This is a genomic window from Oceanicaulis sp. UBA2681, assembly GCF_002354675.1.
Classification (GTDB): Bacteria; Pseudomonadota; Alphaproteobacteria; order Caulobacterales; family Maricaulaceae; genus Oceanicaulis; species Oceanicaulis alexandrii.
In genome coordinates, this window is the sequence record NZ_DEMB01000003.1 from 240957 (window position 1) to 289757 (window position 48801).

The window sequence follows — 48801 nt, forward strand, 5'->3', positions numbered from 1 at the left end:
GTGCTGTCGCTGGGCGCGGTGTTCTCGATCTTCGCCGGTTTCTACTACTGGTATGAGAAGATCTTTGGCATCAAGTTCAACGAGACGCTGGCGAACATCCAGTTCTTCTTCTTCTTCGTGGGCGCCAATCTGATCTTCTTCCCGCAGCACTTCCTGGGTCTGCAGGGCATGCCGCGCCGGTATGTGGATTATGCAGACGGCTATGCGATGTGGAACATGGTCTCGTCCATGGGCTATGTCGTGATGCTGGTCGGCATGGCCGCGTTCTTCCTGGTGCTGATCGAGTCGATCATGCGCCGCCGCCCGGCCGAGGCCAATCCGTGGGGCGAAGGCGCAACCACGCTGGAGTGGACCCTGTCCTCTCCGCCGCCCTTCCACCAGTTCAACGAACTGCCGCGCATCAAGTAGCGGTTGGTTGAACGATTTGACGGAACCGGAAACGAACACCGTGACCGACCTCTCCGCTGATCTTCGCAAGGGCGGCGCTGCTGACGCAGCGCCGCCCAGCGATCCTTCGGACGCCGCAAAGCTGGCGTCCTGGCGAGACTATGTCTCGCTGATGAAGCCGCGCGTCATGACCCTGGTGGTGTTCACCGGTCTGGCGGGGTTCGCGGCTGCGCCTGTGAGCGTGAATTTCCTGACCGCCGCCATCGCCATGCTGTGCATCGCCGTCGGTGCTGGCGCGGCTGGCGCGTTCAACATGGCCTATGACGCGGATATCGACGCGATCATGAAGCGCACCCGGCGCCGTCCGGTGCCGACAGGCCGCGTGCCCGCCAGCGAAGCCTACGTCTTCTCGGGCGTCATGGCGCTGGCGTCGGTCTTGCTGATGGCGCTGGCTACCAATTATGTCGCCGCGGGGCTTCTGGCGTTCTCGATCTTCTTCTACACGGTGATCTACACCATGTGGCTGAAGCGCTCGACGCCGCAAAATATCGTCATCGGCGGCGCCGCGGGCGCCTTTCCGCCGATGATCGGCTGGGCCGCCGCCACCGGCGATGTCAGCCTGAACGCCGTCCTGCTATTCCTGATCATCTTCCTGTGGACGCCGCCGCATTCCTGGGCGCTGGCGCTTTACAAATCGGGCGATTATTCCGCCGCCGGCGTGCCGATGATGCCGGTCGCCAAGGGCGCGAAGTCCACCCGGATCCAGATTCTGATCTACACCGCGCTTTATCTGGCGGCGACCGCTGGACCGATCGTCACGGGGCTGGGCGGCTGGATCTATGCGGGTGCTGTGGGCCTGGGCGGCGCGCTGTTCGCGCTGCTGGCGGTTCGAGTATTCCTGTCGCGCGCGGGCGACGCCAATGCGGCCGAGGACGAGCTGTATGCGGTGCGCGCCGGCGACAAGGCTGCGCGCGATCTGTTCGCTTATTCCATCGCCCACCTGACCTTGCTGTTCGCCGCCTTGCTCGTCGAGCATGGCGCGGGCGGCTACAAGCCGGTTCTGGCCCTCCTGGGAGGCGCGTGATGAGCGACCCTGAAACGACGCTGCAATCGCCTCAACCCGCCGCCAAGGCGGAGTCGGATGCGGAGACGGTGGTTCTGACCGAAGAGCAACAGGCGGCGCGCAAGAATCGCAATCGCGCCATCGCTCTGGGCCTGTTCGCGTTTGTCGGACTGATCTTCGTGACCACGATGGTCCGTCTGGCGACCAATTATAATATGGGAGGCTGACCGCTGATGTTTTCCAAGCTCGACAAGAACACCAAGGTTTTCGCCCTGTGCGGCGGGATCATTCTGGGCATGGTCGGCATGGCGTACGCGGCGGTGCCGATTTATGACCTGTTCTGCCGGGTGACCGGCTATGGCGGCACGACCCAGGTCGTTCAATACGATCCGGGCCAGGTGCTGGATCGCGAAGTGACGGTGCGCTTTGACGCCTCGCGCTCGCGGGACTTCCCCTGGGAGTTCGAGCCGCTGCAAAACGAAATGACGGTGCGCGCCGGCGAGACGGCCTTGGCGTTTTACCGCGCGACAAACACCTCTGATCGCCCCGTGACGGGCATCGCCAGCTACAATGTGACCCCGTTCAAGATGGGGCCGTATTTTTCCAAGCTGGAGTGCTTCTGCTTCACCGAGCAAACGCTCGATCCGGGGCAATCCATGGATATGCCGGTGATCTTCTTCGTAGATCCCCTTATGGACGAAGATGACCGGTTGGACGATATCCGCACGATGACGCTCTCCTATACGTTCTGGGAAAGCGGCGACGAGCGGGTCTATGAAACTGCAGAGGCGTCCGGACCGGACGCTGAAGCCCAGTAGCGCGCAAGCGTGTGATGAATTGAATACCGGGACGGGCGCCCTTATAGAAGCGCTTGGAAATTGACCCGGAACTTACTGGCGGGAGACTCTCATGGCCGGCGCAGCCGTTAAACACGATTATCACCTCGTTGATCCCAGCCCATGGCCGTTCGTCGCCTCTCTTGGCGCGTTCGTGCTGACGTTTGGCGCGGTCGTCTTCATGAAGGGTCTGTCGACCAACGAAGAGTCGATCTTCTACTTCTTCCTCCAGCAGGGCTCTCCGGTCCTGATGATGCTGGGCTTCGCGATCATCATTTATGTGATGTTCGGCTGGTGGGGCGACATCATCAAGGAAGGCCAGAAAGGCGACCACACCCCGGTCGTGGATCTGGGCCTGCGCTATGGCATGCTCTTGTTCATCGTCTCCGAGGTGATGTTCTTTGCGGCCTGGTTCTGGATGTTCTTCGACATGGCGCTGTTCCATGGCGATCGGGCAGGCGCAGGCTGGACCGGTGAAGTCCTGGGCATTGACTATTCAGGTTGGGAAGCCGGCGTGCCGGGCATCCAGACCTTTGATCCCTTCCACCTGCCGCTGATCAACACGCTGGTTCTGCTATTGTCAGGCACCACGGTGACCTGGGCGCACCACGCGCTTCAGCATGGTGACCGCAAGGGCGCCACGCTGGGCACCCTGCTTACCGTGGTCCTCGGGGTCTGCTTCACGGCGCTTCAGGCGTATGAGTACTCCCACGCCGCCTTCGGCATTTCCGGCAGCCTGTATGGCGCGACCTTCTACATGGCCACCGGCTTCCATGGCGCGCACGTGATCATCGGCACCATCTTCCTGGCGGTTTGCCTGATCCGTCTGTTGATGGGCCACTGGACCAAAGAGAAGCATTTCGGCTTTGAAGCGGCGGCCTGGTACTGGCACTTCGTGGACGTGGTCTGGCTGTTCCTGTTCGCCTTCGTCTATGTGGCCTTCGCCGGTCTCGGCACCGTGCACGGGGTTGGCCATTAATGACTGAAACGAGCCCCTTCCTCGCCGGCCTGCTCGGGCGCTGCCCGCGCTGTGGCAAAGGGGCTCTGTTTCAGAGCTATCTCAAGGTCGCGGACGCCTGCGGCGTCTGCGGCCTTGATTTCTCCAGCGAAGACTCAGGGGACGGCCCCGCCGTTTTCGTGATGTCCATCGTTGGTTTCATCGTCGTGCCCGCCGCCCTGGCGATGGAGCTGGCGATTTCACCGCCCGTCTGGGTGCACATGCTGGTCTGGCTGCCGCTGGCGACCCTTCTGACCTTGCTGATCCTGCCGCCCTTCAAGGCGACCCTGTTCGCCCTGCAGTGGAAGCATAACGCCCACGAGGCCCAGCTTGATCTCGACCCGGTCGAGACTGAGCGTGTGGGCGAGGGGACGGATCCTTCCCGTACCGATACCGACGCGGCGTAATGTCATGGCGAGGTTTCGCCCCTATCCCGTCCTGACCCTTCTGATGCTGCCGGCGCTGGCCTTGTTGATATGGCTGGGCAGCTGGCAACTGGATCGGCGCGCCTGGAAAGTGGAGCTGCTGGCCCAGTATGCGGCGACGGCTGACGCCCCCCCCATCACGGTGTCTGAAGGCCTGTGTCAGGGCCTGGCCGAGACAGGCCGCCGGGCGATTGAGCCTGATGTGGACGCAGCGGCGAGGATCGTTCGCGTGTCCGGACGCAATGCGCAAGGCGCGCCCGGCTGGCGGCTGTTCACCGCCGTACGCGTCTGTGACGGGCAAGAGCGGGTTCTGGTTGAGACCGGGTTTGAAGGCTTGCAAACCGCCACTCGCGCGGATGACGGCGCGCCCGCAGTCTTGGCTCAAGCTGACGCGTTGCGCTTTGAAACGCCTCTGGGAACGGGGGTTTTCACCCCGCCCTCAGATGTCGAGGCGAACATGTTCTACGCCTTTGATCCCGTCGGCATGAGCCGTGTGCTCGAGGTTGAGGCTGAGACGCTGAATACACAGTACTGGCTGGCGAAAAGCACGGGAGAGCCACCTGCTTATCTGACCCAGACTCCGCCTGAACGGCACCTGGCGTATGCAATTACCTGGTTCGCCATGACGCTGGCTTTGCTGGCTGTTTACTTCGCGTATCATATACAGGCTGGCCGCCTGACATGGCGCGGTGAGTAAACGGACGGCGAAGGACACCCCAGATGGCGCTCTGGCGAGAAGACATGCAAGAGACGGTTCTGTGGTCCGAAGGGCTCAGGCTGCGCCATCCCCAACTCGACGATTACGAGGCCTGGGCCAAGCTGCGCTCGGCCAGCCGGGCGCATACCGAACCGTTTGAGCCCGCCTGGGCGGAAGACGAGCTGTCCAAATCCGCGTTCAAACGCCGTCTGCGCCGTTACCAGACCGATATCGAGAACGGGACCGGTTATCCGTTTTTCATCTTCCGGGCATCGGACGATGTGCTGGTCGGCGCCTGCAATCTCAATAATGTCCGCCGCGGCGTGCTGCAGGCGGCCGATATCGGCTATTGGATCGGCTCGCCCTATGTGCGCAAGGGCTATGCCCGCGCCGCTGTCCGACGCGTGCTGGGTCATGCCTTCAACACCTTGCGCCTGCATCGTGTCGAGGCGGCGACCCGGCTGGATAACGACGCATCACGCTTGTTGCTGATCTCGGTCGGGTTCACGCCTGAAGGCGTGTCGCGGGGATATTTGAAGATCTACGGGGAATGGCGAGACCATCTGAAATTCGCCATCCTGAAGTCGGATCCGATCCGATGACGGACCCCGCCGCGCTTCGGTCCTATCAAGATGCTGTCGCGGCGGCCGGGGCATTGTCCGTTGAGATCGGACTTCTGAACGACACTTTGCATCTGGGGGGGCAAACCCCGTCACTCGGGCTGAGTGAGTTGAGCGTCGAGGGCGGTTTCAGCCAGTTTCGCAACAGACTGGCCCCGCCGGACCAGCCGCGTCTGGACGTTCTTCGGCGCGCCGGGGCCTGTGATCTGCGACTGCGAGTGCTCGGAGATGACCATCAGGTGCGCTATGTGCGGCTGATCGGGCAGGGCGATGCGATGACCTGGCGCGGGCTTATGCTGCCCGCGGGCGGCTCTGCGGGCGTGCGCGCCGACATGGATATGGAGACTGCCCTGGCTGAGGCGCTGCAGGCCGGCGAGGTCTGCGCCTATTACCAGCCCGTGGTCGAGCTTGAAACGCGCGCTTTGGCGGGATTTGAAGCGCTGGCCCGGTGGGATCGTCCGGGAGTGGGCGTCTTGGGCGCTGAAGAGTTCATGCCACTGGCCCAGTCCCATGGATATATCGAGGCTGTGGGCGACAATGTGCGCGCCATGGCGGCGTTGGATCTGTCGGCCTGGCGCGCCGCGTTTCAAGGCCATCTGGACCTGTTCGTCACCGCTAACGCCACAGCGACCGAAGTCAGCGCCCCTGGGTTTGCAGAGCGTCTGCTGGAAGCGGTGAACGCGGCGGGCCTGCCGGCGGGCGGCTTCAAGCTGGAAGTCAATGAAACCGATGTGATGATGGACCCGGACGCGGCCGAACGCACGCTCAATGCGGTGCGTGATCAGGGCGTGCCGATCGTGCTGGATGATTTCGGGACCGGGTACTCCTCGTTGGCGCGTCTCGACCGGTTCGCCTTTGATGTGGTCAAACTTGATCAGTATTTCATTCGCGCCGCCCTGACGGACGGCTCCGCCCGGTCCATCATTTCATCCGTGGTCCGGATCGCCGAGAGCTATGGCATGCAAGTGGTCGCGGAGGGCGTGGAAACCGACGCGGCGCACGCCCTGTGTCTCGATCTCGGCTGTGATTATGGCCAGGGATTTTTGTATGCGCAGGCGCTCGCGCCACAGGATGCAGCCCGCGTTGTCACGGATGGGTTGAAAGGCCGGTTTCAGTGTGCCCGGACAACGGGCGTCTGAGCGGTTCAGGCGTCAGACAGTATCCGCTCGTCTGCGGCTAGAAATACCACAGCGCCTTGACGGAACCTGACGTCAACGCGAGCGGAAACAGAATAACCGCCATGCCCAGAACGCCAAAAACAAAGGCCTTCGCAACGGTGTTGCGGACCCGGGTGAGGCGAATCGATCGCTTGCGGTGTCTTTGCAGGGACATGCGATCACCAGACACGTCAGAGGGGAATTCCGTATTCATTGAACGGAATTCCGGCGCCAAGTCAACGGTGAATGTGGTCATTCGAAAATATTAGGCGTTGCCGCTGGCGGCCGTCAGAAATTCCGGCGTCACGCCCAGCTTGTTGAGCGCGCGCGCCCATTTGTCTTCGGGCTGGTCGTCGAAGATCAGGCTGTGATCGGCGTCCGCGACGAGCCAGGCGTTCAGGCTGATTTCGTCTTCCAGCTGACCCGCCGCCCAGCCTGCATACCCCAGCGCCATCAGCGCCCGGGCGGGCGCCGCGTCAGAGGCCAGCGCATTGAGGATTTCCTGCGTGGCGGTCAGCCCCAGATCCTCGCCGACCTGCTCGGTCGCCGGTCCGCACGCCACATCCAGCGTGTGCAGAACGAAACCGCGATCGCGATCCACCGGTCCGCCTTCCAGCACCGGCGCGTCCGCCGCCTGCGCGCCGCCCGCCACATCCAGCTGGTCCAGCAGGTCAGGCAATCGAAAGCCTGTCATCGGGCGATTGAGGATAATGCCCATGGCGGTCTCGGAATCGTGCGCGCACATATAGATCACCGTGCGGTCAAACCTGGGATCGCCGATCAAGGGGCTGGCGATCAACAGCTTTCCGCCCAGATATCCAGATTGGGTATGAGGTTGGGGCGCATCCATGCCCACAGCTTTTCCCCAAGCGCGGCGATTGTCCAGCCCTGCCCGCGTGCGCGCCGTCTTGTCGCGGGGCAGGGGGCGTCTTAAGTCTGGTGCCAGTCAACCGTCCCATCTGGAGCCTCCCCATGACCCTCAAAGCCGGCGACACCCTGCCTGACGTCACCTTCATGACCATGACCGCAGACGGCCCCCAGCCGATGAGCACTGATGACGTGTTCGCCGGCAAGCGCGTAGCGCTGTTCGCTGTGCCGGGCGCCTACACCCCGACCTGTTCAGCCAAGCACCTGCCGGGCTTCATCGAGAAAGCGTCCGAGCTTCAGGCCAAGGGCGTGGACCGGATCGCCTGCACCTCGGTCAATGACGTGTTCGTCATGGGCGCCTGGGGCAAGGACCAGGGCGCGGGCGCTGCTGTCCTCATGCTCGCGGACGGCAATGGCGATTTCGCCTCGGCGCTCGGCCTTGAAATGGACGGCTCGGCGTTCGGGATGGGAAAACGGTCCCAACGCTATGCGCTGGTGGTCAACGACAAGGTGATTGAGCACTTCTTCCTGGACGAGCCGGGCAATTTTGAAGTGTCCTCCGCCGAGCATGTGCTCAAGGCGCTTTAAGAGCCAGAGCGCCTGACCTGACACAGACCCCGGGCCGGCGCTTCGCCGGGCCGGGGTTTTCGGTTTTAAAGCGTTGAGATCGCGTCGCGCGCCAGCTGATCGGCGCGTTCGTTCTCGGGATGGCCGGCATGGCCCTTCACCCATTCCCAGGTGACGTCATGCTTTGACGCGATCGCATCGAGCCGCTTCCAGAGGTCGTCATTCTTGACCGGTTTCTTTGCGGCGGTTTTCCAGCCGTTCCGCTTCCAGCCGTGAATCCACTTGGTCACGCCGTCACGCACATAGGTGCTGTCTGTGACCAGCCGCACTTTGGAGGGCGCTTTCTTCAGCGCCTCCAGAGACGCGATCGCCGCCATCAGCTCCATGCGGTTATTGGTGGTGTCCGCTTCAGCGCCGGACAGCTCTTTTTCATGGCCATTCCAGTGCAGGATCGCCCCCCAACCGCCGGGGCCGGGATTGCCCGAACAGGCGCCGTCCGTGTGGATGTGAATAATGTTGTCGGCCAAGTCGGACTCTCAAAAAGCTAGCTGGGCGTGACGGGCCATTTGCGGCCCAGATCCTCAAGCCCGGCTTGAATGAGTTCGCTCAGAACGTCCAGATCAACATCCGCCAGCTTGGACACATACAAACAGCTCTTGCCGGTCTTGTGCTTGCCCAGACGGCTCAGGATGTCTGAATAATCGGCATAGCCGGGCATGATGTAGATGGAGAGGTTCGCTTTGCGCGGGCTGAAGCCGGTGGCGAGGAAATCGCCCTCCCGTCCGCTGTCATAGCGATAATGGTAGGCTCCATAGCCGATCATGCCGGGTCCCCACATTCTGGGCGACCAGCCCGTGACGCGCTGGAACAGGGCGTTGAGCGCCTGGCCGTCCTCACGGCGGCGTTCAGGTTCGACGGCGCTCAGGAATGCGTCGACGTCGACGGGGGTGGGTTGGGTCTTGTTCCGGGCCATACGCGCCTCCTGACGGAGAGCCTACGCCACTTCCTTGGGCAGTTTGAAGACCACGTTTTCCTCAGCCACCCGGACCTCACGAATGTGCAGGGTGTAGCGGCGCGCCAGGGCGGACAGCAGGCCCTCCACAAGTTCTTCGGGCGCGCTAGCGCCGGCGGAGACGCCCAGACGTTCCACGCCCTCCAGCCAGGACCAGTCGATCTCTTCAGCTTTCTGAACCAGATGCGCAGCCTTGGCGCCCGCGCGTTCGGCCACTTCCACCAGCCGTACGGAGTTGGACGAGTTGGGTGCGCCGACGACCAGCACCAGGTCCGCGCCTTCGCCGATGGCCTTTACCGCCGCCTGACGATTGGTGGTGGCGTAGCAGATGTCTTCCTTGTGCGGCGCGGCGATATTCGGAAAGCGCTTTTGCAAGGCGGCCACGATGTCGGCGGTGTCGTCGACGGACAAGGTGGTCTGGGTGACGAAGGCGATATTGTCAGGGTCTTTCGGCTCGAAGGTTTGAGCGTCTTCCACCGTTTCGATCAGATGCATCACGCCGTCGGGCAGCTGACCCATGGTGCCGATCACCTCGGGATGGCCGGCATGACCGATCAGCAGGATTTCCTGTCCGGATTTGTGATGACGCTGCGCTTCCACATGCACTTTGCTGACCAGCGGGCAGGTGGCGTCCACATAAAGCATCTCGCGGCGAGCGGCCTCGGCGGGGACGCGTTGCGGCACGCCATGAGCTGAAAACACCACCGGGCGATCGTCAGGACATTCGTCGAGTTCCTTGACGAACACCGCGCCCATGGCCTCCAGCCGATTGACCACATGTTTGTTGTGAACGATCTCATGACGCACGAAAACCGGCGCGCCATAGCGCTCGAGCGCTTTCTCCACAATCTGAATCGCACGATCCACACCGGCGCAAAACCCGCGCGGAGAGGCCAGCTGGACGGTCAAGACGGGTTTGTCGGTCATGGATTTCCTCTGCGGGGAAAGGCGGCGGGGCGTTGCCCTGTCCGCGCGCGCGTCGTACAGACTGCTCTAGCAGACACCGTGCGCCCCGCGAAGGGGGGCATGCCGTCCTCTGAGATGGTTCGCCATCCGAACGCCTTGAGGTTATTCATGCGCCTGTCCGTTCTGAGCCTGTCCGTCGCTGCTCTGGTCCTGTCCGGGTGCTCCACCCTGCGTGACACCATTTCGGAGCCGGATCCCAATCCGGGGCCCTGCCCGAACGCGCTGGCGCTGTATGACGCCCACCGGCTGGTGGAAATCAATGGCGAGACCGCTGTCTTTGAAAATGTGGGGTTCACCGGCGAGATTCTCAATGTCGCCAGCAATTGCCGTTACACCGATCGCAACGCGGATCCCATCGAGATGGAGATGGGCGTGCGCCTGGGATTTGGCCGCGGACCGGCGGCGCAGGGCATGACCAAGACCTATGAGATGTTCGTGGCGGTCACCCGGACGGACCGGGTTGTGATTGAGCGCCAGACCTTCCCCATCACCGTGACGTTCGAGCCCGGTGAAGATCGTGTGGAAGTGATCGAGGAGTTCAACTCCATTTCCCTGCCGCGCGTGTCACCGACCACTTCGGGCTCCAACTATGAAATTCTGGTGGGCTTTGAGCTGACCGATGAACAGCTGGAATTCAATCGCAGCGGTCTGCGCTTCCGTGTCCGGGCCGGGCAAGACGATTAAAATATTCGAGACGTTATGACTTCGATTGTCGAACAACTGACCAGCGCTGTCGGCGCTGCGTTCGAGGCCGTGGGCCTTTCCGCCGATCTGGGGACGGTGTTTGAATCCGACCGTCCCGATCTTGCGCCCTATCAGTGCAATGGCGCCATGGCGGCGGCCAAACAGGCCAAGAAAGCCCCGCGCGCCGTCGCCGAAGACGTGAAGGCTGAGCTCGACGCGCAGCACCCGGAGCTGGAGATCGAGATCGCCGGGCCCGGCTTTCTCAACATCACCCCGGCCAGCACGCTCTACGCGATCCGCGCCCATGGCCTGGCGGACGACGCCCGTGTGGGCGGCCGTCAGAGCGCGGCCCCCAAGCGGGTGATGATTGATTTCGGCGGACCGAACGTGGCCAAGCCCATGCATGTGGGCCATTTGCGGTCATCGGTGATCGGCGACAGCCTGCAGCGCCTGATGCGCTTTCGCGGTCATGACGTCACCTCCGACATCCACCTGGGTGATTGGGGCCTTCAGATGGGCCATCTGGTCACCGAGCTGCAGGATGAGCAGCCGGACCTTGTCTATTACGACGCTGATTTCACGGGCCCGTATCCGGAAGAACCCCCGGTGACCATCGACGATCTGGCGCGGCTTTATCCGCAGGCCTCCGCCAAGGCCAAGGATGACCCCGAGCGCAATGCGCGCTCGCGCAAGGCGACCGCTGAACTGCAGGCCGGGCGACCGGGCTATCGCGCGCTGCTGCGCCATTTCATCAATGTGTCGATTGCGGCGCTGAAAGATGATTTCGGCGCGCTGGGCGTTCATTTCGACCTGTGGAAGGGCGAAAGCGACGTCAATGATCTGATTCCGGGGCTGGTCGAGGACTTCAAGGCGCGCGGCGTGGCCGAGCAGAGCGACGGCGCCTGGATCGTGCGCGTCGCCCGTGAGGACGACAAGAAAGAACTGGCGCCGCTGATCCTGGTCTCAAGCCAGGGCTCGGCGCTGTACGCCACTACCGACCTTGCGACCATTCTGGATCGCAAACAGCAGCAAAACCCCGAGCTGACCCTTTATGTGGTTGATCTGGGCCAGTCTGATCACTTCGAACAAGTCTTCCGCGCCGCCTATAAGGCCGGTCTCGCGGAAGAAGGCGCGCTGGAGCACGTGAAGTTCGGCACGGTGAACGGGACCGACGGCAAACGTCTGCGCACCCGCGCTGGCGGCACCTTCCGTCTGGCCGATCTGATCAGTGAAGCCCGCGAGCGGGCGCGGGCGCGCCTGAACGAGGCGGGGCTGGGCGCACAGCTGACTGAAGACGAGTTTGAAGATGTGGCGCGCGCCGTGGGCAACGCCGCGATCAAGTTCTCCGATCTGCAGAATGTGCGCACCACCAACTACATCTTTGATCTGGACCGCTTTGTCAGCTTTGAAGGCAAGACCGGGCCGTATCTGCAATATCAGGCCGTGCGCATCAAATCGCTGCTGAAGAAGGCCGGCGAGCAGGGGATCAAACCCGGCGCGGTGACGATATCGGACAAGGCTGAGGCGGCGCTGATCCGTCGTCTGGACGCGTTTGAAAGCGCACTTGGCCGCGCCGAGCGGGACCGGGCCCCGAACGTGTTGTGCGAACACGCCTATGGGCTCGCGCAAGCGTTTTCGGGCTTTTACGCCGCCTGTCCGATCCTGCCGGAAAAGGACGAGGCCATTCGCGCCTCGCGCCTGACCCTGGCCGGGACCACGCTCACACAGCTCGAGATCGTGCTCGGCCTGATTGGAATTGACGTGCCCGAGCGGATGTAAAAAGCGCGTCAGGCGGGCGGGCACCGTACGGCCGGCTGCGTGGGTTCCGTCAGCCGTCCGCCAGCCTCCACCAGAGCTGCGGACAGATGCTCAAAGCGCGCCGGGTCAAATGACGGATCGTTCAATAACAGGGTGCGCAACCTCGACGGCGGCGTGCCGGGGGCGTCAAGCTCAAGCAAGCGGCCATAGGCGGCGTCATCATCGCCAAGGGCTCGGTAGGCGTACCAGGCGACTATGAAAGAGCGGGGATGGTTCGTCATCTCCGCGGCGATCGGGACAGCCTCCTCACGATTTCCATCCGCGCAGAACTGATTGAGCCGTATGCTCATCTGGGCGATCCGTCCAACCTGGCTGGCTTCAATTCGAGCCGCGACCTCACGTGCTTCATCAACCGCGTCGATGAAAAGGAACGCCCAATGGGCCTCCACCAAAGCAACTCCGAAGAACGGGTGGTCGGTCAGGGTTTCGCGCGAAAGGGTCGCGGCAAATTCGAAATCCCGCGATTTTCGGGCATGCTGAATCAGCAGGCTTCGGTTTGTCGCATCCTCACGCGGGATAATCTCTGCAAGCCGTCGTATGACCTGTTGCGCCTCTTCATGACGGCCCAGCATTACAAGGGTGTTGCTGTGCTGGAAGTTGGCGTCAATATCGTACGGGCGTGCTGTCAGATAGGTCGCGAGCGCCTCACGCGCAGCATCCAGTTCAAACAGTTCAAAGTCTCGCAATGCACGATAGGACGCCGCTTCAATCGGGTCGCGAGCGGCGGCGATGGCGGCATCCATGCGCGCCGCATATTCCTGTCTGTACGCCTCTCCGCTCAGGGCGTCTGCGCGCATCACCAGGGACGGCGTATTGGAATATTTGAACACGAGCGCAGACGCTGCATGGGCCTGAGCGAAGTCCGGATCGATTGAACGCGCCCTGTCGAGTAAGGGCTGCGCCCGGCTCCAGGACTCAGAGCGTCCGGTCTGCCAGAACTGCGCCATCAGGGCTTGCCCGCGCATATACGCTTCATAGGCCGCGATTGACTCCGTCCCTACTGAAGCCATGCGCACGAGCGTATCCGGATCAAGCGCGGTATCGAGTGTGTTCGCCACGGCTGTCGCAATGTCAGTCTGAAGGCTGAGCAGATGATTGAAGTCGCGGTCATAACTCTGTGACCAGACCTGCGCCCCGTCACTCGCGCTAACAAGCGAGACCGTGACACGGACCTGATCGCCTGAAATGCGCACTGTGCCTTCCAGGATGTTCGCCACGCCGAGATGATGGGCGATGTCTTGAAGGTCTTGGCTGTCCTGGGACGCGGTAAACGTCGCACGCCGAGAAGCAACACGCAGGTCCGATACTCGGGTCAGGGCGCTGGTCAGTTCTTCTGACAAGGCGTTTGCGAACCAGGCTGTGTCGTCTTCCGCGCTCAGATTTTCAAAATCGAGCACGGCCACCGAGCGGTTTATCGCGGATGTGGCCGATGTCCGCTCGCCTAGAAAGACACTGGCCGCCAATACGATCACAAGTCCAAGCCCGGCAATCCCTGCGATGAGCCAAGAGGGAGGGAGCCGGCGAAAAGGTGAGTCAGCCAAGGGCGTTGCGGTCTGGGTTGCGATTGCTGCACGCGATTCACGTTGCTCTGGCATTGAGAGGTCTGCGCCGGTTGTGGGCGATGGTTCGGGCAGTGACCTTTTCGCCTGCACATCTGCGATGAAACGATAGCCCCGACCATGTTCGGTTTTGACCCATAAGGGGCGTCTGGCGCTATCGTTGAGGGCTCTTCTCAGATCGCGCACAGCCGTTGTCAGCACCGCATCGGAGACAGCGCGACCTTCCCATACAAGTTCGATCAACCTGTCTTTGGCCAGAAGCTGCATGGGGTGCCGCATAAGCGTGTGCAACAGGGTGAAACTGCGCCCGCCGAGTTCAATCGGCTTGCCATCCAGCAGAACCCTGGACCCGACCGGATCAAGGGACAGCCGTCCGCCTGCCAGAAGCAGCGGCGCAGCGTTCGCCTCTGCGTCAGTTGCATCCTTATGTGTCGTGTCGGTCAACGCCGCGCCCCCTGAAGTCAGCATGTTCGGCGATTGTAGTCAGAGTGCAGGGCGATGCACGGTTTTTGCTCCTCAGAATTAGAAAAAAATCTCAATTAAAATAGCACCTTATAATTTTTCAGGACTGGCGCATATCACGCTCAGGATTTGTGGCGTGGCTCAGACCAGTCTCGCTCTCGTCATCTGGACAGGCCGCGCTCTCGCCGGCTCAACAAACGCAGGAGAGTACCGAATGATCTCTGTCAGAACCCTTGTCGCCGCCGCTGTCACGGCTGTTGTGATCTGCGCCCCCTCAAACGCCCAGACATTCAACTTTGAGTATGATCGCTGGATGCTGTCATCACCGGAAGGACGCGAAATGGTCCTGGACCGGCTCGCAAACCAGGTCGAGCGCTATTGCAATGTCCATGACGCTCGCGGGCTGCTGGATGTGCGGATCGCCCGCGATTGCCAGGCGCGCACCACGGCGCAAGCGCTTCAGCAAATGAATGATCCGCGCGTTGTCGCCCTGCATCAGGAGCGGGTGCGCCGTCAGAACGTCATCGAGCGGACCTAGATCCGGGTGCGGTTCCAGCGCGTCCGGTTCTCCCCGCGCGCGCTGTGTGGGCTGCGCCTTCTCCTCTTCAAAGACCCACCCTTAGGTCAGAGAAGGCGCGGCCCACTTTCGGCTTTTGCAGGGCCTGTCCGATCCCGCCCGGACCGAAGCAAGGTCAAGCCAGACATGAATTGCGGCCCGTCTTCTGGCGGGCCGTTTCATGCGCAGCTGCGGGAACAAAAGCTTATGCTGCAGCGCCCAATCGCGATTGACTCATATCCGTCAAACGCTAGGTTTGCGCGTCGGTGCAGACCCGCCGTGAGGCGCGCTGCAGCGGGGATACATGAGGTCACTTGCGGGAGAGACCGGCCGAAGACGCCGGCGCCGAAGGCGCAACCGCCCCGGAAACGCTCAGGCTAACGGACCGCAAGCCTAAGACCTAACGCTGGAAAGCGGGCGCTGACGTTCAGACGCCCCACCGAAGGAGCAATGCGCGCGCCTGTTTTTGAAGGCGCGACGCGGGAATCTCTCAGGTCATCAAGACAGCGGGGGCGATTCGGAGCCGGCATGAGCCGCGCGACGCACGCAACCCGCATGCTTGAGGCCAGACATGACCGACACGCTCAACCGCACGCCGCTTTATGATCTTCACGTCGAACTGGGCGCCAAAATGGTCCCGTTCGCCGGCTATGAGATGCCCGTCCAGTATGACGGCGTCATGGCCGAGCATAATCATACGCGCGAGGCTGCGGGCCTGTTTGACGTCTCCCATATGGGTCAGGCGCGGCTGATCGGCGATGAAAGCGCGCTTGAGAAGCTGATTACGGCGGACCTTGCGGCGCTGCCGCAGGGCGAACAGAAATACACGCTGCTCCTGAACCCTGAAGGCGGGGTCAAGGACGACCTGATGGTCTCCCGCCCCGATGATGAAGGGCTGTTCCTGGTGGTGAACGCCGCCTGCAAGCGCTCTGACTTTGATTACATCATCGAGGCGACCAAAGGCGTCGCCGAGCTGGTCGAGCTTGATGGCCGCGCGCTTCTGGCGCTGCAGGGCCCGCAGGCGGGCGCCGTGATGGCCGACCTTTGCCCGGACGCGGCGAAGATGGTGTTCATGCAGGCGGGCTGGTTTGAAATCGACGGCCTGCGCCTGATGATTTCGCGCTCGGGCTATACCGGCGAGGACGGGTTTGAAATCTCCGTCGCCAACGAACACGCCAGCGATTTCGCCCGCAAGCTTCTGAGTGATGAGCGGGTCAAGCCGATCGGTCTGGGCGCGCGCGATTCCCTGCGTCTGGAAGCCGGTCTGTGCCTGTACGGCCATGACATGGATGAGACGACTTCGCCCATCGAGGCCGGTCTGATCTGGGCGGTGGCCAAATCGCGTCGCGAGCGCGCCGATTTCCCCGGCGCTGCGCGCATCCTGAAAGACATCGCCGAAAAGCCCGCGAAAAAGCGCGTGGGTCTGGCGCTGAAAGACCGCGCCCCGGCGCGTGAAGGCACCGAGATCGCCGTGAATGGCGAGATTGTCGGCGTCGTCACTTCGGGCGGATTTGGTCCGACTGTCGGCGCTCCCATCGCGATGGGCTTTGTGCGCACCGATCTGTCGGCGCCCGGCACGCAGGTTGATTTGATGGTGCGCGGCAAGGCGCGCCCGGCTGAAGTGGTGAAAACGCCCTTCGCGCCGCATCGTTTTTATCGCGGTTGATCCCGCACGATTTCGCTCTGGAGGAGACGTCTGATGAGCACCCGATTTACCAAAGACCATGAATGGATCCGTGTTGACGGCGAAGAGGGCGTTGTGGGCATCACCGCCTACGCCGCCGAACAGCTGGGCGATGTGGTGTTTGTCGAGCTGCCCGAAGTGGGCAAGACCGTCTCGGCGGGCGATGAGCTGGCCGTTGTGGAAAGCGTGAAAGCCGCGTCTGAAGTCTATGCGCCGGTGTCGGGCGAGATCATCGCCGTCAACGAGCTGCTGGAAGGCGAGCCCGCCAAGGTCAACGAAGCGCCGGACGGCGAAGGCTGGTTCGTGAAGATCAAGCTGTCTGACAAGAGCCAGCTCGACGCCATGATGGATGACGCGGCCTACGCCGAACACATCAGTTAAGCCTCGACGCCGGACGGCGTCGATCTACATGCAGCGACTAGACCGGCGGCTCGACTTCAGAGCCGTCCGACCTGCTTTATGAAGGAAGGTGGATCGCCATGCGCTATCTCCCGCTGACCGACGCTGACCGGGCCGAGATGCTCGATACGATCGGTGTGGATTCTGTCGACGCCCTGTTTGAGGACGTGCCCCAGAAGGTGCGCCTGGACGGGCCGGTGGACCTGCCGCTCCACAAGAGCGAGATGGAGGTCGAGCGCCTTCTGACGAAGATGTCGCGCAAGAACGTCGCCGCGTCTGAAGCGCCGTTCTTTGTGGGGGCGGGCGCATACAAGCACCATATTCCCGCCAGCGTGGATCATTTGATCCAGCGCTCGGAATACCTCACCAGCTATACGCCCTATCAGCCGGAAATCAGCCAGGGCACGCTGCAGACCCTGTTTGAGTTCCAGACCCAGGTCGCGCTCCTGACCGGCATGGAAGTGGCGAACGCCTCAATGTATGACGGCTCGACCGCCTGCGGTGAAGCCGTGCTGATGGCGTGCCGGATCACCAAGCGCTCCAAGGCGATCCTCAGCGGCAATCTGCATCCTCACTACGCCGCCGCGACCCATACGCTGGCCAAATACATGGATATCGAAATCCGCGATGATGCGGCCAAGCCCGGCGGGCTGGACGATATCGCCGCCGATATCCCCGATGATGTGGCGTGCGTCGTGGTGCAGAACCCGGACGTGTTCGGCCAGGTCCATGATCTGGAACCCATCGCCAAGGCCGCCCACGAGAAAGGCGCGCTGCTGATCGCGGTGTTCACCGAGGCTGTGTCGCTGGGCCTGATGAAAACGCCCGGCGCCATGGGCGCGGACATCGTGGTCGGCGAAGGCCAGTCCATCGGCGTCGGCCTGCAGTTCGGCGGCCCGCATGTGGGCCTGTTCGCTTGCCGCGGCGATCGCAATTTCATCCGCAACCTGCCCGGCCGTCTGGCGGGGGAGACTGTGGATGCGGACGGACGCCGGGGCTTTGTGCTGACGCTGTCCACGCGCGAACAGCATATCCGCCGCGACAAGGCGACCTCCAACATCTGCACGAACTCCGGCCTGATGACGCTGGCCTGGACGATCCACATGTCGCTGCTGGGCGATACCGGACTACGCACCATGGCTCAGCTGAGCCATGAGAAAGCGTGCGAGCTGGCCGACCGTCTGAGCGCGATTTCAGGCGTGGAGCTGGTCACCGACGCCTTCTTCAACGAGTTCACCCTGCGTCTGCCGAAAAAAGCGGCGGACGTGGTGGAGGCGCTGGCGGACAAAGGCGTTCTGGGCGGGGTTCCCGCCAGCCGGCTGTATCCGGGCGAAGGCTATGACGATCTGCTGATCGTTGCGGCCACTGAAACCAACACCGAAAGCGATCTCGACGCATTCGAAGCGGCTCTGAAAGAGGTGCTGTAATCATGGCGATGAATACTCAAGGCCGTCCGTCCCGTCCGCTGCACACGCCTGATCCGGGCGCATACGAGGACACGTTCTCAGGCTCCAAAGGGCTTGATCAGGCGGAACCGCTGATTTTTGAGCGGCAGACCTATGACAAGACCGGCGTCGATTTCGAGGCCCCCAAGGGCAAGCCGTCACGTCTGGGCGCGCTGGAGCGCAAGGGCGATCTGGGGCTTCCGGGTCTTAGCGAGCCTGAAGCCATGCGCCATTATGTGCGCCTGAGCCGGAAGAATTACGCCATTGATATCGGGCTCTACCCGCTGGGCTCGTGCACGATGAAGCACAATCCGCGTTTGAACGAGAAGCTGGCGCGCCTGCCGGGCTTCTCCGACATTCACCCGCTGCAGCCGCAATCCACGGTTCAGGGCGCGTTCGAGCTGATCGGCGAGCTGGCCCATTGGCTGATGACGCTGACCAACATGCCCACCGTCGCCATGAGCCCGAAAGCGGGCGCCCATGGCGAGCTGTGCGGCATGATGGCGATCCGCGCGGCGCTCGACGCCCGCGGCGAGAGCCATCGCCGGCGCGTGCTGGTGCCTGAGAGCGCGCACGGCACCAACCCGGCCACCGCCGTCCAGTGCGGTTTCCATTGCGACGAGATCCCCGCTGGCCCTGATGGCCGCGTGGATATGGAGGCGTTCAAGGCCAAGCTTGGGGATGACGTGGCGGCGATCATGCTGACCAACCCCAACACCTGCGGCCTGTTTGAGCGCGACATCCGCGAGATCGCCGACCTGATGCACGAGGCGGGCGGGTATTTCTATTGCGACGGCGCCAACTTCAACGCCATTTCCGGCCGGGTGCGCCCGGGCGATCTGGGCGTCGACGCCATGCACTTCAACTTGCACAAGACCTATTCCACGCCCCATGGCGGCGGCGGTCCCGGCTCCGGCCCGACCGTGCTGTCCGAAGCGCTGGCGAAATTCGCGCCGCTGCCCTTCGTCATCAAGGATGGCGACAGCTGGCGCATGGTCGAGGACGAAGCGGACGCCAAGGCCCAGGGCGCTGAGCCGTTCGGCCGCATGGTCGCTTTCCATGGTCAGATGGGCATGTTCACCCGCGCGATGAGCTATATGCTCAGCCATGGCGCGGATGGCCTGAAAATGGCCAGCGAGGATGCCGTGCTGAACGCCAACTATGTGTTGGCGCGCCTGAAAGACGTCATGACGCCGTCCTTTGACGGGCTGTGCATGCACGAAGCGCTGTTTGACGACCGCTTCCTGAAAGACACCGGCGTCACAACGCTCGACTTTGCGAAAGCCATGATCGATGAGGGCTATCACCCCATGACCATGTACTTCCCGCTGGTCGTGCATGGGGCCATGCTGATTGAACCGACCGAGTCTGAATCCAAGGCCAGCGTGGACCGGTTCTGCGACACGCTGGAAGCATTGGCTCACGCTGCGAAAGCGGGTGAAACCGAGCGCTTCACTGCCGCGCCGCGGTTTGCGCCAGCCAAACGTCTGGATGAGACCCGGGCCGCCCGTCAGCCGGTCCTGCGCTGGACGCCGCCCTCTGACGAGGTGCAGGCAGCGGAGTAAGACCGAACTCGATATGAGGGCATTGCGCCACACTGCCCTGAAATCGACATTTCCAGCTGCAAGAATGTGAGAGTCGCCATCCGGTACGGGTTGAACCGGATGGCGGCCGCCTCGACATTAGCGTACGAGGTATGGATTGAGCGTGGAAAACGACAAGGCAGATCCCAAGGTGGCGATGAACGACACCCCCAACGGTTGGGCGCGAAACGGCGTCAATGGCGTGACCAGCGTTCTGTTGGTGGTGTTGCGAGCGATTGCCGTGGCCTTGGCGATCTTCCTGCTGGCGATTTCCATCCCGCTGTTTTTCCTGCCTATTCCGCTTGGTCTGCCGCTGGCCATCATTGGCCTGATCCTGCTGGCGATGACGTCCAAGCGCGCCCACACCTTCATCACCGACTGGCTCAAGCGCCATCCCGGTGTCTGGGAGCGGGTCAAGCACATCTTCGACCGGTTCCATAAGGACTAGGAGAGATGGGCTTTACCGGCTTGCGGCTGGTGAGGTCGCTTGAGGATATCCCACTCTCCCCGACGTCTTCGCCTGACCTCGTCATACGACCTCTCGACTTCCAGCACGAAGCGGCTGCCGCCAGAGCCTTGCTCAATCACGCCTATCGTGGCGGAGAGGGGGAACGTCTGGAGGCCGAGGACTGGCGCCAGTCTGTTCAGAGCGACGCAGAGTTTGATCCTGAGCTATGCCTTGTGGCGATAGACACGGGCTCTGAAAGGCTTGCAGGCGTCATACAGGCGTGGACCACCGGCTTCATCAAGGATCTGGCTGTCGATGATGACTGGCGGACACAAGGCGTTGGCGCGGCCCTGGTGGCCGAGATTGGCGAGCGCTTGGCGGCGAGGGGGCTTGAAGAGATCAGCCTCAAGGTGGTTCCCGGCAATCTGGGCGCGATCGCGTTCTACGAAGCCTTGGGGTTTGAACGCGCCTGAGTGGGCTGCTTCGATACACACCGGATGATTTCAGACACAAAAAAGCCCGCGAGCGTGTCGCGGGCTTTTATTGTTCAATCTGTCGAAGCCAGACCTAGTTCAACTGGTCCTTCAGGGCCGCAGTGTCGGCTTTCAGAAGGGCGTTGCGCTGGGTCTTGTTCAGCTTCTTGGACAAGAGGTGCTGCGCGGCCTCAATCGCCAGATCGGCGGCCAGGGCTTTGACTTCCTTGGCGGCCTGGGCTTCGGCCTGAGCGATGCGCTGTTCCGCCATGGCGGTGCGACGCTCGACGCGCTGGGCGATTTCGCTCTTGGCGTTCTCGCGCAGATATTCAGCTTCCGCCTTGGCCTGCTTGATGATCGCTTCAGCTTCAGCCGCGGCTTCAGTCTGCTTGCGCTCATAAGTGGCCATCAGCTCCTGCGCTTCTTCGCGCAGGCGGCGGGCTTCATCGAGTTCCTTGCGGATCAGGTCCGCGCGGTCATCAAGCGCCTTGCCGATCATTTTCGGCGCGCCCACAAAGATGATCACGACGAAGAACAGGATCAGGCCGACAAACGCCCAGAAGCTGGTGTCAGACAGGAGGTAGTTCATGACTTACTCCTTCACCGCTGCGACGGCATTGGCGGCGTCGTCTTCAGACACCTCAAGGCCGGTCAGGTGCTCGACGGCGACCAGGGCGGCGCCAGCCGCAATGGAGCGCACTTCGCCAAGAGCCGCGTCGCGCGAGGCGCGAATGCGGGTCTCTGACTCGTCCAGCTTGGCGTCCAGCTCGGCGTCCGCCTTGCGGATGGCGTCAGCCACTTCAGCGTCCGCTGAGGCTTTCGCCTCTGCAGCCACCGAATGCGCCTTGGCGCGGGCGTCCGCCAGGGATTTCTCGTAGGCGCGAACGGTCTCGTCAGCCTGCGCTTTCAGTTGCGCGGCGGTGTCGAGATCGTCAGCGATGCGATCGCGGCGTTCTTCAATGGCCCCGCCGATACGAGGCAGGACAAAGCGGCTCAGCAGTACGTACAGGACGAAAAAGCTGATCGCCAGCCAGAACAGCTGCGATGCGAAATAGGTCGGGTCGAAGGGCGGGAACGCGGCTTCCGCTGCGTGTCCGGCGCCTTCGGCGTATTCAGATTGGGACTCCGGCGCCAGCACGGCGGCCTCCCTTGCGCAAAGGCTAAACTAGCCCGAGCTTACCGTAAGCTCGTAGCCTGTAAAACGCTCCAAGCCGGAATGACGCAACGACGGATCGCGCGCCTTCCGGCCGGAACGAGGACTGCTTGGTCGGTGGTCTTAGACCACGAACAGCAGCAGCAGCGCGATGAGCAGCGAGAAGATGCCCAGCGCTTCAGTCACGGCGAAGCCAAAGATCAGGTTACCGAACTGGCCTTGCGCGGCGGATGGGTTGCGCAGGGCGCCAGCCAGGAAGCTGGAGAAGATGTTGCCCACGCCCAGAGCGGCGCCCAGCATGCCGAAGGTGGCCAGGCCAGCGCCAATGTATTTCGCGGCTTCCGCTTCCATGTTGATACTCCTCGTAGGTGGTCGGTGCGGATGGATAGGTAAGGTCTTGTCGAACGCCCTAGTGACCAGGGTGCAATGCGTCCGAAAGGTAGATGCAGGTCAGAACGGCGAACACGTAGGCCTGGAGGAACGCCACCAGGAATTCCAACGCGGTCAACGCCACGACCATGATCAGCGGAGCGACAGCGCCAAGAATGCCCAGCGCACCCACAGATCCCAGCATGATGATAAAGCCGGCGAACACTTTCAGAAGAATGTGTCCCGCCAGCATGTTGGCGAACAGACGAACCCCCAAGGTCACCGGACGTGACAGGAACGAGATGATCTCGATCGGGGTCAGAAGAATGTAAAGCGGCCACGGCACGCCGGACGGGAAGAACAGCGAGAAGAATTTCAGGCCGTGCTTGTAGACGCCATAGCCGATCACGATCGCCATCACCACAAGCGCCAGCGCGAAGGTGACGATGATGTGGGAGGTGAAGGTGAAGCCGTGGAAACCCGGAGCCGGGAAATACGGCAGCATGCCCAGCATGTTGCCCATCAGGATGAAGGCGAACAGGGTGAACACGAAGGGGAAGAATTTCAGACCGGCGTCGCCCGCGGTTGAGCGGATCATGCCGGCGACGAATTCATACAGAAGCTCGGCGACTGATTGGGACCGGCCCGGCACCAGCGCGCGCTTGGACATGGCCAGGGACAAAAGCCCGGCCACCATCACCACGGACACAACCATGAAATAGCTGGAGTTCGTGAATGAGAGATTCCAGCCGCCGATGGAAAAATCGGCGATCGAATGGATCTCGAACTGTTTGATCGGGTTCGTCGCGTCAGCCACACCCGGCCCCTTGTGCTACGGCGCGCGCGCCGCGTTTCTAACTTCAAACCCGTGCGCCGGATGCCTCAGGATGAGGCGTCGTCGCTCTGGTTCATGCTCTGCGCAGCGCGAACTACATTTAAAGTGCCCGCTGCGAAACCCAATAATACACCCGTCAGCAGGCCCCAAGGGGTCCAGTTGAAGAACTGGTCGGTCAAATAACCCAGACCAGCCCCCACGAGAACCCCCCCAGCGAACTCCGTTCCGTAGCGAACGCCCTGACCCCAGCCGGAGGCTTTGGTCTCAGCTTCCTTCACCCGACGCGCCTCAAGCTTGGCGTTCAAACGCCGCTCGAAGTCGTTGGGATCGGGTGCGTTCTGGTTCAGTTCGTCTCGATGAGCCATGATGACAGACGGCTACCAGGAGGTAGTCCCGGTAGGCGCGCGCACCCTATAAGCGGTCCCAGACCCTGTCAAGCAAGGTTGCGGACAAGTTAACGCGCTGATTTTTAAGGGGCTTCACTATTATTCCGCAGCCAGCATCTCTTCAGCCGAGCTCAGATTGACCGAGACGAGCTGCGAGACGCCCCTTTCGCCCATGGTGACGCCGAACAGACGGTTCATCCGGCTCATGGTCACCGGGTTGTGGGTGATGACCAGAAAGCGCGTTTCGGTCATGGTCCGCATCTGTTCGAGCATGGCGCAATAACGATCCACATTGGCGTCATCGAGCGGCGCGTCCACCTCGTCGAGCACGCAGACCGGCGCGGGGCTCACCAGGAACACCGCAAAGATCAGCGCCGTGGCGGTCAGCGCTTGCTCGCCGCCGCTCATCAGGCTCATCGTCTCCATCTTCTTGCCCGGCGGGCAGGCGAAGATCTCAAGCCCGGCTTCCAGCGGATCGTCATTCTCTGTCAGGCGCAGCTCCGCAGCGCCGCCGCCGAACAGGGTTTCAAACAGGGTGCGGAAATGACCGTCGACCACTTCAAAGGCGTCCAGCAACCGCGCCCGGCCTTCACGCGACAGGGTGTCGACCGCCTTGCGCAGGCGCGCGACCGCTTCTAGCAAATCATCGCGCTCCTTGGACAGACGGGTGCGTTCAGCATCCAGCTCGCGCGCTTCTTCATCCGCGCGGAGATTGACCGCGCCCAGGCGCTCGCGGGTCAGCCGGGCGTCATCCAGACGGCGCTCCAGCTCATCGGACGATAGCTCCGCAAACTCGCTGCCCGCCGCGCGGCGCTCCAGCACGCGCGGCTCTTCGCCAGTGGCGTCTTCAAGGCGCTCTACGGTTTCGGTCAGCCGTTCTTCCGCAGCCGTCAGACGAGCGGCGGCGGCGGCGCGCGCTTCACGGGCGGTGGCGCTGATCTTTTCCGCTTCCCGTAAGGCGGCGTCGGCTTCGCGCTGCAGCGATTCGGCGTTCAGAACCGCCTCGCGCGCGATTGCGGCTTTTGATTCGGCTTCGGTCAGCGCATCCAGAATGGCGTCGCGCTGGCCTTCCAGCGTTTCAGGCTGGGTGGAGGCGGCTTCAAGGGCCGCTTCGGTGTCGGCGATCTGGGTTTTCAGCGTCTCGACCTGATCGGACGACCGGGTATGGCGGCGGTCCCAGTCCGCGGCTTCACGCTCCAGCGAGGCGATGCGGTGACGGCGCCCCTGGGCTTCGCGTTTCACCGATTCAAGCGCCGCGCGGGCGTCGGCGGCCTTGCCGCGGGCGCGATCGGCGCGCGCACGGGCGGCGGTCAGCGCGTCCTGGCCGTCATCCTCTTGCGCAATCTCGGCCTGGGCCTGTTGGGCCGCGAGATGCAGCTTGCGGGCGGTTTCAAGCCGGCTTTGCGCGCGTCCGACCGATTCCACCAGACCGGCGCGCCGCGCCTCGGCGCGCGCCGCCTGGGCGCGGGCGGCGGACAGGGCCTGCTCGGCGTCCCGGCGCTGGTTTTCAGCCTGTTTGAGGGTGGTGCGCGCCTGGTTCAACGCCGCATCCGCGTTCAGGCGGGCCTGTTGCGCCTCCTCGGCGGCGGTCTGAGAGCGTTCAGCGCCTCGACGCGCGGTCCCAAGCTGGGGCGTCAGTTCAGAGAGCCGATTGCGGGTTTCCAGACGGACAGCCGCCGCGGAGGGCGCGCCCGCCTCGCTGGCGAAGCCGTCCCAGCGGCGCAGGGCGCCGTCCAGCGTCACCAGCCGCTGACCGGGTGACAGCCGGGCCGCCAGCGCATCCAGCGCTTCGGCTTCAACCACGCCCACCGCTTTCAGGCGCGCCTGCAGCGCGGCAGGGGCTTCAACATGATCAAGCAAGGGCGATGCGCCCTCGGGCAGGGCGGGCGTCTCAATATCTGCGCCTTGCCATCGCCGGGTGGCGCTGGCGCTCAGGCCCGCCTCCAGATCGTCGCCGAGCGCGGCCGCCAGTGCTTGCTCATAGCCCGCTTTGGCGCGCACCTGATCGAGCGCCCGGTCTTCAGCGTCTGATGTGTCCAGAAGGCGCTCAAGTCCGGCGATTTCGCGCTCAAGTGCCCGCGCATCGGCCTGGGCCAGCTGCACCTCTTCGCGAGCGGTCTGGGCGCTTTCACGCGCCGCATCCGCCTGCGCTTCAAGCTCGGTGAGCTGACCGGCGAGCGCTTCCGCGTTGCGGGTCGCGTCATCCACGGCGCCTTGAAGCCCGTCAAGATCGGGGCCGACCACATCATCAAACCGGTCAAGCGTCGCTTTTGCGTTATCCGCTTCCGCTTCCAGCGTGCGAACCTGTCGCTCGGCCTGATCCAGTTCCCGCTGAGCGCCGTCGCGCTTGGCCTTGATCTGGGCGACGGCGTTGGCGGCGGCGTCGAGCGCGTGTTCCGCCTTGGCGCGGTCCTTGTCCGCATCATCCAGCACCGCTTCGGCGCGGCTCTGAGCGTCTGCGTCATGGGCGGCCTGATCGCGCGCCTGTTTGAGCTGACCGTGCAGGCGTTCGCGGGCGGTGCGCGCTTCATCCAGAAGTTCGGTTTCGCGGCTCTGGGTCTGCCTCAGTTCCACAAGGCGCGCCTGGTTGCGCTCGATGGCGGCGCGGGCGGCCTCGATATCGCGGTCCAGCTGGTCACGTGCGCGTTCGGTATGACGCAGCGCCGCGGCGGCTTCGGCCTCGGCCTCGCGCAGGGGCTGGACAGCGCTTAGCGCTTTTTCCGCTTCGATCATGGCGCCCGCAGATGCGCGCAGCGCAAGCTCGGCCTCGGCCTCGGTTTCTTTCAGGCGCGCGCGAGTGGTTTCGACGGCTTCACCGGCCTCTTTCCAGCGCCGCATCCAGAGCAGGGCTTCAAAATTGCGGATCGTCTGGGACAGGTCGCGATAGCGGCCCGCCTGCTTGGCCTGACGCTGTAACGCGTTGTGGCGGCTGTCGAGATCCTCGACGATCTCCAGCAGCCGGTCGAGATTGGTCTCGGCGGCGTTGAGCTTGAGTTGCGCTTCACGGCGGCGGGCGCGCAGACCGGCGACGCCGGCGGCCTCTTCCAGCACGCGGCGGCGGTTTTCAGGTTTGGCGTTGATCAGCTCGCTGATCTGGCCCTGCCGCACAAGGGCGGGCGAGTTTGCGCCCGTGCCGGCGTCGGCGAACAGCAACTGCACGTCCTTGGCGCGGACGTCCTCGTCATTGATCGTATAGCCAGAGCCCTTGCCGCGTGTGATGCGGCGGACGACCTCAAGCGTGTCATGTTCGTTGAAGCGGGCGGGCGCGCGACGGTCGGAATTGTCGACGACCAGTGTGACTTCGGCGTGATTGCGGGCGGGCCGGCTGTCGGTGCCGGAGAAGATCACATCTTCCATGCCGCCGCCGCGCAGGGATTTGGCGGAGGTGGCGCCCATCACCCATCGCAGGGCTTCAAGCAGGTTGGATTTACCGCAGCCATTGGGACCGATAATGCCGGTCAGACCGGCGTCGATCCGCAGCTCGGTCGGGTCAACAAACGATTTGAAGCCGGCCAGGCGCAGCTGGGTGAACTTCAACCTCAGACCTCCACTGGCGCTGAACGCCGGTTTTCCGGTCTGTCAGTCGCCGCCATCCCTGCCGAAAGCGTTTTCGGCTCAAACCTTTCGCAGGCGATCTGAGGGGAGACCGCCTGCAAAAGGTCTGCGCGGGAAGGCTAGCCCTCCGCACGCGCTTTGAATAGGGCGATGATTCGGTCCCAAGTGTCGCGGTCAAATTGAGCCGGGATTTCGCCCTCGTCGTCCGTGAGGACTTCGCCGTTCACGGCGTAGACCTGACCATTGGCGCTGTTCTGGGCGTCGAGCATCTGACCGTTGATGATGAAAGAAGGGGTCGAGCCGATGCCGTCGCGCACGGCCTGGTCATTGGCGTCTTCCACCGCTTGCAGAATGTCCTGATTGGTCATGCAGGCGCGGAATTCCTCGTCCGTGAAGCCGGCGGTGCGGGCGATGGTCTGAAACTGGCCTTGGGCGTTGCCTTGCTGCATGGCGCTGAACAGGGCGCGTTGCTGCTCAAACAACAGGTCGATCACATCAAGATACTGATCTTCGGGCGCGCAGCGCGCCAGCATGAAGCCGGCGCGGGCCAGATTGGGCTGGCCGGTCAGCATTTCGCGGAAGACAAAGCGCACATCACCGCGCTCAACGCCGTCATCGATGGCGGGTTTGCCCTGTTCGTAAAACGCGCCGCAGCCCCCGCAGGACGTGGAGGCGTATTCGATGATCGTGACCGGCGCATCGACCGCCCCAACGGCGCGGTCGCCTTCGCGCTCATAAGAGGAGCGTCCATCCGGGGCGTCGCCGCCTGAACAGGCGGTCAGCATCACGGCGCCGACAGCGGCGGCGGCGAGGGTGAGGGCGCGGCGGGTGAAAGTCGTCACGGGTTGAACTCCAATCGGTGTGTCTGGCCGGGCCCTGGGGCGCCGGGGTCTTGCGTTTGCGGCAGCTTAGCGGTCTCAGCCGCCCTTATACAGCGTGATAATGCGACGGAAGGTGTCAGCCTCGAGATTGGCCGGGATTTCGCCGTCTGAATCGGTCAGCGGCGCGCCGTTCACCGTGTAGACATAGCCGGCTTCGCCTTGCTCGGCGATCAGCCGGTCGCCATTGATGATGAAGTACGGAGTGGAGCGCACGCCGTCTTCCGCAGCCATGCGGTTGGCGGTTTGCACAGATCCGATCGCGTCCTCATTGGAGAAGCAGGCGGTGACGTCTTCCGGGCTGAAGCCGAAGCCGGCGGCGATCTCTTCATAGCGAGACTGGGCCGTCCCCTCCTGCATGGCGGCCACAATCGATCCCAGATTGGCGAACAGGGTGTCGACCACCTCGAAATATTGATCATCCGGCGCACAATAGGCCAGCGCGAAACCGGCAACCGCGATATTGGGCGGGCCGGTGATCACCTCGCGGAAGACAAAGCGGACATCGCCTGCTTCAATCGCCTCGCGCACGGCAGGGTAGCCGGTCTCTTGAAATGTCGCGCAATGGCCGCATGCGACCGAGCCGTATTCGATAAACGTCACCGGCGCGTCGGCGTCGCCTTTCACATGGTCGGTGTCGCGCACAAGTCCGGCCTGGGCTTCGGTCAGTGTGGTGGCGTTCTGCGCCAGAGCGCCGCCAGAGAGAACCAGGGCGGCGGCGAGCGCAGTCAGGCTGCGGCGGGTGAGTGAAAGCACGAGGCGTCTCCAGTTTGCGTCAGTCGCTTGAGGATGTAGGCGGCAAGCGCACGCCTTCACGGCGTTCAATCTCTTTGCGCCAGTTTTCCAGCGTTTCTTCAAGGGTCAGCGTTCGTTTTGACTCAGCTTTGACCTTCACAATCCGGTCAGGTCGGGCTTTGGGCTTTTTCGGTTCGGGGTTGAGCGGACCTTGAATGATCTTGAGTTTTTGGGGCTTTTTTCCTGAATAGGTCGCCACTCGCGCCAGGATTTGCGCCGATTGCGCTTCCACCAGCGCCGCCGCCGGGCCGCGGGCGCGGATCACCAGAGCGCCGCCCTGATATTTCTCGGGACGGGTGAATTGAGCCAGCTGGGGACCAACGATTTCGCTCCACTGCGCGTCCAGCTCATGCCGGGTGGGACCGGAAAACTGTTTCGCCAGCGGTTTGATCAGCGCGTTGACGGCGCGGCCGGCCGTGGGCGGCGGCTTGATGGCCGGGCGCCCCCGATGCTCTTTCAACCACTCCGCCGCCTCCGCCTGGTCTCGCGGATCGCCGGTGCGGCGGGCGATGAGATGCCGGTTAGGCGTTGACGTGCGGGGCGGTCGCTTCATGGTGCGCAGCATCGCGCCCGCAGCCGCTGCTGGCAAGCATGAGAGAACACGCCGTGCCCGAGTTTGAAATCCCGGATCTGCCCGCAGCCCCCATGCGCGCCGCACTGCTGGACTGGTATGACCGCGAAGGCCGCAGCCTGCCCTGGCGCATCCGGCCTGAAGACCGGGCGGCGGGCGCCATCGCTGATCCCTATGCGATCTGGCTGTCGGAAATCATGCTGCAGCAGACAACGGTTCCTCACGCCACGCCCTATTGGGAGCGGTTTTTAGAGCGTTGGCCACAGGTGAGCGATCTGGCGGCGGCGCCGCGAGAGGATGTCTTGGCGGCCTGGGCGGGGCTGGGCTATTACGCCCGCGCCCGCAATCTTCACGCCTGTGCGCAGGTCGTCGCGTTTGAGCTGGACGGTGTTTTTCCTTCCGACCTCAAGGCGTTGCTGGCGCTGCCAGGGGTGGGCGATTACACCGCCAACGCCATTCGCGCCGCCGCCTTTGATCAGCCCGCCAGCGTGGTTGACGGCAATGTGGAGCGCGTGCTGACCCGCCTGGTGCGGATGCCGACGCCGCTGCCGAAAGCCAAGCCGCAGATCAAGGGAATCGCTTCGGGCCTGGCTTCGCCTGAGCGTCCGGGGGATTACGCGCAGGCGATCATGGATCTGGGCGCCACAGTGTGTTCGCCCAAATCACCTGATTGCGCCGCGTGTCCATGGTCGGGCTGGTGCGCGGCGCGGGCCGAGGGCGATCAGACCCGCTATCCTCTGAAAGAGAAGAAAAAGCCCAAACCCGTCCGCCGCGGCGCCTGTTTTCATGTGCTGCGCGAGGGCGCAATCTGGCTGCGTCGCCGCCCTGAAACCGGGCTCCTGGGCGCCATGATGGAAGTGCCGGGCACGGGCTGGAGCGACAACGCGCCGTCAGAGGCGGATCTTGAGAGCGCGGCGCCGTTTGAGGCGGACTGGCGAAACGCTGGACAGGTGCGCCATGTGTTCACGCATTTCGCGCTGGAGCTGGATGTCTTGTGCGCGACCGCGCCAGACGGCTGGACGCCGGACGAGGGCGTCTGGGCGCCCGTGCGCGATCTGAAAGAGGCGGGGCTGCCCAGCGTGATGATGAAAGCGGCGAAGCTCGGGCTTGAGACGCGGCTGCTCTGACAGCACGACGCCCGCCGCGGCGATGAGCCGGGCGGGCGTTTAGGGGTGTCGGCGTCGTTCTTCTGTTCAGACCTGCAGTTCGGACCGGATGCGGGCGCGGAGCACGTCGATCGGGGCGAGGGCGCCGCCCTGGCGCACATGCCAGAAGGTCCAGCCATTGCACGACGGCGCGCCTTGCACATGGGCGCCCATCTGGTGGATCGAGCCGGCCTGGCCGCCTGCAATCACCGTGCCGTCCGCGCGCACTTGCGCCGTGCGCCGGCCCTGGGCGCAGTACAGCGTGTCGCCCGGCTTCAGAAGGCCGGCCTCAACCAGCGACCCGAAGGCGATGCGCGGCAAGGCGCGCTTGGACTGTGTGACCTGCAACAAATCTTCGCTGGTGGGGTTGATCGCGGCGATGCGCTTGCGCGCCACGTCGGCATAGGTCGGGTCGGCCTCGATGCCGATGTAATGACGTCCGAGTTTTTTCGCGACCGCGCCCGTGGTGCCGGTGCCGAAAAACGGATCGAGCACCAGGTCGCCGGGGTTGGAGGTGGCCAGCAGCACCCGATGCAGAAGGCTTTCAGGCTTCTGGGTCGGGTGGGCTTTCTTGCCTTCCTTGTTTTTCAGGCGTTCGCCGCCGGCGCAGATCGGCAAGGTCCAGTCAGACCGCATCTGCACGCCGTCATTCAGCGCCTTCATGGCGGCGTAGTTGAAGGTCGGCTTGGCGTCCTTGGTCTTGGACGCCCAGATCAGGGTCTCGTGCGCGTTGGTGAAACGCGTGCCCTTGAAGTTCGGCATCGGGTTGGATTTGCGCCAGATCACGTCATTGCGGATCCAGAAGCCCATATCCTGCAAGAAAGAGCCGACCCGGAAAATATTGTGATAGCTGCCGATGGTCCACATGGCGCCATTGGGTTTCAAGACCCGACGGGCCTCTTCCAGCCAGGCGCAGGAGAACAGATCATAGGCGTCGAAATCGCCGATCTGGTCCCAGTCATTGTCGACCGCGTCCACCTTGGAATTGTCCGGCCGGTGCAGATCGCCGCCCAGCTGAAGATTGTAGGGCGGATCGGCAAAGATCAGATCCACGCTCTCGTCAGGGAGCGTTTTCATCACTTCGGCGCAATCGCCTTCCAGGATGGTATCGACAGGAATTTTGTTATTTGGAATGACTGACACCTCAATCGCCCTTCTGTTCGCAACAGCGCTGATTCCCTGAGGGGTGAATCGTTTCGGCTTACCCGATGGTTAAGGCCGATTCATTATGTGCTGCGCCAGACGCCGCGCGCCTGTCTGGCCGACTGTACCGGCGCATAGCTTAACCGATGGATGGGCGTGGGTCCCAAAGTTTCGAGCGCGGCTTTATGGCTTGGGCTGGGATAGCCTTTGTGTCCCGCCAAGCCAAAGCCGGGAAAGCGGTTTTCTGATTCGATCAGGATCTGGTCGCGCAAGGTCTTGGCGATGATCGAGGCCGCGCCGATGCACGCCTCCAGCCCGTCGCCGCCCACAATCGCCCGCGCCGGAGATTTTAATCCGTCCGGCACGCGATTGCCGTCGATCAGGATTTCATCGGGCCGCACGCCGAGGCTCTCCACCGCGCGCACCATCGCCGCCATAGTGGCGTGCAGCACGTTCAGCCGGTCAATTTCCACAGGTTCGGCGACCCCCACGCCCACCCGCGCTTCGGCGCGAATGATCGCCGCCAGCGCCGTGCGGCGCTTCTCGCTGAGCTTTTTTGAATCGTCGAGTTGATCAAGCGCCGAGAAATCATCGGGCAGGATCACCGCCGCACACACCACCGGCCCCGCCAGCGGCCCGCGTCCGGCCTCGTCGACGCCAGCGATAAGGGGAGAAGAAAACATCATTCCGGGTCAGTCCATCAAAACAGGCTGAGCTGATCTTCTGTGTCGAGCGGGCGTTCGAACAGGTCGCAGCGCAGCTTGACCCGGTCTTTCTGAAGGCCGTAGCGGCGCACCCCGGCGCGGAAACGCTTTGAGATCATCTCCGCGATGGGGCCTTCGCCGCGCCCGCGGATATGAAAGTCCGAACTGTAATCGGCGCCGCCGCGCGTATCGCGCACCATGTTGATCACCTTGTCGGCGGCGTCCGGTTTGACCTTTTTCAGCCAGTCGTAAAACAGATCGCGCACCTCCAGCGGCAGGCGCAGCAGCACATAGCCGGCCGTTTGCGCGCCGGCGTTGGCGGACGCCTTTAACAACGCTTCGATTTCGTGATCGGTGAGGCCTGGAATGACCGGCGCGGTCATCACTGTCATCGGCACTCCGGCCTTTGACAACGCCTCCATTGCTTCGAGGCGGCGTTTGGGAGTGGCGGCCCGCGGCTCCATGGCGCGGGCGAGTTTGTGATCGAGGGTGGTCAGCGAGATCGCGGCTTTGACCAGCCCCAGTTCCGCAAGCTCGGACAGGATGTCGAGATCGCGCGTAATGGCGGCGGATTTGGTGATCAGACTGACGGGATGCTTGAAACGCAGGCAGACTTCAAGGATGGAGCGCGTCAGCCGCAATTGCCGCTCGATCGGCTGGTAAGCGTCGGTGTTGGCGCCGATCACAATGGGTTCAACCTGGTAGCCGGGCTTGCGAAATTGCTGTTCTAACAAACGCGCGGCGCCTGCCTTGAAAAACAGGACGCTCTCAAAATCGACGCCGGCGGAATAGCCCCAATACGCGTGGCTGGGCCGCGCATAGCAATAGATGCAGCCATGTTCGCAGCCTCTGTACGGATTGATCGACCGGTTGAACGAGATGTCCGGGCTGTCATTGGTGGAGATGATGGTGCGGCTGGAATCCTTGATCAGCGTGGTGCGGATCTGCTTGGGCGCGGGATCTGTTTCGCTCCAGCCATCGTCAAAGGGTTCGCGGGTCTCAGCTTCGAACCGCCCCGTCGCATTGGATGTGGCGGCGCGGCCGCGCGGTTGCAGCGGCTCGGGAAGGGGGCTCATGCCCCGGGCGGGAACAAAGCGTGCGGTCATGGGCTGACGGTGACTCAGGGCGTGGAACATAGCAAGAACATTTTCATGTTGACTCAAACCGCCCGCCGGAGTTTCTCACCCTCATGAGTCAGATCGTCACCATTCTCCCCGCCTTGAACGCCGCCGCCCATCTTGAGCGCACGCTGCAGAGCCTGACCGAGGCCGAACGCGCGGGGCTGTCGGCGGGCTGGGTTCTGGCTGATGGCGGATCAACGGACGGCACGGTGCAGATTGCTCGCCGCGCCGGATGCCAGGTGGTGACCGGCGCCAAGGGGCGCGGTGCTCAGCTGGCGCAGGGCGCGGCCCTGGCGCGGCGTCAGATCGCGGCGTCGGACTGGCTGCTCTTCCTGCACGCGGACACCCGCCTGTCGCCGGGCTGGTCCAATGAGGTCGAAGCCTACATGGCGGCCAATGCGCACCGGGACCGGGCGGCGTATTTCCGCTTCACGCTGGATGACATGTCCCATCGCGCCCGGCGGCTGGAACGCGCGGTCGCCTGGCGCTGCAAGACGTTCGGCTTGCCCTATGGCGATCAGGGCCTGCTGATCCGCGCTGATTTTTATGACCGTCTGGGCGGGTACAAGCCCTGGCCCCTGTTTGAGGACGTGGATCTGGTGCGGCGCATCGGCAAGCATCGGCTTTGGCCCCTCACGGCGCGGGCGGAGACCAGCGCCGAGAAGTTCCGGGCGGAAGGCTATCGTCGCCGCTCCCTGAAAAATCTTGTTCTGCTGGCGCGGTATTATCTGGGCGCCAAACCCTCTGACCTCGCGAAAGCCTACCGATGACGCTGCGCCCTGTTCTGGTGGTTTTCGTGAAGGCGCCGGTGATCGGCGGCGCCAAGACCCGCCTCGCCAAGGGCATCGGCAAGGTGCAGGCCTGGCGTCGGCATCGCGCCATGACCGCGACGGTGCTGCGCCGTCTGCAGGATCCGCGCTGGGAGACCGTGATCACCCTCAGCCCGGACCGGGCGCTTGACCGCCGCTTTCCCAATGTCTGGCCGGATGATCTGCCGCGTGCATTGCAGGGCGGCGGCGATCTGGGCGCGCGTCAGGCCCGCGTTTTTGCGCATCGCGCGCCGGTCTGCGTCATCGGATCGGACGCGCCGCAAATTACTCGCGACGACATCGCCGCAGCCTTCTCAGGTCTGAAACGAAACGACGCCGTGATCGGCCCCGCGGAAGATGGCGGCTATTGGCTGCTGGCGCTGAACGGTCCGGCGCCCGATGCGCTGTTTGACGGCATGCGCTGGTCTCATGAAGAGACTCGCAGCGATCTGGTGCGGCAGCTTGAGCTGCATGGGCTTGATCGGATCAGGCTGCTGCGCGCCTTGCGGGATGTGGACGAGGCGTCCGATCTACAGCGACGCTAGCTTGGCCTTCATGCTCAGCAAATCCTGCCAGCTTTTCGCTTTCTCCTGCGGGCGGCGCAGCAGGAAGGCGGGGTGATACATCGGCAGGGCCGGAATCACCGTCCCGTCGCTGAGCGTGTAGTCATGCCAGCGTCCGCGCAGCGTCATGATCCCGTCTTTGGACCGCAACAGGCTTTGCGCGGCGATGCCGCCGGCAAAGACAAGGGCTTTGGGCTTCACCAGCTCAATATGGCGCTCGGCGAACGGGCGGCAGGCCTCGATCTCGGCGTCGGTGGGTTTGCGGTTCCCCGGCGGACGCCAGTAGACCACGTTGGTGATCAGGGCGCGCGTGTCATCCAGTCCGATGGCGCTGAGCATCTTGTCGAGCAAATGCCCGGCGGGCCCCACGAAGGGGACGCCCTCGCGGTCTTCATCCCGGCCTGGCGCTTCGCCCACCACCATCACATCGCCCTGGGGATTGCCCCGTGCGAACACCAGCTGGGTGGCGGTGGCTTTCAGCGGGCAGCCGTCAAAGGCGTCGAGCGCTTGCTTGAGTTCGTCAACGGACTGGGCCGCTTGCGCCAGGGCGCGACCGTCCTGAGTCGGTGCGGCGCCAAAGCCGGCCTGACGCGCCTGGGCGCCGGTGGCGCGCGCTTCAGAGGCGGCGGGCGGCGGCGCGATGCTGGAGGATGCAGCGGCTTTGGGCGCGGGCAGGGGCGGCAGCGCCTCGACGCCCGATTGCTCCCACCATCCGATCAGGCTCTTCAGAGCACGGACGTCTTCGGGGGAGAGGGGCGCGGTCATGGAACGTGTTTTTCCGATATGGACTGTGTGAGGCTTCACCCTAGCTCATAACGCAAGCCTGGGTTAATACGAAAGAGAATGCGGCGCCAGCGAATGAGCGCGGCAGGGGCTGAGACTTGAGGAGACGACATGGCCGACGGGGCGATTGAGCGCGAATCCATGGAATACGATGTGGTCATCGCAGGGGCTGGCCCAGCCGGTCTTGCGGCGGCGATTCGTCTGAAACAACGCTGCGAAGAAACCGGGCAGGATTTGACCATCGCCGTCCTTGAAAAAGGCTCCGAAGTCGGCGCGCACATCCTGTCAGGCGTCGTTTTCGATCCCAAGGCGCTGGACGAGTTGCTGCCGGACTGGCGCAATGATCCAAGCCAGCCGTTCGACACGGAAGTCACCGAAGACGTCTTCATGGCGCTGGGCGAGGCGGGCTCCGCCACGATCCCCGGCTTCGGCATGCCGCCCTTCATGCACAATCATGGCTGCTATGTCGGCTCGCTGGCGACCATGTGCCGCTGGCTGGCTGAAAAAGCTGAAGCCATGGGCGTTGAGGTCTATCCCGGTTTCCCGGCGGACCAGTTCATCGAGGAAGACGGCGTCGTCAAAGGTGTGATCACCGGCGATATGGGCGTCGCGCGCGATGGCGGTCACAAGGACATGTACCAGCCCGGCATGGAGCTGCGCGGCAAGTACACCCTGATCGGCGAAGGCGCGCGCGGTTCGCTGTCCAAGCAACTGATCGACAAATACGGACTCAGCGAAGGCCGCGACCCGCAGAAATTCGGCATCGGCATGAAAGAGCTCTGGCGCATCAAGCCGGAGAATTTCAAGAAGGGCCGCGTGCAGCACACCATGGGCTGGCCGCTGGACAATTCCACGGGCGGCGGCTCCTTCCTCTATCATTTCGGTGACAATCTTGTTTCGGTCGGCTTTGTGGTGCACCTCAACTACAAGAACCCGCACCTGTTCCCGTTCGGCGAATTCCAGCGCTTCAAGACCCACCCTGACATCGCGCCGATCTTTGAAGGCGCCGAGCGTCTGTCCTATGGCGCGCGGGCGATCACCGAGGGCGGCTATCAGTCCGTGCCCAAGCTGACCTTCCCGGGCGGCGCGCTGATCGGTTGTTCGGCCGGGTTCGTGAACGTGCCGCGCATCAAGGGCAGCCATAACGCCATGAAGACCGGCATGATGGCCGCTGAAGCCGCGTTCGACGCGCTGGCCGAAGGGCGTCAGGGCGACGAGCTGACCGCTTACGCTGAAGCCTATGACAAGTCCTGGGTGAAAAAAGAACTCAAGACCGTCCGTAACGCCAAGCCGCTCTGGACGAAGTTCGGAACGGTGCTGGGCGTCGCGCTGGGCGGTATGGACATGTGGACCAACTATCTGTTCGGGTTCTCGATCTTCGGCACGCTCAGCCATGGCGGCAGTGACGCAGAGGCGCTCAAGCCCGCCGACAAATGCAAGCAGATCGACTATCCCAAGCCTGACGGCGTTCTGACCTTTGACCGTCTGTCCTCGGTGTTCATCTCGAACACCAATCATGAGGAAGACCAGCCGGTCCACCTGAAACTCAAGGATCCGGCGCTGCAGAAGTCGTCCGAATATGATGTCTATGGCGGCCCGTCCGCGCGGTATTGCCCGGCGGCGGTCTATGAATGGGTGACGCCGGACGAAGGCGGAGAGCCGACCTTCGTGATCAATGCGCAGAACTGCGTCCACTGCAAAACCTGCGACATCAAGGATCCCAACCAGAACATCAACTGGACCACGCCTGAAGGCGGTGGCGGTCCCAACTATCCGAACATGTAAGGGCGGGGCGAAGATGCGCCCCGACACCGGCTTTCGCGCCGCGCTGACCTCGATCCTGGGCCTGGGCCTTGGATTGAGCGTAAGCGCGTGCGCCAGCTTGCCTGACGCCGGGTTCGGTCATGAAGAACGTTCGGTCTACGGCTCCTATCTGGCGGCGCGCTACGCCGGCTCGTCTCGCGATCTGGAAGCGTCGTCCGAGCTGTACGCTCAGGCGCTAGACCGGGCGCCGGACTCGACGCTGATCTCGCAGCGCGCTTTCTTCGCCGCCCTGGTGGCGGGAGATTTCGATCGCGCCGATCAGGTGGCCGAGCAGGCCGCCAATGATCCGGAGACCGCTCAGATCGCCGGCATATACTGGCGCGCCCTGAGCCTTGGACACGGCCGGGAGCCTGTTGAGCTGGAGAACAACGCCGTCGGCGTGTTTTCAAACCTCGTCACCGATATTCTTCAAGACTGGGACGCCATTGCGCGGGGGCAGGAGGTGTCCTGGGCGCAAAGCGATATCAGTCTGGCGACGCCGCAAACACCCTCAGCCGAGCACTGGCTGCATCGCGCGCTCGTTCTCGAGCATCTGGGCCAGGATGAAGCGGCGGACGCCGCCTATCAGAACGCCCGCGCCGGCATGCCTGGCCTGATCACTTTCAATACCCTGATGTATGGCGCATTTCTGGAGCGTCAGGGACGAGTGGATGCGGCGCGCTCGCTTTATGAAGAGGCGCTGGAGATCCGCTCAGTCGAGCGCCCTGATGTGGAAGCGGCGCTGGCGCGTCTGGACCATGGCGGCCGTCCGCCACGGTTTCCGCGTGCGCGGGAAGCCGCCGCGCGGGCGCTGTTTCCGCCAGCCTCCATCGTCAGCAACCGGGCGGGCGGCGAATATACGGTGCTGTTCCTGCGCGTGATCCAGCGTCTGGACCCGAATTTTCATTACAACACCCTGACCATCGCCCAGATGCTCGACAGTCTCGATCTGCAAGAGGCGGCGCTGGCTGAATACGCCAAGATCGACGACGGCCCGCTGTATGAGGGCGCCCGGGTCAATCGGATTTGGCTGCAATTCCGGATGGAGGAGCGCGAGAGCCTGGTGGATGAGGCGCGCGCGCTGGTCGAGCAAAGTCCAACCATCCCGCATCAGCTCTTGCTGGCGGATATGCTCCGCGTGACCGATCGCTGTAGCGACGCCATACCGATTTACGCGCATGTGGTTGAACAAGCGCGTGAGGAGCGTGGCGAAGCGGATTGGCGCTATGTGTTCTATCAGGCGGCCTGCACCGAAATCGTCGAAGGCTGGGACGTGGCGGAGCCTTTGTTCGAACACACGCTGGAGCAGGCGCTCGACGAGCCGCTGGTGCTCAATCATCTTGGCTATAATCTGATCGTGAAGGGTGAGCAGCTCGAACGCGGGCTGCGCATGGTTCAGCGCGCGGTGTCGCTGGACCCGTCCAATGGCGCCATTACGGATTCGCTGGGCTGGGGGCATTACAAGCTCGGCAATTTGCGTGATGCGATCTACTGGCTGGAGCGTGCAGTCACCTTGAGCCCGGACAGCGCCACCAATAACTGGCATCTGGGCGACGCCTACGCCGCCGCCGGCCGTCAGCTGGAGGCGGAGTTCCAATGGCGCCGGGCGCTGGAGCTGGATCTGGATGAGGGCGAGCGTGAGCTGATCGAGCGCCGGCTGGAGCTGGGACTGGACGCCGGGCCGCCCGATCTGCCATGAGAGCGGCGTCATGACAGACGCAGCCAGTGAATTCGCCCCCGCCAAAGTCAATCTCAGCCTGCGCGTCGGTCCGCCGCGCGCTGACGGCTACCATCCGCTCGACTCCCTTGTGGTGTTCGCGGACTGGGGCGATGCGTTGAGCGCGCAGCCCGCTGACACCCTGACGCTAAACCTCACGGGGCCGGGGGCGGGGGGCCTGCAGTCTGATCCGCAAAACCTGGTGCTCAAAGCCGCCTACGCCTTGCGCGCGGCGGCGGACCAGCCCGAGCTGGGCGCCCATCTGACGCTGGACAAGCATTTGCCGGTCGCGGCGGGGCTCGGCGGCGGATCGTCGGACGCGGCGGCGGCGCTGCGCGTGTTGAACCGGGTCTGGGATCTCGGATTTTCTCTCAAGCAACTTGCAGAGATCGGTACGGTGGTCGGCGCAGATGTGCCCGCCTGCGTGCATGCCCGTCCTTTGCGGATGCAAGGGATCGGCGAACGCGTCACGCCGCTGATCGCCTGGCCGGCGCTTCATGGCGTGATCGTGCATCCCGGCGCGCCGGTGCCCACTGGGTCCGTGTTCAAGGGCTATGATGCGACAGCGCCTCAGCCGCTGTCAGCGGGGGCGCCCATGCTGGCGGGCGATCTGGAGGCGGCGCTCAATCGTCTGGCGCTGGACGGCAATGATCTTGAGGCGCCCGCGATCGCGCACTGTCCGGTTATCGAGAGCGCGCTGGCCGCGCTGAAGCGCCAGCCCGGCGCGCGCCTTGTGCGCATGTCCGGGTCCGGGGCGAGCTGTTTTGCGCTGTTCGAAACGCCGGAGTCGGCGGACAGGGCGTCCCGTATGATCGCAGGCGAGCACCCGGACTGGACCAGCCGCGCTGTGGTGTTCGGGGGCGCAGCGTGAGCGGCGCGCTCATCGCCATGGCGCTCACCGCAGCCTTGGTCAGCTTTGTCGTCTCTGTGCTGGTCTTGAAGGGCGGCGTGCTCGATCTGCCGAACGCTCGGTCCAGTCACAAGACCCCTACGCCGCGCGGCGGGGGTTTGGGCGTTCTGGCGGGCGTGGGCGCCGGGGCGCTGGTGGCCAGCGCCTTTCCTCTGGGCGCTTCGGCGCTGGGGGGCGTCTTGATCGTGACGGCGCTGTTCGGCCTGCTGGGGTTTCTCGATGACCTCTTTGTGCTCGATGAACGGCTCAAACTGGTCTCCTTCATCGTTTTCTGCGCGGCGATGGTGTCCACGGCCGGACCCGTCACCCGGTTCGGCCTGACCTATGAGCTGGGTTTTGCGCTGCCCTTGCTCGTCGGCTGGGTCGGCTCGGCGCTCTTTGTGTTCGTGGTCGTGAACGCGGCGAACTTTATGGATGGCTCGGACGGCATTCTCGCTGCGGTGATGATCCCCGCCGGCATTGCGCTGTGCGTCGCCGGGCTGGCGGCAGGCGTGATGACCAGCGTCATTGCGGGGGCCTTGCTGGCCGCGAGCCTTGCCGGCTTTGTTGTGCTGAACTGGCCGCCGGCGAAACTGTTTGCCGGCGATGTGGGCGCGCTGGGCGCAGGGGCGCTTTATGCGGGCGGTGCGCTGGCTCTGGTCAATCACGGCTTTTCCGGCACGCTCTGGCTTGCGCCCTTGTTCGTGCTGGTCTTTCTGGCGGACGTTCTGCTGACCCTGCTGCGCCGGGCGCGGCATGGCCGGTTTTCGCTGTCGGCCCATCGTGAGCACGCCTATCAGCGCCTGATTGATTCAGGTTGGAGCCATCAGGAGATCGCGCTCGTCTATGGCGGGCTGACCGCCGGGATCGGGCTCACAGGCCTGATCGCCGCCCAGATGATGGACGGCGCCGTGCCGATGGTGTTCGCGCTCTGGACGGTGGTCCTGACCGCGCTTCACGTGTCGGTTGGGCGGGTCGTGGGGCGGTAGACTGCTCCATTCGGACTGGATGACGGTTCGAGAAGAACTTTTCCCTTCTCCCCCGCCTTCGCCGGGGAAGAGGATAGTGTTGAATTGTCATCCCCCGCTTCATGCGGGGGATCCATGCCGTTTGTTCAGATCAGAGCCGATCGAGCATCGCGCGAATGGCGTCGAGTTGGCTGGCGCCGAGTTTCATCGAGCGCTCTGCCGACCAGCCATAGATGGCGTCAGGCATGTCCGCATTGTCCTTGAACGGCATTTCCAGGGTCATGGCGAGGCATTTGAAATGATGCCGCATCCAGTGGGTGGCGATGGAGAGGTCCGCTTCGCCCGGCGCATCGACGTCATAGCCGAACGCGGTCTGGAAATCGGGGTTGAAGCGTTTCAGCTCGGCCTTGTAGCCGTCGAGCTTTTTCTGATCGCTCTCCGTCCAGCCCGGCACGCCTTCGGCGCCTGCGATGAAGTTATAGGGCAGGCCCTCATCGCCATGCATGTCGAGGAATAAGTCGACACCAGTCTGCTCCATGGCGTCGAGCACGCATTTGACTTCCGGAGAGTTCTCGGCGCTCGCCTTGTCCCATTCGCGGTTGAGGTTCACGCCCTTGGCGTTGGTGCGCAGATGGCCGCGAAACGACCCGTCCGGGTTCATGTTCGGCACGATGTGGAAGACGGCTTTTGACAGCAGATCGCGCGCCACCGGATCATTGTCATCCAGAAGACGCTCCAGAAGGCCTTCGGCCGCCCATTCCGCCATGCTCTCGCCGGGGTGCTGGCGCGCGGTGATCCACAGCGTCTTCTTGCCGTCGCCGGGTTCGCCCACGATGAGCCGGTCGATATCGCGACCGTCCAGCGTCTCGCCGATCACATCGAGCGTGACGCGGGGATCGGCCTGGCAGGCGGCGATCAGGGCGTCATGGCGGGCCATGGAATAGGGGGCGAAATAAGCGATCCAGACGGCGTCCGCATCAGGGGTGAGGGAGAGGACGAGCTGACCGTCAGCGTAAGACGTCTCGATACGCTCCCAATGCTCACGGTCTTCGGACGCGACCGCCTGATACCCGTCCCAGCCATCGAGGTAGGCCGCGCCGCCGGCGTTCTCGATCACCATGCGGCAGGTCTGGCCCTTCGCGCCGGACAGGCGAAAATGGAACCATTGGTAGAAGTCCGAGCCGTTGTCCTTTTTGATCTCAAGGCGAATGTCCTTGGGATCGGAAGCGGACTTCACAACGATATTGCCGGAATCAAACTGGCTGGAGATGCGCATGGCGGACCTCTTTCTGGGGAAGATGTGAAAAGGGCGGCTCTGCGCCGCCCTCAAGGATCAGTATGCGCGTTCCACAACAAACTCGGGCAGGGCGGCCAGCGCCTCTGTCCACTCGTTGCGGGGCGCGATGTTGAGCGCATTGACCGCGTTCGCGGCATGGGCGCGGGCGGCCTCGAGCGTGGCGTCAAGCGCGCCATGTTTTTTGAGGATGGCGAGCGCTTCGTCGAAATCAGCGTCCGACTGCTCGCCATCGCTGATCACACGTTTCCAGAAAGCGCGTTCGGTGTCGTCCGCCGCTTCCAGCGCCAGCGCGACGGGCAGGGTGATCTTGCCTTCGCGAAAATCATCGCCGGTGTTCTTGCCGAGCTCCGCCGCCATGCCGCCATAATCGAGCGCATCGTCCACCAGCTGGAACGCGAGGCCCAGCTCGCGGCCATAGGTCTCCAGCCCGTCCTCGACGGCCTTGTCCGAGCCGTTCAGGATCGGCGCCACCTGGGCGGCGGCCGAGAACAGCGCGGCGGTCTTGGCGTCGATGATGCTCATATATTCAGCGCGAGTGATGTCGATATTGCGCACGGCGGCCAGCTGGCGCACCTCGCCTTCGGCGATCACGGACGCGGCGCGGCTGAGAACATGCAGCGCGTCCATGGAGCCCGCATCGACCATCATCATGAAAGAGCGCGCGAACAGGAAATCGCCGACCAGCACGGAATGCGCATTGCCCCAGACGGCGTTGGCGGGCGCCTTGCCGCGGCGCAGCTCGCTTTCGTCCACCACGTCATCATGAAGCAGCGTCGCGGAGTGGATGTATTCCACCGCCGCCGCCAATGACACATGGCCCGCGCCTTCATAGCCCAGCATGCGCGCGGCGGTGACGGTGATCAGCGGCCGGATGCGCTTGCCCCCCGCAGCCACCAGATAGTCGGCCGTTTGCGGGATCGAATGGGTGGCGCTGGCCATACGTTCTTCGATCACGGCCTCAACAGCGGCCATGTCATCGCTGGCGAGCGTCGCCAGCCGGATCACCGGATTGACCGGTTCTGCCGGAATATCTGCCTGAGGGAGTCCGTTCACCCCGAGCCCCTTGATGTTCTCGTTCAGCGCGCCGCACAATAGGTGGCGCCCCATGACGCGGCAAGCACATGACGCTGTGCGAACGCATTGGATGGTTCATTATGCCTCAACACCATATAGGGCGGAGACCCAAATGATCGAAGTGCTTGCGACAAACGATCCCGTGAAACTGAGTTTCGCCCAGGCGATTCTCAAGGAGGCGGGGATCGAGGCGGTGACGCTGGACGAGCAGACCTCCTCGACCTTTGGCGGTGCGCTGCCCTGGATCAAGCGCCGGATTCTGGTCCGGGAGCAGGATGCCGATCGCGCCAAGGCCATGCTGATTGATGCGCTCAAGGACGATGCGGAACAGTGACCCGTGCGCCGGACGCCTTTCTGGGCGGCAAGATCAAACTGCACCAGCTTGAAGACGGCTATCGCGCCGGCATGGACGCGGCGGTGCTGGCGGCGGCGCTGGGGCTGAAGCCGGGCCAGCGCGCGCTCGAGTTCGGCTGCGGCGCGGGCGCGGCGCTGCTGAGCGCGGCGGCGCTGTATCCAGACGCGCATCTGACCGGGATTGAGCGTGATCCTGAAGCGGCCGCCCTGGCGCAGAGCAATATCGTTCTGAACGGGTGTGAAGACCGGGTCTCGGTGACCGAGGGCGATGCGCTGGGCTTCAAGGCCGCGCGCGAGCTGGACGCGGTGTTTTTCAACCCGCCCTTCTTTGACGACCCGACGACCTTGCGCGCGCCCAAGAGCGGAAAAACCCCCGCCTGGATGTCGGACGCCGGGCTTGAGGCGTGGATGGAGGCGGGGCTCAAACGGCTCAAATCAGGCGGAGTGCTGACGGTGATCCAGCGCGCCGACCGGCTTGATGATCTGCTTCTCGCGCTGAAAGGGCGGGCGGGCGCGGTCGTCATCCTGCCTGTTCAGGCGCGCGCCGCAGAGCCCGCCAAGCGCGTGGTGGTGCAGGCGATCAAGACCGGCAAGGGGTCGCTTCAACTCCTGCCGCCCCTGACCTTGCACGAAACCGGCGGATCAGGCTTCACGCCGGAGGCTGACGCCATCTTCCGCGGCGAGCGCCGCCTTGCCTTGCGCCGCTAAAACCCCCAACTGTTTCCTATCTGGTTGGAGAGACAAAGAATGTCAGCAAAAGACACCCTGAGTGCGGCCTGGACAAAAGCGCAAAAGACCGTCCGTCAGCTTCTGGGACAGGACACGCCGCTGGTGCCGGTGATCCGCCTTGAAGGCATGATCATGTCAGGCGGTCGCAACGCCAATGCGCTAAACCTGCAGCGGGTTGAGAAACAGATCGAGCGCGCTTTCTCGATCAAGGATGCGCCAGCCGTCGCCTTGCTGATCAATTCGCCTGGCGGCAGCCCGGTGCAGTCGCGCCTGATCCATGAACGCATCCGCGCGCTGGCGGTGGAGAAAGAGAAAACCGTTCTCGCCTTTTGCGAAGATGTGGCGGCGTCTGGCGGGTATTTCCTGGCGGTGTCGGGCGATGAGATCTTCGTTGATCCCGCCACCATTATAGGCTCGATCGGGGTGATCAACGCCAGCTTTGGCTTCACTGAAGCCATGGAAAAGCTGGGCGTTGAACGCCGGGTGAAGACCGCCGGCAAGAGCAAGCTGATCGCAGACCCGTTCTCGCCTGAAACCGATCAGCAGAAAAAGCGCATGGAGCGGCTTCTGAATTCGGTACACCTCCAGTTCATCGACCTCGTCAAAGCGCGCCGCGGCGACAAGCTCAAACCCCAAAAGGGCGAAGAGCTGTTTGACGGCTCTGTCTTCACCGGAACCGAAGCGATCGAAAACGGAATCGCCGACGAGATCGGCGATCTGCGCACCGTGCTGAAAGCGCGCTTTGGCAAGGACACCCGCACAAAAGTCTTCACGCCCGCCAGTCAGGGGCCGCTCAGCCGCCTGTTCGGGATCGCTCTTGACGGCGTGGAGCTGCGCGCCGCCTGGGCGCGCTTCGGGCTCTAGCCATGCTGGAGCTGACGCTTCTTCTGGCGGCGGGCGCGGTGGTGGCGTTCATCTTCCTCACCAAGCCCGCCAGGACCCGCCGCGACAAGACGGCCGATGCGGCGGCTGAGGCCGTGCGTCGCAAACTGGAACGCGACGGGCGAGAATAGGGCCAGTTGGCTCACATCCCGAAGCCGCCGCCAAGAAACCACTCTGACAGCACATTCGTTCAGGCGCGAACACCTTGTAGAGAAAATTCTGGAAAGGCGGCGTGCCTGGCTTCTTTTCTCGAAGAAGAGCTATGCCTGCAATTGGTGTAAAGGCTTATTTCTTTCTTATGAGGTAGCCGTCTTTTGCGACAGTAACTTGTAGCTTGTGGTTCAGCTCTTTGTTTATTTCGAATTCATTGTGGTTCTTTAGCCAGAATTCAACGGCTGTTTTGGGATTGTCGCCCGGCCCCCAAGGCCGGTCGAAGAGCAAGGAATCCTCAAGGTCGTCAATAATTGTATCAAAGACGATGCAATAGCTCCCGACAGAGACGAGCGGCGCATACGCTTCCAGCTCCTGCAGCACATGATCATGGCCATGATGGCTGTCGAGGCAGACCAGAACGGTCTTCGCATCTCCCACTGCACGGCGCACGGATGCGATGACGTCTGTGTCCACTGAAGACCCTTCAATCATCGTAATGCGATTTTTGAACGGATGCTTGTCGATGGCTTGCCGGGTGTGGGGTCGGATATCAATATCGACACCAATGACGCGCCGCTGGCTTGAAACCTGTTGGCCTGTCGCTTCCATCTCGCTGAGGTCCAGCAGCGCCAGTAAAGAGGCGGACAAGCTCAGCGAGCCGCCGCGCGCGATACCGGTTTCCACAATTACATCGGGACGCACCTGCCAGACGATTTCCTGCAGCGCCATGATGTCCTGCGGGTATTGTATGATGGGTACGCCTAACCAGTTGAAGTTATAGGAGTACTGAGCTACAATTGAGGCCTCGAGAAAGGCCTTGGCTGCAGACTCCAAGTCAGCGTCCTGCGACATCGTCTGCAGGCGCTTCCTGACTTCGGTCTCATACTGATCCACTGAACATGCCTCTTAATTTAAAACGATCACCGACAATGCTCTGAATTTCATCTAGATAATTCGCATTCATGACGGTGATTTCAGTGCCTGCAGGCAAGTCTTTCAAGCCCGCTTCCGCACTCATGACTTCCAGCCCTGTGGACGCCAGAAAACGTCCTTGCTTGGCGGGATTGATGTCGATGACCCGCTGTACGGCGCAGCCCGCGCGCTGGCATAGCAGAGCGTAAATAACGCCTTTTGAGGCTCCGCCCCAGATCACCGGCTGAGCTCCTTGCTGCGCGCTCACTTCTTCCTCCACGCCCTTCATGAAGTCGTCCGGAAAACGCACAGCATGATCAGGCCGATAGGTCGGGACACGCAAGGTGGAGAGGTCGCAGATGACGCGCAGATACTGGCCATCAAAACCACGATCAGCGAACAGGACCCGCCCGAACATGTTGTGGAAGTCTGACAGCCTGAAATAGTTGACGTGCTCGTAGAAGATGTCGAACCAGGCGCGCGCTTCACAAATCCAGTCAAAACACGGCACTTCGATGTAGATGAGAGTTCCCGGGTCGGCCTTGGCGGCCATGTCGGCTAAAAATCCGACTGGATCCGGTACGTGCTCCAGAACATGTCTCAGCACAATATGGCTGCCCGCCAGAGGCTCCTGTCCCGTAAAGGGCGCGCTGACAATATCGCCGTCATCCCCAACATAGGCGGGATCATAACCGCGCACCTGTCCGCCCCGCTCCCGCAGCACCTGCAGAAAGCGCCCCATCCCGCAGCCAATCTCGACAAAGGACGGTCCGCGCATCTGCTCCAGAACAAGGTCGGCAACGTCTTTGAGATGCGCTTCAAACCGCGGGCTGAACCCTTGATCGTTCTCGTAATCCTGATCGTAGACCACGAGGTCAGGTTCAAAGGCCGCATTGTAGACCAGTCCTGTCTGAAGGCACTCGACCAGATGGATATCCCCGGTCGGGCTGTTCAATGCGGCTTGGCGGGTGTCGAACATCTTGTTCTGTAACGCCGGATAGCCTTCAAAGCGGAGAAGGGTTTTGAGCGTCGAGGTCATGACCGGCTTTCCCCGATAGCTGGAGCGGCGCTCCAGGGCTCGCCCACCAGGCAAGCCGGGTCGCCAGGTCGATCAGGCCGAGCCCCAAACCGCAACAAATCCTCGCGGCCGTATTCGGCCGCGATGCCTAGCGCGAAATTGGCGACTGTGACGGGGTCGCCCGAACAGATATTGGCGGCGCCGGAAGTTTCAGACAAAGCGAACCGGGACAGCTGCTCACCGACTGCATCCACGTGCATGTAGTCGCGAATCTGGCGACCGGAGGTCAATTCGGCGACTTGCCCCGCCGCGAGACGGGCGCGCAAGTACGGCGTCAGCCGGCGAGGGTCTTCCTGCCCGCCATAAATGTGGAACAACCTGGCCCAGGCAAAGTCTGAGTCTGCGCGCTCGTATGCTGCGAGCAGAGTCTGGTAGACGCCTGCTTTGGCGCACGCATAAACAGATACGGGCGCGAGCGGGGTCTGAGGTGTGAGATAGCCATAGTTCGCATCATATTCCAGACAGGTTCCGACACCGACAAACCTGCTAACACCCAGCTCAAGCGCTTCATGGGCGAGCCTGAGGGTGCCGGACACGCATACGAGATTGTCCAGAGCATGCAGATAGTCCCGGGCGTCCACATACCAGGCAAGATGGATGACGAGATCAATCCCGTTCAGGGCCGCGCGAAGCTCGCCATCGGAAGCCGTGAACAAGTCGGGCAAGACGACATGCTCATCTGCGCCTGCAAGTGTCTGCGACGGGTCCCGGACCACACATCGGAGCACATGACCCGAACGAGACAATGATGGCAGGAGCGCTCGGCCGATATAGCCCGTGGCGCCCGTGATTAGAATGCGCACGCCTCAAGCCTCCGGAATGTCGGATGTGATGAATTGAGTGCCTTGGCGTTTCAAGTGCGCCAACTGGCGTTCGATTTCATCCGCAATGTTCCACGGGAAGATCACCAGATAATCAGGCGGGTCTTGCTCAAGCGCTTCGGGCGAGCGGATGGGGATATGGCTTCCAGGCAAGAGTTTGCCTTGCTTGGACGGGGCCGCATCGCACACATATGGCAGCAAATCCGGTTTGATCCCGGCATAATTGAGCAAGGTGTTGCCTTTCGCCGCGGCGCCATACCCTGCAACGCTCCGCCCATCCCGTTGCGCACTCAGCAGGAAGCGAAGGAACGCGTTCTTGCGCGCATTCGCTTGACCCTGGAATGGCGCATACCCCTCAGCCCGATCGAGGCTTGCGGCGCGTTCCTGCGCCAGCACCGCATGGACAGCCTCAGTTTCCATATGGCCTGCGCCTTGAAGGCAGCCCCAGACCCGCAAACTCCCGCCATGGGTCGGCAAGCGCTCTACATCAAAGACCCGGAGGCCGCATGCATTGAAGATCTGCCGCACTGAAAGCAATGAAAGGTAGGAATAATGCTCGTGATAGATCGTATCGAACTGGCAGTCCCGGATCAGATTCAGCAGGTGTGG

General features: G+C 63.0%; 55 protein-coding genes and 1 riboswitch. Of the genes, 30 read left to right on the top strand and 25 right to left on the bottom strand.

Annotation, left to right across the window (positions count from 1 at the left end):
- The 9 genes from B3M53_RS01855 to B3M53_RS01895 all read left to right on the top strand — a co-directional run.
- Window positions 1-408 (top strand): cbb3-type cytochrome c oxidase subunit I (locus B3M53_RS01855; protein WP_286799564.1); only part of this gene is annotated, 408 nt, incomplete at its 5' end.
- 40 nt (window positions 409-448) lie between these two features.
- Window positions 449-1471, top strand: coding sequence for a heme o synthase (gene cyoE / locus B3M53_RS01860; protein WP_233346030.1), 1023 nt, complete (start codon window positions 449-451; stop codon window positions 1469-1471).
- A complete protein-coding gene (locus tag B3M53_RS01865) occupies window positions 1471-1677 on the top strand; it encodes a hypothetical protein (RefSeq protein ID WP_022701652.1) in 207 nt (68 codons plus the stop codon). Before cyoE ends, B3M53_RS01865 begins: the two co-directional genes overlap by 1 nt.
- Window positions 1678-1683: 6 nt before the next feature.
- Window positions 1684-2268 carry a cytochrome c oxidase assembly protein gene (locus tag B3M53_RS01870; protein WP_022701653.1) on the top strand — a complete coding sequence of 195 codons (585 nt, stop codon included), beginning with the start codon at window positions 1684-1686 and terminating at the stop codon, window positions 2266-2268.
- 91 nt (window positions 2269-2359) lie between these two features.
- Complete coding sequence (locus B3M53_RS01875; RefSeq protein WP_022701654.1) at window positions 2360-3265, top strand: cytochrome c oxidase subunit 3; 906 nt, start codon at window positions 2360-2362, stop codon at window positions 3263-3265.
- Complete coding sequence (locus B3M53_RS01880) at window positions 3265-3690, top strand: DUF983 domain-containing protein (protein ID WP_022701655.1); 426 nt, start codon at window positions 3265-3267, stop codon at window positions 3688-3690. Before B3M53_RS01875 ends, B3M53_RS01880 begins: the two co-directional genes overlap by 1 nt.
- Before the next feature lie 4 nt (window positions 3691-3694).
- On the top strand, window positions 3695-4405 hold the full coding sequence (locus tag B3M53_RS01885; protein ID WP_273020853.1) for an SURF1 family protein: 711 nt from the start codon (window positions 3695-3697) through the stop codon (window positions 4403-4405).
- 23 nt (window positions 4406-4428) lie between these two features.
- Window positions 4429-5007: a GNAT family N-acetyltransferase gene (locus tag B3M53_RS01890; protein ID WP_160092117.1), complete on the top strand. Its 579-nt coding sequence runs from the start codon at window positions 4429-4431 to the stop codon at window positions 5005-5007.
- A complete protein-coding gene (locus tag B3M53_RS01895; RefSeq protein ID WP_286799565.1) occupies window positions 5004-6164 on the top strand; it encodes an EAL domain-containing protein in 1161 nt (386 codons plus the stop codon). Before B3M53_RS01890 ends, B3M53_RS01895 begins: the two co-directional genes overlap by 4 nt.
- Window positions 6165-6201: 37 nt before the next feature.
- Here B3M53_RS01895 and B3M53_RS01900 read toward each other — a convergent pair whose 3' ends face one another.
- Window positions 6202-6438, bottom strand: a complete 237-nt coding sequence (locus tag B3M53_RS01900; protein WP_022701659.1) for a hypothetical protein — start codon at window positions 6436-6438, stop codon at window positions 6202-6204.
- Window positions 6439-6447: 9 nt separating this feature from the next.
- Window positions 6448-7032, bottom strand: a complete 585-nt coding sequence (locus B3M53_RS01905) for a YqgE/AlgH family protein (RefSeq protein ID WP_273020848.1) — start codon at window positions 7030-7032, stop codon at window positions 6448-6450.
- 122 nt (window positions 7033-7154) lie between these two features.
- Between B3M53_RS01905 and B3M53_RS01910 the strand changes: the two genes are divergently transcribed.
- Window positions 7155-7637, top strand: a complete 483-nt coding sequence (locus B3M53_RS01910; RefSeq protein WP_022701661.1) for a peroxiredoxin — start codon at window positions 7155-7157, stop codon at window positions 7635-7637.
- Window positions 7638-7702: 65 nt separating this feature from the next.
- On the opposite strand, the gene rnhA is transcribed toward B3M53_RS01910, so the two are convergent.
- The 3 genes from rnhA to ispH are packed head-to-tail and all read right to left on the bottom strand — an operon-like array spanning window position 7703 to window position 9555.
- Window positions 7703-8143 carry a ribonuclease HI gene (rnhA, locus tag B3M53_RS01915; protein WP_022701662.1) on the bottom strand — a complete coding sequence of 147 codons (441 nt, stop codon included), beginning with the start codon at window positions 8141-8143 and terminating at the stop codon, window positions 7703-7705.
- A gap of 17 nt (window positions 8144-8160) precedes the next feature.
- Window positions 8161-8589, bottom strand: coding sequence for a DUF1801 domain-containing protein (locus B3M53_RS01920; RefSeq protein WP_273020846.1), 429 nt, complete (start codon window positions 8587-8589; stop codon window positions 8161-8163).
- Window positions 8590-8610: 21 nt separating this feature from the next.
- Entirely contained in the window at window positions 8611-9555 is a 945-nt protein-coding gene (gene ispH / locus B3M53_RS01925; protein WP_160092112.1) for a 4-hydroxy-3-methylbut-2-enyl diphosphate reductase, read from the bottom strand.
- Window positions 9556-9654: 99 nt separating this feature from the next.
- On the opposite strand from ispH, the gene B3M53_RS01930 reads away from it, so the two are divergent.
- Window positions 9655-10278 carry a hypothetical protein gene (locus tag B3M53_RS01930; protein WP_022701665.1) on the top strand — a complete coding sequence of 208 codons (624 nt, stop codon included), beginning with the start codon at window positions 9655-9657 and terminating at the stop codon, window positions 10276-10278.
- A 15-nt stretch (window positions 10279-10293) separates the two neighbouring features.
- Window positions 10294-12057, top strand: coding sequence for an arginine--tRNA ligase (argS, locus tag B3M53_RS01935; RefSeq protein ID WP_273020843.1), 1764 nt, complete (start codon window positions 10294-10296; stop codon window positions 12055-12057).
- 8 nt (window positions 12058-12065) lie between these two features.
- On the opposite strand, the gene B3M53_RS01940 is transcribed toward argS, so the two are convergent.
- A complete protein-coding gene (locus B3M53_RS01940) occupies window positions 12066-14099 on the bottom strand; it encodes a FlgO family outer membrane protein (RefSeq protein ID WP_022701667.1) in 2034 nt (677 codons plus the stop codon).
- A 232-nt stretch (window positions 14100-14331) separates the two neighbouring features.
- Between B3M53_RS01940 and B3M53_RS01945 the strand changes: the two genes are divergently transcribed.
- The 7 genes from B3M53_RS01945 to B3M53_RS01975 all read left to right on the top strand — a co-directional run bounded on the left by B3M53_RS01945 (window position 14332) and on the right by B3M53_RS01975 (window position 20705).
- Window positions 14332-14655, top strand: a complete 324-nt coding sequence (locus B3M53_RS01945) for a UrcA family protein (RefSeq protein ID WP_022701668.1) — start codon at window positions 14332-14334, stop codon at window positions 14653-14655.
- Window positions 14656-14980: 325 nt separating this feature from the next.
- A riboswitch (glycine riboswitch) is annotated at window positions 14981-15071 on the top strand.
- Between the two features lie 173 nt (window positions 15072-15244).
- Entirely contained in the window at window positions 15245-16339 is a 1095-nt protein-coding gene (gcvT, locus tag B3M53_RS01950; protein ID WP_022701669.1) for a glycine cleavage system aminomethyltransferase GcvT, read from the top strand.
- 33 nt (window positions 16340-16372) lie between these two features.
- Window positions 16373-16738, top strand: a complete 366-nt coding sequence (gcvH, locus tag B3M53_RS01955; protein WP_022701670.1) for a glycine cleavage system protein GcvH — start codon at window positions 16373-16375, stop codon at window positions 16736-16738.
- A gap of 98 nt (window positions 16739-16836) precedes the next feature.
- Window positions 16837-18183 (top strand): aminomethyl-transferring glycine dehydrogenase subunit GcvPA, encoded by a 1347-nt coding sequence (gene gcvPA, locus B3M53_RS01960; RefSeq protein ID WP_273020841.1) that lies wholly within the window; start codon window positions 16837-16839, stop codon window positions 18181-18183.
- A 2-nt stretch (window positions 18184-18185) separates the two neighbouring features.
- The gene (gcvPB, locus tag B3M53_RS01965) at window positions 18186-19766 is read left to right on the top strand and encodes an aminomethyl-transferring glycine dehydrogenase subunit GcvPB (protein WP_273020839.1); all 1581 of its coding nucleotides are present in this window, start codon (window positions 18186-18188) and stop codon (window positions 19764-19766) included.
- Window positions 19767-19908: 142 nt separating this feature from the next.
- Window positions 19909-20232: a hypothetical protein gene (locus B3M53_RS01970; RefSeq protein ID WP_273146509.1), complete on the top strand. Its 324-nt coding sequence runs from the start codon at window positions 19909-19911 to the stop codon at window positions 20230-20232.
- Between the two features lie 5 nt (window positions 20233-20237).
- The gene (locus B3M53_RS01975) at window positions 20238-20705 is read left to right on the top strand and encodes a GNAT family N-acetyltransferase (protein ID WP_273020835.1); all 468 of its coding nucleotides are present in this window, start codon (window positions 20238-20240) and stop codon (window positions 20703-20705) included.
- A gap of 94 nt (window positions 20706-20799) precedes the next feature.
- On the opposite strand, the gene B3M53_RS01980 is transcribed toward B3M53_RS01975, so the two are convergent.
- From B3M53_RS01980 to B3M53_RS02020, 9 genes are all read right to left on the bottom strand, one after another.
- Entirely contained in the window at window positions 20800-21294 is a 495-nt protein-coding gene (locus tag B3M53_RS01980; RefSeq protein WP_273020834.1) for a F0F1 ATP synthase subunit B, read from the bottom strand.
- Between the two features lie 3 nt (window positions 21295-21297).
- Window positions 21298-21843: a F0F1 ATP synthase subunit B' gene (locus tag B3M53_RS01985; RefSeq protein WP_273020832.1), complete on the bottom strand. Its 546-nt coding sequence runs from the start codon at window positions 21841-21843 to the stop codon at window positions 21298-21300.
- Window positions 21844-21981: 138 nt separating this feature from the next.
- On the bottom strand, window positions 21982-22209 hold the full coding sequence (locus B3M53_RS01990; protein ID WP_009803216.1) for a F0F1 ATP synthase subunit C: 228 nt from the start codon (window positions 22207-22209) through the stop codon (window positions 21982-21984).
- Between the two features lie 58 nt (window positions 22210-22267).
- Window positions 22268-23044, bottom strand: coding sequence for a F0F1 ATP synthase subunit A (locus B3M53_RS01995; protein WP_022701677.1), 777 nt, complete (start codon window positions 23042-23044; stop codon window positions 22268-22270).
- Between the two features lie 65 nt (window positions 23045-23109).
- A complete protein-coding gene (locus tag B3M53_RS02000) occupies window positions 23110-23427 on the bottom strand; it encodes an AtpZ/AtpI family protein (RefSeq protein WP_022701678.1) in 318 nt (105 codons plus the stop codon).
- 120 nt (window positions 23428-23547) lie between these two features.
- Complete coding sequence (gene smc / locus B3M53_RS02005) at window positions 23548-26985, bottom strand: chromosome segregation protein SMC (RefSeq protein WP_286799571.1); 3438 nt, start codon at window positions 26983-26985, stop codon at window positions 23548-23550.
- Window positions 26986-27122: 137 nt separating this feature from the next.
- A complete protein-coding gene (locus tag B3M53_RS02010; RefSeq protein ID WP_273020828.1) occupies window positions 27123-27845 on the bottom strand; it encodes a thioredoxin domain-containing protein in 723 nt (240 codons plus the stop codon).
- 75 nt (window positions 27846-27920) lie between these two features.
- Window positions 27921-28637, bottom strand: coding sequence for a thioredoxin domain-containing protein (locus B3M53_RS02015; protein ID WP_022701681.1), 717 nt, complete (start codon window positions 28635-28637; stop codon window positions 27921-27923).
- A 19-nt stretch (window positions 28638-28656) separates the two neighbouring features.
- Window positions 28657-29229, bottom strand: a complete 573-nt coding sequence (locus B3M53_RS02020; RefSeq protein WP_273020826.1) for a DUF721 domain-containing protein — start codon at window positions 29227-29229, stop codon at window positions 28657-28659.
- A gap of 38 nt (window positions 29230-29267) precedes the next feature.
- On the opposite strand from B3M53_RS02020, the gene mutY reads away from it, so the two are divergent.
- The gene (mutY, locus tag B3M53_RS02025; RefSeq protein ID WP_273020825.1) at window positions 29268-30374 is read left to right on the top strand and encodes an A/G-specific adenine glycosylase; all 1107 of its coding nucleotides are present in this window, start codon (window positions 29268-29270) and stop codon (window positions 30372-30374) included.
- Between the two features lie 66 nt (window positions 30375-30440).
- Here mutY and B3M53_RS02030 read toward each other — a convergent pair whose 3' ends face one another.
- From B3M53_RS02030 to B3M53_RS02040, 3 genes are all read right to left on the bottom strand, one after another.
- On the bottom strand, window positions 30441-31469 hold the full coding sequence (locus B3M53_RS02030) for a site-specific DNA-methyltransferase (protein ID WP_199285741.1): 1029 nt from the start codon (window positions 31467-31469) through the stop codon (window positions 30441-30443).
- A gap of 149 nt (window positions 31470-31618) precedes the next feature.
- A complete protein-coding gene (locus tag B3M53_RS02035) occupies window positions 31619-32221 on the bottom strand; it encodes a ribonuclease HII (RefSeq protein WP_273020824.1) in 603 nt (200 codons plus the stop codon).
- Window positions 32222-32235: 14 nt separating this feature from the next.
- Window positions 32236-33375, bottom strand: a complete 1140-nt coding sequence (locus tag B3M53_RS02040) for a PA0069 family radical SAM protein (protein ID WP_286799572.1) — start codon at window positions 33373-33375, stop codon at window positions 32236-32238.
- 53 nt (window positions 33376-33428) lie between these two features.
- Here B3M53_RS02040 and B3M53_RS02045 point away from each other — a divergent pair, with 53 nt between their 5' ends.
- Window positions 33429-34130 (top strand): TIGR04283 family arsenosugar biosynthesis glycosyltransferase, encoded by a 702-nt coding sequence (locus tag B3M53_RS02045; RefSeq protein ID WP_273020822.1) that lies wholly within the window; start codon window positions 33429-33431, stop codon window positions 34128-34130.
- On the top strand, window positions 34127-34714 hold the full coding sequence (locus tag B3M53_RS02050; RefSeq protein WP_273020821.1) for a TIGR04282 family arsenosugar biosynthesis glycosyltransferase: 588 nt from the start codon (window positions 34127-34129) through the stop codon (window positions 34712-34714). Before B3M53_RS02045 ends, B3M53_RS02050 begins: the two co-directional genes overlap by 4 nt.
- On the opposite strand, the gene B3M53_RS02055 is transcribed toward B3M53_RS02050, so the two are convergent.
- Window positions 34700-35497, bottom strand: a complete 798-nt coding sequence (locus tag B3M53_RS02055; RefSeq protein ID WP_273020820.1) for a uracil-DNA glycosylase — start codon at window positions 35495-35497, stop codon at window positions 34700-34702. The genes B3M53_RS02050 and B3M53_RS02055 overlap by 15 nt on opposite strands.
- A gap of 129 nt (window positions 35498-35626) precedes the next feature.
- Here B3M53_RS02055 and B3M53_RS02060 point away from each other — a divergent pair, with 129 nt between their 5' ends.
- The 4 genes from B3M53_RS02060 to B3M53_RS02075 are packed head-to-tail and all read left to right on the top strand — an operon-like array spanning window position 35627 to window position 40913.
- Complete coding sequence (locus B3M53_RS02060) at window positions 35627-37300, top strand: electron transfer flavoprotein-ubiquinone oxidoreductase (RefSeq protein WP_273020819.1); 1674 nt, start codon at window positions 35627-35629, stop codon at window positions 37298-37300.
- Window positions 37301-37313: 13 nt separating this feature from the next.
- Window positions 37314-39017: a tetratricopeptide repeat protein gene (locus B3M53_RS02065; RefSeq protein ID WP_273020816.1), complete on the top strand. Its 1704-nt coding sequence runs from the start codon at window positions 37314-37316 to the stop codon at window positions 39015-39017.
- Window positions 39018-39027: 10 nt separating this feature from the next.
- A complete protein-coding gene (locus tag B3M53_RS02070) occupies window positions 39028-39906 on the top strand; it encodes a 4-(cytidine 5'-diphospho)-2-C-methyl-D-erythritol kinase (protein WP_273020815.1) in 879 nt (292 codons plus the stop codon).
- The gene (locus B3M53_RS02075; protein ID WP_273020813.1) at window positions 39903-40913 is read left to right on the top strand and encodes a hypothetical protein; all 1011 of its coding nucleotides are present in this window, start codon (window positions 39903-39905) and stop codon (window positions 40911-40913) included. The genes B3M53_RS02070 and B3M53_RS02075 overlap by 4 nt, the downstream gene beginning before the upstream one ends.
- 130 nt (window positions 40914-41043) lie before the next feature.
- On the opposite strand, the gene B3M53_RS02080 is transcribed toward B3M53_RS02075, so the two are convergent.
- Together B3M53_RS02080 and B3M53_RS02085 are read right to left on the bottom strand one after the other, a co-directional pair.
- Window positions 41044-42168 (bottom strand): M14 family metallopeptidase, encoded by a 1125-nt coding sequence (locus tag B3M53_RS02080; protein ID WP_273020811.1) that lies wholly within the window; start codon window positions 42166-42168, stop codon window positions 41044-41046.
- A 57-nt stretch (window positions 42169-42225) separates the two neighbouring features.
- Window positions 42226-43161 carry a polyprenyl synthetase family protein gene (locus tag B3M53_RS02085; protein WP_349678817.1) on the bottom strand — a complete coding sequence of 312 codons (936 nt, stop codon included), beginning with the start codon at window positions 43159-43161 and terminating at the stop codon, window positions 42226-42228.
- 214 nt (window positions 43162-43375) lie between these two features.
- Between B3M53_RS02085 and B3M53_RS02090 the strand changes: the two genes are divergently transcribed.
- The 4 genes from B3M53_RS02090 to B3M53_RS02105 are packed head-to-tail and all read left to right on the top strand — an operon-like array spanning window position 43376 to window position 45359.
- On the top strand, window positions 43376-43597 hold the full coding sequence (locus tag B3M53_RS02090) for a DUF2007 domain-containing protein (RefSeq protein WP_022701696.1): 222 nt from the start codon (window positions 43376-43378) through the stop codon (window positions 43595-43597).
- The gene (locus B3M53_RS02095) at window positions 43594-44325 is read left to right on the top strand and encodes a tRNA1(Val) (adenine(37)-N6)-methyltransferase (RefSeq protein ID WP_273020807.1); all 732 of its coding nucleotides are present in this window, start codon (window positions 43594-43596) and stop codon (window positions 44323-44325) included. Before B3M53_RS02090 ends, B3M53_RS02095 begins: the two co-directional genes overlap by 4 nt.
- Window positions 44326-44364: 39 nt before the next feature.
- Window positions 44365-45210, top strand: a complete 846-nt coding sequence (locus tag B3M53_RS02100; RefSeq protein WP_273020805.1) for a S49 family peptidase — start codon at window positions 44365-44367, stop codon at window positions 45208-45210.
- A gap of 2 nt (window positions 45211-45212) precedes the next feature.
- On the top strand, window positions 45213-45359 hold the full coding sequence (locus B3M53_RS02105; protein ID WP_022701699.1) for a hypothetical protein: 147 nt from the start codon (window positions 45213-45215) through the stop codon (window positions 45357-45359).
- A 154-nt stretch (window positions 45360-45513) separates the two neighbouring features.
- Here B3M53_RS02105 and B3M53_RS02110 read toward each other — a convergent pair whose 3' ends face one another.
- The 4 genes from B3M53_RS02110 to B3M53_RS02125 all read right to left on the bottom strand — a co-directional run.
- Window positions 45514-46275 (bottom strand): cephalosporin hydroxylase family protein, encoded by a 762-nt coding sequence (locus B3M53_RS02110; RefSeq protein ID WP_273020803.1) that lies wholly within the window; start codon window positions 46273-46275, stop codon window positions 45514-45516.
- Window positions 46262-47332, bottom strand: coding sequence for a class I SAM-dependent methyltransferase (locus B3M53_RS02115; protein ID WP_273020801.1), 1071 nt, complete (start codon window positions 47330-47332; stop codon window positions 46262-46264). Before B3M53_RS02115 ends, B3M53_RS02110 begins: the two co-directional genes overlap by 14 nt.
- Complete coding sequence (locus tag B3M53_RS02120) at window positions 47329-48174, bottom strand: NAD-dependent epimerase/dehydratase family protein (RefSeq protein WP_273020799.1); 846 nt, start codon at window positions 48172-48174, stop codon at window positions 47329-47331. The genes B3M53_RS02115 and B3M53_RS02120 overlap by 4 nt, the downstream gene beginning before the upstream one ends.
- Window positions 48175-48177: 3 nt before the next feature.
- On the bottom strand, window positions 48178-48801 hold a 624-nt coding region (locus B3M53_RS02125; RefSeq protein WP_273020797.1), incomplete at its 5' end, for a methyltransferase C-terminal domain-containing protein.

Coding starts and splice junctions, on each gene's coding strand:
- B3M53_RS01865 (WP_022701652.1), top strand. CDS start 1,471: ATGAGCGACCCTGAAACGACGCTGCAATCGCCTCAACCCGCCGCCAAG.
- B3M53_RS01870 (WP_022701653.1), top strand. CDS start 1,684: ATGTTTTCCAAGCTCGACAAGAACACCAAGGTTTTCGCCCTGTGCGGC.
- B3M53_RS01875 (WP_022701654.1), top strand. CDS start 2,360: ATGGCCGGCGCAGCCGTTAAACACGATTATCACCTCGTTGATCCCAGC.
- B3M53_RS01880 (WP_022701655.1), top strand. CDS start 3,265: ATGACTGAAACGAGCCCCTTCCTCGCCGGCCTGCTCGGGCGCTGCCCG.
- B3M53_RS01885 (WP_273020853.1), top strand. CDS start 3,695: ATGGCGAGGTTTCGCCCCTATCCCGTCCTGACCCTTCTGATGCTGCCG.
- B3M53_RS01890 (WP_160092117.1), top strand. CDS start 4,429: ATGGCGCTCTGGCGAGAAGACATGCAAGAGACGGTTCTGTGGTCCGAA.
- B3M53_RS01895 (WP_286799565.1), top strand. CDS start 5,004: ATGACGGACCCCGCCGCGCTTCGGTCCTATCAAGATGCTGTCGCGGCG.
- B3M53_RS01900 (WP_022701659.1), bottom strand. CDS start 6,438: ATGACCACATTCACCGTTGACTTGGCGCCGGAATTCCGTTCAATGAAT.
- B3M53_RS01905 (WP_273020848.1), bottom strand. CDS start 7,032: ATGGATGCGCCCCAACCTCATACCCAATCTGGATATCTGGGCGGAAAG.
- B3M53_RS01910 (WP_022701661.1), top strand. CDS start 7,155: ATGACCCTCAAAGCCGGCGACACCCTGCCTGACGTCACCTTCATGACC.
- B3M53_RS01920 (WP_273020846.1), bottom strand. CDS start 8,589: ATGGCCCGGAACAAGACCCAACCCACCCCCGTCGACGTCGACGCATTC.
- ispH (WP_160092112.1), bottom strand. CDS start 9,555: ATGACCGACAAACCCGTCTTGACCGTCCAGCTGGCCTCTCCGCGCGGG.
- B3M53_RS01930 (WP_022701665.1), top strand. CDS start 9,655: ATGCCGTCCTCTGAGATGGTTCGCCATCCGAACGCCTTGAGGTTATTC.
- argS (WP_273020843.1), top strand. CDS start 10,294: ATGACTTCGATTGTCGAACAACTGACCAGCGCTGTCGGCGCTGCGTTC.
- B3M53_RS01945 (WP_022701668.1), top strand. CDS start 14,332: ATGATCTCTGTCAGAACCCTTGTCGCCGCCGCTGTCACGGCTGTTGTG.
- gcvT (WP_022701669.1), top strand. CDS start 15,245: ATGACCGACACGCTCAACCGCACGCCGCTTTATGATCTTCACGTCGAA.
- gcvH (WP_022701670.1), top strand. CDS start 16,373: ATGAGCACCCGATTTACCAAAGACCATGAATGGATCCGTGTTGACGGC.
- gcvPA (WP_273020841.1), top strand. CDS start 16,837: ATGCGCTATCTCCCGCTGACCGACGCTGACCGGGCCGAGATGCTCGAT.
- gcvPB (WP_273020839.1), top strand. CDS start 18,186: ATGGCGATGAATACTCAAGGCCGTCCGTCCCGTCCGCTGCACACGCCT.
- B3M53_RS01975 (WP_273020835.1), top strand. CDS start 20,238: ATGGGCTTTACCGGCTTGCGGCTGGTGAGGTCGCTTGAGGATATCCCA.
- B3M53_RS01980 (WP_273020834.1), bottom strand. CDS start 21,294: ATGAACTACCTCCTGTCTGACACCAGCTTCTGGGCGTTTGTCGGCCTG.
- B3M53_RS01990 (WP_009803216.1), bottom strand. CDS start 22,209: ATGGAAGCGGAAGCCGCGAAATACATTGGCGCTGGCCTGGCCACCTTC.
- B3M53_RS02000 (WP_022701678.1), bottom strand. CDS start 23,427: ATGGCTCATCGAGACGAACTGAACCAGAACGCACCCGATCCCAACGAC.
- B3M53_RS02020 (WP_273020826.1), bottom strand. CDS start 29,229: ATGAAGCGACCGCCCCGCACGTCAACGCCTAACCGGCATCTCATCGCC.
- mutY (WP_273020825.1), top strand. CDS start 29,268: ATGAGAGAACACGCCGTGCCCGAGTTTGAAATCCCGGATCTGCCCGCA.
- B3M53_RS02030 (WP_199285741.1), bottom strand. CDS start 31,469: ATGAAAACGCTCCCTGACGAGAGCGTGGATCTGATCTTTGCCGATCCG.
- B3M53_RS02035 (WP_273020824.1), bottom strand. CDS start 32,221: ATGATGTTTTCTTCTCCCCTTATCGCTGGCGTCGACGAGGCCGGACGC.
- B3M53_RS02040 (WP_286799572.1), bottom strand. CDS start 33,375: ATGTTCCACGCCCTGAGTCACCGTCAGCCCATGACCGCACGCTTTGTT.
- B3M53_RS02045 (WP_273020822.1), top strand. CDS start 33,429: ATGAGTCAGATCGTCACCATTCTCCCCGCCTTGAACGCCGCCGCCCAT.
- B3M53_RS02050 (WP_273020821.1), top strand. CDS start 34,127: ATGACGCTGCGCCCTGTTCTGGTGGTTTTCGTGAAGGCGCCGGTGATC.
- B3M53_RS02055 (WP_273020820.1), bottom strand. CDS start 35,497: ATGACCGCGCCCCTCTCCCCCGAAGACGTCCGTGCTCTGAAGAGCCTG.
- B3M53_RS02060 (WP_273020819.1), top strand. CDS start 35,627: ATGGCCGACGGGGCGATTGAGCGCGAATCCATGGAATACGATGTGGTC.
- B3M53_RS02065 (WP_273020816.1), top strand. CDS start 37,314: ATGCGCCCCGACACCGGCTTTCGCGCCGCGCTGACCTCGATCCTGGGC.
- B3M53_RS02070 (WP_273020815.1), top strand. CDS start 39,028: ATGACAGACGCAGCCAGTGAATTCGCCCCCGCCAAAGTCAATCTCAGC.
- B3M53_RS02080 (WP_273020811.1), bottom strand. CDS start 42,168: ATGCGCATCTCCAGCCAGTTTGATTCCGGCAATATCGTTGTGAAGTCC.
- B3M53_RS02085 (WP_349678817.1), bottom strand. CDS start 43,161: ATGGCCGCTGTTGAGGCCGTGATCGAAGAACGTATGGCCAGCGCCACC.
- B3M53_RS02090 (WP_022701696.1), top strand. CDS start 43,376: ATGATCGAAGTGCTTGCGACAAACGATCCCGTGAAACTGAGTTTCGCC.
- B3M53_RS02100 (WP_273020805.1), top strand. CDS start 44,365: ATGTCAGCAAAAGACACCCTGAGTGCGGCCTGGACAAAAGCGCAAAAG.
- B3M53_RS02105 (WP_022701699.1), top strand. CDS start 45,213: ATGCTGGAGCTGACGCTTCTTCTGGCGGCGGGCGCGGTGGTGGCGTTC.
- B3M53_RS02115 (WP_273020801.1), bottom strand. CDS start 47,332: ATGACCTCGACGCTCAAAACCCTTCTCCGCTTTGAAGGCTATCCGGCG.